The sequence below is a fragment of the Actinoplanes sp. NPDC026623 genome (assembly GCF_040638275.1).
Taxonomy (GTDB): Bacteria; Actinomycetota; Actinomycetes; order Mycobacteriales; family Micromonosporaceae; genus Actinoplanes.
Genome location: NZ_JBEZXZ010000027.1, coordinates 1 through 57,671, shown reverse-complemented (window position 1 = coordinate 57,671; position 57,671 = coordinate 1). Strand labels below are relative to the sequence as shown.

Annotated in this window: 46 protein-coding genes and 2 pseudogenes (1 of these 48 running past the window's edge); 35 read left to right on the top strand and 13 right to left on the bottom strand. The window is 72.0% G+C overall.

All coding sequences use genetic code 11. From position 1 onward, the window contains the following. Together AB0F10_RS11385 and AB0F10_RS11380 are read left to right on the top strand one after the other, a co-directional pair. Positions 1 to 591: the 3' portion of a trans-aconitate 2-methyltransferase gene (locus tag AB0F10_RS11385; protein WP_360622589.1), read on the top strand. 180 nt of this gene lie to the left of the window's left edge; the window shows 591 of its 771 coding nt (coding positions 181-771); its start codon lies off the left edge, out of view; its stop codon occupies positions 589 to 591. Between the two features lie 23 nt (positions 592 to 614). Then, a complete protein-coding gene (locus tag AB0F10_RS11380) occupies positions 615 to 1,637 on the top strand; it encodes an adenosine deaminase (RefSeq protein ID WP_360622613.1) in 1,023 nt (340 codons plus the stop codon). 43 nt (positions 1,638 to 1,680) lie between these two features. Here AB0F10_RS11380 and AB0F10_RS11375 read toward each other — a convergent pair whose 3' ends face one another. The 4 genes from AB0F10_RS11375 to AB0F10_RS11360 all read right to left on the bottom strand — a co-directional run bounded on the left by AB0F10_RS11375 (position 1,681) and on the right by AB0F10_RS11360 (position 6,413). Beyond that, entirely contained in the window at positions 1,681 to 1,839 is a 159-nt protein-coding gene (locus AB0F10_RS11375; protein WP_360622587.1) for a hypothetical protein, read from the bottom strand. 22 nt (positions 1,840 to 1,861) lie between these two features. Next, on the bottom strand, positions 1,862 to 4,063 hold the full coding sequence (locus tag AB0F10_RS11370) for an RICIN domain-containing protein (RefSeq protein ID WP_360622585.1): 2,202 nt from the start codon (positions 4,061 to 4,063) through the stop codon (positions 1,862 to 1,864). Between the two features lie 242 nt (positions 4,064 to 4,305). After that, positions 4,306 to 5,715 carry a HAMP domain-containing sensor histidine kinase gene (locus AB0F10_RS11365; protein WP_360622611.1) on the bottom strand — a complete coding sequence of 470 codons (1,410 nt, stop codon included), beginning with the start codon at positions 5,713 to 5,715 and terminating at the stop codon, positions 4,306 to 4,308. A gap of 8 nt (positions 5,716 to 5,723) precedes the next feature. Continuing rightward, positions 5,724 to 6,413: a response regulator transcription factor gene (locus AB0F10_RS11360; protein ID WP_360622583.1), complete on the bottom strand. Its 690-nt coding sequence runs from the start codon at positions 6,411 to 6,413 to the stop codon at positions 5,724 to 5,726. A 90-nt stretch (positions 6,414 to 6,503) separates the two neighbouring features. Between AB0F10_RS11360 and AB0F10_RS11355 the strand changes: the two are divergent. Together AB0F10_RS11355 and thrS are read left to right on the top strand one after the other, a co-directional pair. Beyond that, positions 6,504 to 7,288, top strand: a pseudogene (locus tag AB0F10_RS11355) (ADP-ribosylglycohydrolase family protein). Positions 7,289 to 7,347: 59 nt separating this feature from the next. Continuing rightward, a complete protein-coding gene (thrS, locus tag AB0F10_RS11350; RefSeq protein WP_360622581.1) occupies positions 7,348 to 9,342 on the top strand; it encodes a threonine--tRNA ligase in 1,995 nt (664 codons plus the stop codon). A gap of 57 nt (positions 9,343 to 9,399) precedes the next feature. On the opposite strand, the gene AB0F10_RS11345 is transcribed toward thrS, so the two are convergent. Further along, positions 9,400 to 10,392 carry a hypothetical protein gene (locus AB0F10_RS11345; protein ID WP_360622579.1) on the bottom strand — a complete coding sequence of 331 codons (993 nt, stop codon included), beginning with the start codon at positions 10,390 to 10,392 and terminating at the stop codon, positions 9,400 to 9,402. A gap of 196 nt (positions 10,393 to 10,588) precedes the next feature. Here AB0F10_RS11345 and AB0F10_RS11340 point away from each other — a divergent pair, with 196 nt between their 5' ends. Continuing rightward, the gene (locus AB0F10_RS11340; protein ID WP_360622609.1) at positions 10,589 to 11,071 is read left to right on the top strand and encodes an HIT domain-containing protein; all 483 of its coding nucleotides are present in this window, start codon (positions 10,589 to 10,591) and stop codon (positions 11,069 to 11,071) included. Here AB0F10_RS11340 and AB0F10_RS11335 read toward each other — a convergent pair. Continuing rightward, positions 11,068 to 11,646, bottom strand: coding sequence for a TetR/AcrR family transcriptional regulator (locus AB0F10_RS11335; protein WP_360622577.1), 579 nt, complete (start codon positions 11,644 to 11,646; stop codon positions 11,068 to 11,070). The genes AB0F10_RS11340 and AB0F10_RS11335 overlap by 4 nt on opposite strands. 55 nt (positions 11,647 to 11,701) lie before the next feature. On the opposite strand from AB0F10_RS11335, the gene AB0F10_RS11330 reads away from it, so the two are divergent. Next, entirely contained in the window at positions 11,702 to 12,892 is a 1,191-nt protein-coding gene (locus AB0F10_RS11330; RefSeq protein WP_360622575.1) for an FAD-dependent monooxygenase, read from the top strand. Positions 12,893 to 12,913: 21 nt separating this feature from the next. On the opposite strand, the gene AB0F10_RS11325 is transcribed toward AB0F10_RS11330, so the two are convergent. Continuing rightward, positions 12,914 to 15,064, bottom strand: a complete 2,151-nt coding sequence (locus AB0F10_RS11325; protein ID WP_360622573.1) for an elongation factor G-like protein EF-G2 — start codon at positions 15,062 to 15,064, stop codon at positions 12,914 to 12,916. 242 nt (positions 15,065 to 15,306) lie between these two features. Between AB0F10_RS11325 and pgsA the strand changes: the two genes are divergently transcribed. The 7 genes from pgsA to AB0F10_RS11290 all read left to right on the top strand — a co-directional run bounded on the left by pgsA (position 15,307) and on the right by AB0F10_RS11290 (position 21,185). After that, entirely contained in the window at positions 15,307 to 15,939 is a 633-nt protein-coding gene (gene pgsA, locus AB0F10_RS11320; RefSeq protein WP_360622571.1) for a phosphatidylinositol phosphate synthase, read from the top strand. Then, the gene (locus AB0F10_RS11315) at positions 15,936 to 16,841 is read left to right on the top strand and encodes a phosphatidylinositol mannoside acyltransferase (protein WP_360622569.1); all 906 of its coding nucleotides are present in this window, start codon (positions 15,936 to 15,938) and stop codon (positions 16,839 to 16,841) included. Before pgsA ends, AB0F10_RS11315 begins: the two co-directional genes overlap by 4 nt. Positions 16,842 to 16,855: 14 nt before the next feature. Further along, positions 16,856 to 18,010 (top strand): glycosyltransferase family 4 protein, encoded by a 1,155-nt coding sequence (locus tag AB0F10_RS11310; RefSeq protein ID WP_360622567.1) that lies wholly within the window; start codon positions 16,856 to 16,858, stop codon positions 18,008 to 18,010. A 33-nt stretch (positions 18,011 to 18,043) separates the two neighbouring features. Further along, positions 18,044 to 18,577, top strand: a complete 534-nt coding sequence (locus AB0F10_RS11305; protein WP_360622565.1) for a hypothetical protein — start codon at positions 18,044 to 18,046, stop codon at positions 18,575 to 18,577. A gap of 160 nt (positions 18,578 to 18,737) precedes the next feature. Next, positions 18,738 to 19,640, top strand: a complete 903-nt coding sequence (pdxS, locus tag AB0F10_RS11300) for a pyridoxal 5'-phosphate synthase lyase subunit PdxS (RefSeq protein WP_360622563.1) — start codon at positions 18,738 to 18,740, stop codon at positions 19,638 to 19,640. Positions 19,641 to 19,797: 157 nt separating this feature from the next. After that, positions 19,798 to 20,406, top strand: a complete 609-nt coding sequence (gene pdxT, locus AB0F10_RS11295; RefSeq protein ID WP_360622561.1) for a pyridoxal 5'-phosphate synthase glutaminase subunit PdxT — start codon at positions 19,798 to 19,800, stop codon at positions 20,404 to 20,406. Positions 20,407 to 20,429: 23 nt separating this feature from the next. Continuing rightward, positions 20,430 to 21,185 carry a YebC/PmpR family DNA-binding transcriptional regulator gene (locus AB0F10_RS11290; RefSeq protein ID WP_360622559.1) on the top strand — a complete coding sequence of 252 codons (756 nt, stop codon included), beginning with the start codon at positions 20,430 to 20,432 and terminating at the stop codon, positions 21,183 to 21,185. Positions 21,186 to 21,235: 50 nt separating this feature from the next. Here AB0F10_RS11290 and AB0F10_RS11285 read toward each other — a convergent pair whose 3' ends face one another. From AB0F10_RS11285 to AB0F10_RS11275, 3 genes are all read right to left on the bottom strand, one after another. Then, complete coding sequence (locus AB0F10_RS11285) at positions 21,236 to 23,626, bottom strand: excinuclease ABC subunit UvrA (RefSeq protein ID WP_360622557.1); 2,391 nt, start codon at positions 23,624 to 23,626, stop codon at positions 21,236 to 21,238. Positions 23,627 to 23,705: 79 nt separating this feature from the next. Next, positions 23,706 to 24,062: a VOC family protein gene (locus AB0F10_RS11280; protein WP_360622555.1), complete on the bottom strand. Its 357-nt coding sequence runs from the start codon at positions 24,060 to 24,062 to the stop codon at positions 23,706 to 23,708. A 76-nt stretch (positions 24,063 to 24,138) separates the two neighbouring features. Further along, a complete protein-coding gene (locus tag AB0F10_RS11275) occupies positions 24,139 to 24,693 on the bottom strand; it encodes a hypothetical protein (protein WP_360622553.1) in 555 nt (184 codons plus the stop codon). 154 nt (positions 24,694 to 24,847) lie between these two features. Between AB0F10_RS11275 and ruvC the strand changes: the two genes are divergently transcribed. From ruvC to AB0F10_RS11235, 8 genes are all read left to right on the top strand, one after another. Further along, on the top strand, positions 24,848 to 25,378 hold the full coding sequence (gene ruvC / locus AB0F10_RS11270) for a crossover junction endodeoxyribonuclease RuvC (RefSeq protein ID WP_360622551.1): 531 nt from the start codon (positions 24,848 to 24,850) through the stop codon (positions 25,376 to 25,378). Beyond that, complete coding sequence (gene ruvA / locus AB0F10_RS11265) at positions 25,375 to 25,977, top strand: Holliday junction branch migration protein RuvA (RefSeq protein WP_360622549.1); 603 nt, start codon at positions 25,375 to 25,377, stop codon at positions 25,975 to 25,977. Before ruvC ends, ruvA begins: the two co-directional genes overlap by 4 nt. Next, positions 25,974 to 27,041, top strand: coding sequence for a Holliday junction branch migration DNA helicase RuvB (gene ruvB, locus AB0F10_RS11260; protein ID WP_360622547.1), 1,068 nt, complete (start codon positions 25,974 to 25,976; stop codon positions 27,039 to 27,041). Before ruvA ends, ruvB begins: the two co-directional genes overlap by 4 nt. Positions 27,042 to 27,214: 173 nt before the next feature. After that, positions 27,215 to 27,571, top strand: a complete 357-nt coding sequence (yajC, locus tag AB0F10_RS11255; RefSeq protein ID WP_360622545.1) for a preprotein translocase subunit YajC — start codon at positions 27,215 to 27,217, stop codon at positions 27,569 to 27,571. Positions 27,572 to 27,808: 237 nt separating this feature from the next. Further along, on the top strand, positions 27,809 to 29,704 hold the full coding sequence (gene secD / locus AB0F10_RS11250) for a protein translocase subunit SecD (RefSeq protein WP_360622607.1): 1,896 nt from the start codon (positions 27,809 to 27,811) through the stop codon (positions 29,702 to 29,704). Between the two features lies 1 nt (position 29,705). Then, positions 29,706 to 30,881 carry a protein translocase subunit SecF gene (gene secF / locus AB0F10_RS11245; RefSeq protein ID WP_360622543.1) on the top strand — a complete coding sequence of 392 codons (1,176 nt, stop codon included), beginning with the start codon at positions 29,706 to 29,708 and terminating at the stop codon, positions 30,879 to 30,881. 102 nt (positions 30,882 to 30,983) lie between these two features. Next, positions 30,984 to 31,544 carry an adenine phosphoribosyltransferase gene (locus tag AB0F10_RS11240; protein ID WP_360622541.1) on the top strand — a complete coding sequence of 187 codons (561 nt, stop codon included), beginning with the start codon at positions 30,984 to 30,986 and terminating at the stop codon, positions 31,542 to 31,544. Positions 31,545 to 31,687: 143 nt separating this feature from the next. Further along, the gene (locus AB0F10_RS11235; RefSeq protein ID WP_360622539.1) at positions 31,688 to 34,123 is read left to right on the top strand and encodes a bifunctional (p)ppGpp synthetase/guanosine-3',5'-bis(diphosphate) 3'-pyrophosphohydrolase; all 2,436 of its coding nucleotides are present in this window, start codon (positions 31,688 to 31,690) and stop codon (positions 34,121 to 34,123) included. 44 nt (positions 34,124 to 34,167) lie between these two features. On the opposite strand, the gene AB0F10_RS11230 is transcribed toward AB0F10_RS11235, so the two are convergent. Both AB0F10_RS11230 and AB0F10_RS11225 read right to left on the bottom strand, forming a co-directional pair. Next, a complete protein-coding gene (locus AB0F10_RS11230) occupies positions 34,168 to 35,001 on the bottom strand; it encodes a peptidylprolyl isomerase (RefSeq protein WP_360622537.1) in 834 nt (277 codons plus the stop codon). 60 nt (positions 35,002 to 35,061) lie between these two features. Continuing rightward, positions 35,062 to 35,952: a peptidylprolyl isomerase gene (locus AB0F10_RS11225; protein WP_360622535.1), complete on the bottom strand. Its 891-nt coding sequence runs from the start codon at positions 35,950 to 35,952 to the stop codon at positions 35,062 to 35,064. Positions 35,953 to 36,117: 165 nt separating this feature from the next. Here AB0F10_RS11225 and AB0F10_RS11220 point away from each other — a divergent pair, with 165 nt between their 5' ends. The 8 genes and pseudogenes from AB0F10_RS11220 to AB0F10_RS11185 all read left to right on the top strand — a co-directional run bounded on the left by AB0F10_RS11220 (position 36,118) and on the right by AB0F10_RS11185 (position 48,445). Further along, complete coding sequence (locus AB0F10_RS11220; RefSeq protein ID WP_360622533.1) at positions 36,118 to 36,816, top strand: MBL fold metallo-hydrolase; 699 nt, start codon at positions 36,118 to 36,120, stop codon at positions 36,814 to 36,816. Positions 36,817 to 36,844: 28 nt separating this feature from the next. Beyond that, a complete protein-coding gene (hisS, locus tag AB0F10_RS11215; protein WP_360622531.1) occupies positions 36,845 to 38,179 on the top strand; it encodes a histidine--tRNA ligase in 1,335 nt (444 codons plus the stop codon). A gap of 591 nt (positions 38,180 to 38,770) precedes the next feature. Continuing rightward, the gene (locus AB0F10_RS11210; protein ID WP_360622529.1) at positions 38,771 to 40,345 is read left to right on the top strand and encodes a cellulose synthase catalytic subunit; all 1,575 of its coding nucleotides are present in this window, start codon (positions 38,771 to 38,773) and stop codon (positions 40,343 to 40,345) included. Further along, complete coding sequence (locus tag AB0F10_RS11205; protein ID WP_360622527.1) at positions 40,342 to 42,468, top strand: acyltransferase family protein; 2,127 nt, start codon at positions 40,342 to 40,344, stop codon at positions 42,466 to 42,468. Before AB0F10_RS11210 ends, AB0F10_RS11205 begins: the two co-directional genes overlap by 4 nt. Positions 42,469 to 42,472: 4 nt before the next feature. Continuing rightward, entirely contained in the window at positions 42,473 to 44,029 is a 1,557-nt protein-coding gene (locus AB0F10_RS11200) for a glycosyltransferase family 39 protein (protein WP_360622525.1), read from the top strand. 1 nt (position 44,030) lies between these two features. Beyond that, positions 44,031 to 45,449: pseudogene (locus tag AB0F10_RS11195) on the top strand (UDP-glucose/GDP-mannose dehydrogenase family protein); the annotation flags it as partial. A 150-nt stretch (positions 45,450 to 45,599) separates the two neighbouring features. After that, a complete protein-coding gene (locus AB0F10_RS11190; protein WP_360622523.1) occupies positions 45,600 to 47,159 on the top strand; it encodes a DUF1800 domain-containing protein in 1,560 nt (519 codons plus the stop codon). A 5-nt stretch (positions 47,160 to 47,164) separates the two neighbouring features. Then, complete coding sequence (locus AB0F10_RS11185; protein ID WP_360622521.1) at positions 47,165 to 48,445, top strand: DUF1501 domain-containing protein; 1,281 nt, start codon at positions 47,165 to 47,167, stop codon at positions 48,443 to 48,445. A gap of 13 nt (positions 48,446 to 48,458) precedes the next feature. Here AB0F10_RS11185 and AB0F10_RS11180 read toward each other — a convergent pair whose 3' ends face one another. Beyond that, the gene (locus AB0F10_RS11180) at positions 48,459 to 48,971 is read right to left on the bottom strand and encodes a PaaI family thioesterase (protein ID WP_360622519.1); all 513 of its coding nucleotides are present in this window, start codon (positions 48,969 to 48,971) and stop codon (positions 48,459 to 48,461) included. Positions 48,972 to 49,026: 55 nt separating this feature from the next. On the opposite strand from AB0F10_RS11180, the gene AB0F10_RS11175 reads away from it, so the two are divergent. The 6 genes from AB0F10_RS11175 to AB0F10_RS11150 all read left to right on the top strand — a co-directional run bounded on the left by AB0F10_RS11175 (position 49,027) and on the right by AB0F10_RS11150 (position 57,604). Then, entirely contained in the window at positions 49,027 to 49,518 is a 492-nt protein-coding gene (locus AB0F10_RS11175) for a helix-turn-helix domain-containing protein (protein ID WP_360622517.1), read from the top strand. A gap of 65 nt (positions 49,519 to 49,583) precedes the next feature. After that, positions 49,584 to 50,423: a cyanophycinase gene (locus tag AB0F10_RS11170; protein ID WP_360622516.1), complete on the top strand. Its 840-nt coding sequence runs from the start codon at positions 49,584 to 49,586 to the stop codon at positions 50,421 to 50,423. Further along, the gene (gene cphA / locus AB0F10_RS11165; protein ID WP_360622514.1) at positions 50,420 to 53,179 is read left to right on the top strand and encodes a cyanophycin synthetase; all 2,760 of its coding nucleotides are present in this window, start codon (positions 50,420 to 50,422) and stop codon (positions 53,177 to 53,179) included. Before AB0F10_RS11170 ends, cphA begins: the two co-directional genes overlap by 4 nt. 555 nt (positions 53,180 to 53,734) lie before the next feature. Continuing rightward, positions 53,735 to 55,933: a serine/threonine-protein kinase gene (locus tag AB0F10_RS11160; protein WP_360622512.1), complete on the top strand. Its 2,199-nt coding sequence runs from the start codon at positions 53,735 to 53,737 to the stop codon at positions 55,931 to 55,933. Positions 55,934 to 56,289: 356 nt separating this feature from the next. After that, positions 56,290 to 56,547, top strand: coding sequence for a hypothetical protein (locus AB0F10_RS11155; protein WP_360622510.1), 258 nt, complete (start codon positions 56,290 to 56,292; stop codon positions 56,545 to 56,547). A gap of 154 nt (positions 56,548 to 56,701) precedes the next feature. Next, positions 56,702 to 57,604, top strand: a complete 903-nt coding sequence (locus AB0F10_RS11150; RefSeq protein WP_360622508.1) for a sigma-70 family RNA polymerase sigma factor — start codon at positions 56,702 to 56,704, stop codon at positions 57,602 to 57,604. The last annotated feature ends 67 nt before the right edge of the window (positions 57,605 to 57,671 follow it).

Below are 57,671 nucleotides of genomic sequence, written 5' to 3'. Positions count from 1 at the left end.
TCCTCGCCCGAGATGATCGGGAAGGCCCGGAGCCTGGACGCCCCGGTGGAGTACGCCGTCGCCGACCTGCGCGACTGGCGGCCCGCCGCGGACACCGACGTGGTCGTCACCAACGCCGCGCTGCAGTGGGTACCCGGCCACCGCGAGCTGATCCGCCGGTGGGCCGCGGCGCTGCCGCCCGGGGCCCGGTTCGCGATGCAGGTGCCCGGCAACTTCGACGCCCCGTCGCACCGCGCGCTGCGCGACATCGCCCGCGGCGAGCAGTACCGGGCGGCGATCGGCGAGATCGTGCGGGAGGCGCCGGTGGACGATGCGAGCGGCTACGCCGCGCTGCTGACCGACGCCGGCGCGGCCGTCGACGCCTGGGAGACCACCTACGTGCACCTGCTGCCGGAGGCGGGGCGGGAGCACCCGGTGCTGCGCTGGATGGAGGGCACCGCGCTGCGCCCGGTGAGGGCCGCGCTGGACGACACGCGGTGGGCTTGTCTCCGTACCGAGCTCGGCGCCCGGCTGGCGGCGGAATACCCTGCGCGGAACGGGTTTGTGGCGTTCCCGTTCCGCCGGATCTTCGTGGTTGCGACCATCGCCTAGTACAGAGAAATTTGGGGGAGAAGTTGACCGACCTGACCTCGTTCATCGCCGGACTGCCCAAGGCCGAGCTGCACGTGCACCACGTCGGATCCGCCTCGCCGCGCATCGTCGCCGAGCTGGCGGCCCGGCACGAGGGCGCCAGCCCGGTGCCGGCGGATCCCGCGGCGCTCGCCGACTACTTCGCGTTCCGCGACTTCGGCCACTTCATCGAGGTGTACCTCAGCGTGGTCGACCTGATCCGCGACGGCGAGGACGTCCGGATGCTGACCTACGAGGTGGCCCGCGAACTGGCCCGTCAGCAGGTCCGGTACGCGGAGCTGACCATCACGCCGTACTCGCACGTGCGGCGGGGCATCCCGGCGGCGGAGTTCTGCGCGGCCATCGAGGACGCCCGCGCGAGCGCCGCCGCTGACTTCGGGATCGACCTGCGCTGGTGCTTCGACATCCCGGGCGAGGCGGGGCTGCAGGCCGCCGAGGAGACGCTGCGGATCGCGCTCGAGGAACGGCCCGACGGGCTGATCAGTTTCGGGCTCGGCGGACCCGAGGTCGGCGTGCCGCGCCCGCAGTTCAAGCCGTACTTCGACAAGGCCCGCGCGGCCGGGCTGCACAGCGTCCCGCACGCGGGCGAGACCACCGGCCCGGAGACGATCTGGTCCGCTCTGCGCGACCTGGGCGCGGAGCGCATCGGGCACGGCATCTCCGCGGCGGGCGACCCGGAGCTGATGGCCTACCTGGCCGCCAACCAGGTGCCGCTCGAGGTCTGCCCGACCTCGAACGTGCGCACCCGGGCCGTGCCGAGCCTGGAGGAGCACCCGCTGCCGGCTCTGGTCGCGGCGGGGGTGCCGGTGACGATCAACTCCGACGACCCGCCGATGTTCGGCACCACCCTCGAGGAGGAGTACGCCGTCGCCGCGCGGCTGCTCGGCCTCGACGCGTCCGGGGTGGCCGACCTGGCCCGCGCGGCCGTGCGGGCGTCGTTCCTGCCGGCCGGCGGCAAGTCCGCCCTGCTGTCCGAGATCGACGGCTACGCGGCCGGCGCCGCCTGACGACGTAAAAGGGGGGGGTGTCTCGCCGAGACACCCCCTCAGGTCAGAAGCCGGCGTAGAGCGGGTCCTGCCAGACCGCCAGCACCGCGAGGATGCCCAGCGTCAGGATGGTCACCACCCGCACCACCCGGCGCCGGTTGAACCGGCCCGGGTCGTCGTCCGGCTCGAGCTCCGGTTCGGTACGTACGTCCGTGTCCAGCATCGTGACTCCCCTCGCCCGGACTTCAGCCGGGAACCGCCGTCCAACTCTGGTGCCGGGCCTGTTCCGGCCGCTGCAGGACGAGCAGCCGGGCGTCGCCGAAGCGCTGGCTGCCCACGCCGGCGACCAGGTCGCCGACGGTGGTGCGCAGGCTGAATCCGTAGTCCGTGGCGAACAGCGACCACCGGCCGCTGTAGGCGCTCGCGCAGTCGCCCTGCACGAGCGGCATCCCCTCCACCGGGTTGCCGCCCAGCGGCACGACGCACTTGCCGGTGGCCCGTGACATCAGGGAGTAGCCGCCCCCCTCGGCCGGCACGAGCCGCCACTGCTGCTGCGCGTCGCCGTCCACCCCGCCGAGCGCCACCGGCGTGCCGTTCGCGGTGCGGGCCGCGTAAAGGTCGGCCGCGCCGCCGGTCAGCGAGTTAGTCAGCACGAACCACGCGTTCGCCGCCGGCCGGGCCGCGGGCGCCGACTGCGCCGTCGCGCCGGCGGTGTAGCCGTGCGCCGCGCTGCGGATGGTCACCCGGTATTTGGAGTCCGGCCGCAGCCCGATCAGCCGCGCCCGGGTGGCGACCGTGGTCGCGATCTTCACCCCGTCGACCTCCACCTGGTACGTCGCCTTCGGTGCGGCGGCGCCCCAGGTGAGCCGGACGGAGGTGCTGGTCGGCTCGCGTACCTCGAGGAACGCCTGCCCCGGCGCCGCGGCCTGGTCCGTCGGCACGACCACCGGAGGCTCCCCGGCGGGAACCCCCGTCGTCGGCACCGGCCGGCCGGGCCCGGGTCCCGCCGGGCCGGGCGGCGGGCCGTCGCCGCCGCCGTCGGAGGCGTCGCCGCCGCTGGCGCCCGGCACGGGCACGCCCGGCACCGGCGCGACCGGCTTCTTCCCGGCCACGGTGGGTGACGTCGCCCGCGGCTTCGTCGCCGGCTTCGCGGTCGGCAGGGCCGGATTGTCCACGCCGCCGTCGCCGCCGAGCAGGAACTCGCTCTGCGCGACGTTCCAGTTCTTCGCCAGGTAGCTGCCCTTGGCCGGGTCGGTGTTGAAGTAGTCGTCGTGACCGCAGTCGAGGCGGTTCTCGTGTTTCTTCGGGCAGACCGTGCGCAGCTTCTTGCCCGAGCGGTCGCCGGCGCAGAGCAGGTCGTAGTCGTCGGTGCAGCTACCGGCGCCGGTGGCGTTCGGCGAGTCCTGCAGCAGCGCGCCCAGCATCTGGGTCGTCTCCTGCGCGGCGACCACCGAGCTCCAGCAGCCCGCGTCGACCCGGCCGTAGGACGGCCCGCCGTTGTTGCGGTTGCCCAGCCCCGGCCGGTTGTCGGCGACGAACGTGGCGATGCCGCAGTACACGTTGGCGTCCGCGAAGATCAGGTACTTGCGGTCGGTCCGGTTGTAGCCGAGCGTCTTGAGCGCGTCGATGTTGCCGGTGAACGACTCGAGTGCGGCCTCCGGCAACTGCACCTCGGCGACGTCGACCCGGCACTGCGGTGTCGTCACGAAGCGGACGTGCCGGGAGCCGCCGGTCTCGGCCGCGCTCGCGTCGAAGATCTGGTCGACGCCCGCGGACCAGGTGCGCAGCGAGCCGAGGAAGTCGGTGTAGCGGCTCGGCGTGCCGAACTCGTGCAGGTAGAGCACCTGGACCCGCTTGCCGGTCCGGCCGTCGCCCTCGCAGGCCACGTCGTGGTTGCCCATGATGAAGTCGGCCTCGCCGGGCGCGGCGTCCGGGATCAGCGCGGGCGCGCCCGGCGACAGGGAGGTGCCGCCCTGGTCGCGGACGATCTCGGCGTCCGGCGGGACCGCCGCGGCCTCCATCCTCGGCTCCTCCGGCTCCGGCGCCTTCACGGTCACCGGCGGCGCGTCCCGGCCCACCGCGAGCCCGGCCGGTGCGGCCTCGGGGCCGTGCGTGCAGGTCTCCTCGTCGAGCTCGTAGCTGCCCGCGCACAGCGAGCCGGAGCCGGCCGGCACCAGGCCGTCGTAGACCAGGCCCTGGCCGGGGTTGTCGTCCGGCAGGGAGGCATAGGTGATCCGCTCGTGGTCCGCGTCGCCGTCCGGGGCCCAGCCACCGTTGACCACGCTCGGCCCGACCACCCCGCCGATGCCCAGCACCGCGACGCCCAGCAGCACCGGCAGCAGCCGGTGCGAGCGGTGATCCGCGCGACGCCGTCCGCGCTCGGGGGTCGCGCGCCGCCGGTCCGGCGACGGCTCCCCACGCAGCGCGGACTGCCGGTGGCTGGGCAAACCGCCTCCTCGTGCTGCGGGGGCGCGGTGGGAGGGGGTTATGGGGTGACCGCCTCCCACCGCTGGGTGGCTCTCCCGGCCCAAGGTGTGGGGTCGTGCCGTGGGATGCGGGCCGGTAGGCCGGATGGGACCGGAATAGAGCGTGCCAGCCCGGCGTCGCCAGGGGAACGCCTTTAATACAGATCTAAGCATTTGTTGTACCGTCCGGGTGTTTCGCGTGGGCGGTGCGCCGCGGTCGATTCTCACGTCTCGTCCGTGCGCTGATGCGGCCACTTGCGCCTCACCGGATCGCGTTCCCGGGCCAGCCGGCCGACCAGCCCGAAGCGGCTCGCCTGCTTCGGCGAGGCCTCGGCGTCGGCCAACAGCATCACCACGCTGGCGCCGCCCAGCGCGGCCCGGTCGATGCTCACCGAGCCGCCGGTCACCTGCGCGGCCCGCAGGGCGATGTCCAGGCCCAGGCCGGTCGAGCCCTGCTCGCTCTCGCCGCGGCGCAGGGCCTTCTCCGGGTCGTCGATGCCCGAACCGGCGTCGTCCACCCGGACCGCCACCCAGCCGTCGCGGCGGCTGATGCCCACCTCGAAGGCGGTGCCCTGCGGCGTGTAGCGGAACACGTTGCCGAGCACGGCGTCGAGCGCCGCGGCGAGCTCGGCCCGCGCCACCGGCACCGGGATGCGCAGGTGCGCGCCGACCACCCGGTACTGCCGGTCCTGGTCGCCGGCGAGCGCCGACCAGAAGACCATCCGGTCGCGGACCACCTCGCTCGCGTCGCAGACGCCCTCCTCGGGCGCGGCGACCTGGGCGGCGACGGCCTGCCGGGTGGTGTTGATCAGCTGGTCGACCTCGCCCTCGAGGGTGACGATCGCCTGCCGGATGCGCCGTATTCCGCGCCGGCGGTCCAGCTCGGCGGCGGAGTACTCGCCGATGTGGGTGTCGTCGGGGTCCAGCGCCTCGGCGTCCAGGCGCAGCACCGTCAGCGGCGTGCGGAGCCGGTGCGAGAGGTCGGCCACCAGCTCCCGCTCGCTGGTGCGCGACGTGACCAGCCGGTCGGCCATCCGGTTGAACGCGTAGCCGGCCTCGGCCAGCTCGCGGGGGCCGGACGGGTGGATGCGCACGCCCAGGTCGCCGCCGCCGACGGCCATCGCCGCGTGCACCAGGTTGCGCACCGACGCGACGGCGCCGCGGGCCAGCCGGTCCACCACTATGACCGAGCCGATGACCAGGCCGAACATGATGCCGAGCAGGATCCACAGGTCGCGGGTGGTGCCCGCGCTCAGCTCCGCGTCGCTGACGAAGACCTCGACGATCGACGTCTTGTCGCCGACCCGGGCCGGCTCCAGCACCACCAGGCCGCCGTCCACATCGATCACGACGGGCTCGGTGCCCTTGGCGGCGTCGAGAACGTCGTCGGCGCCGGCGCGGGTGTTGCTGGTCGCGCCCGGCGGGTGCACGATCAGCCCGCCGCCCTCGCCCGCGACGGCGGCGTCGAGCGCCTTGCGGTTCGCGCCGGAGACGACGGCGCCCGCGATCTTGGCACTGCGCTGCTCTGCGGCGGAGATGGCCTGTTCGCGGTGGTCCTGACGCAGCTCCCAGCCCAGCGGGACGAGGAACGCGAGTGCGGCGATGGTGGTGGTGGCGGCGCTGACATAGGCCAGCCGCGCCCTCAGTCCGGCGCCACCAACCGGAATCCGACCCCCCGCACGGTGCGCAGGTAGCGAGGCTTCGCCGCGGACTCGCCCAGTTTCCGACGTAGCCAGTACAGATGCACGTCGATCGTCTGGTCCTCGCCGACTGACGGCTGTCGCCATACCTCCTCCAACAGCTCACGACGCGAGACGACCCGGCCCGGGCGGGCGGCCAGGTAAGCCAGCAGGTCGAATTCCTTGCGGGTCAGTGCCAGCGGCTGCTCCGCCAGGCTGGCGCTGCGTTCGCCGACGTCCACCCGCAGCTCGCCGACCTCGTGCACGGCGGGCTGGGTGGTCCGGCTGGCCCGGCCGACGCGGCGCAGCACCGTGGTGATCCGCGCGTCGAGGTGGGCGCCGGTGAACGGCTTGACCATGTAGTCGTCGGCGCCGGCCCGGAGCAGGCGCACGACCGTCTGCTCGTCGTCACGCGCCGTAGCGATGATGATCGGAATGTCGGTGATGCCGCGCAGCATCCGCAGCGCGTCCGACCCGTCCAGGTCGGGCAGTCCGAGATCGAGCACCACCAGGTCCGGGGTCTCCGCGGCGACCCGGCGCAGGGCGTCCAGCGCCGTGCCGACGGCGTGCACGGCGTGCCCCCGGTCAGACAGCGACCGGAGCATCGCACCGCGCACGACGTGGTCGTCCTCGACGAGCAACACCGTGGCCATGCGAAGAAGGTACTGCCCTTGGCAAGCCACGCCGAATCCGTCATTGAGAGGCAACGATCAAACACGGAGAGTAGTCATTTCGGGGGCGGTATGGTTCGGGCACCGATGACTATCACCCTTAAATCCGACGTCCGTCTTGCCCTCGCCGCCGACAGCCTGACCGGCCTGTCCGTGGGCGACGCCCTTGGCGCCCAGTATTTCGTCCCCGGCAACGTCGCCGCGGATCTCGCCGGCGGCAGGCTTCCCGCACCGCCCTGGCCCTGGACCGACGACACCGAGGAAGCCTGCTGCCTCGTCGCCGTCCTGACCGACAGTGAGGCCTTCGACCTCGACCGGGACCGCTTCGCCGGCCTGCTCGGCACCCATTTCGACGCCTACCGCGGCTACGGGCCGGGCGCCGTGGTGATGCTCCGGCAGATCCGCGAGGGCACGCCGTGGCGGCGTCGCTGGCCGCCGCGGCCCGGCTGGACGGCCGCCGCCCGGACCCGGAGCGGTTGCTGAGCGCGGTGGCCGACCGGGTCGCACCGGGGCAGGTGCGCGACGGCCTGCGCCGCGCCGTGCGGATCGCCGACGCCGGCGAGGCCGCGTACGAGCTGGGCACCGGCAGCCGAGCGATGGCGCAGGACTCGGTGCCGTTCGCCGTCTGGGTCGCCGCGCACCACCTCGGCGACTATCCGGCCGCGATCACCGCGTGCGTGGCCGGCGGCGGGGACGTCGACACCACCGCCGCGATGGCCGGCGGCGTCGTCGGCGCGTACACGGGGACCGATTCCGGCGGGCCGGGGGAGCGCGCCGTGGTGGCCGGGATTCCGGCCGCCTGGCTGGCCGCCCGCGAGCCGTTGCCGAATTGGGTGGCCGCGTCGCGCGAAGGGTGAGCAAATGGACCTACTAGCATCGTTGTCGACCCCGCATTTCCAGTGAATGGAGAATCACCGTGTCTGCACCCCGTACCCAAGCCGTGGCCGACGCCCTAGTCGTCCCGGCCGGGACCACGGCGGCCGACGCGGTGGCCGCCGCCGGCCTGCCCGCCGCCGGGCCGAAGGCGATCGTCGTCGTGCGCGATCCGGCCGGCCGGCTGCGCGACCTGAACTGGGCGCCGGAGCTCGACACCGAGGTCACCCCGGTGCCGCTCGACTCGCCCGACGGGCTCAACGTGCTGCGCCACTCGACCGCGCACGTGCTCGCCCAGGCCGTGCAGGACATCTTCCCGGAGGCGAAGCTCGGCATCGGGCCGCCGATCGAAAACGGCTTCTACTACGACTTCGACGTGGCCAAGCCGTTCGTGCCGGAGGACCTGGCGAAGCTCGAGAAGCGGATGCAGGAGATCGTCAAGTCCGGCCAGACCTTCCGCCGCCGCGAGTACGGCTCGCTGGACGAGGCCAAGGCCGAGCTCGCCGGCGAGCCCTTCAAGCTCGAGCTGGTGGACATCAAGGGCGACGTCGACGACGCCGAGGTGATGGAGGTCGGCGGCGGCGAGCTGACCCATTACGACAACATCGACAAGGACGGCAAGCGCGTCTGGGGCGACCTGTGCCGCGGCCCGCACCTGCCCAGCACCCGGCTGATCGGCGCGTTCAAGCTGATGCGCAGCGCCGCCGCGTACTGGCGGGGCAGCGAGAAGAACCCGCAGCTGCAGCGGATCTACGGCACCGCGTGGCCGACCCGCGACGAGCTGAAGGCGTACCAGAAGGTGCTCGAGGAGGCCGCCCGCCGCGACCACCGCAAGCTCGGCGCCGACCTCGACCTGTTCTCCTTCCCCGAGGAGCTGGGCTCCGGCCTGCCGTTGTTCCACCCGAAGGGCGGCATCATCCGCCGCGAGATGGAGAACTACTCGCGGATCAAGCACGAGGAGGCCGGCTACTCCTTCGTGAACACCCCGCACATCACCAAGGGGAACCTGTTCGAGACCTCCGGGCACCTCGACTGGTACGCGGACGGCATGTTCCCGCCCATGGAGATGGAGGGCGCGAACTACTACCTCAAGCCGATGAACTGCCCGTTCCACGACCTGATCTTCCGGTCCCGGGGCCGGTCCTACCGCGAGCTGCCGCTGCGGATGTTCGAGTTCGGCACCGTCTACCGCTACGAGAAGTCCGGCGTGGTGCACGGCCTCACCCGGGTGCGCGGCATGACCCAGGACGACGCGCACATCTTCTGCGCTGAGGACCAGCTCGAGACCGAGCTGACCTCGCTGCTCACCTTCGTGCTGGAGCTGCTCAAGGACTACGGCCTGGACGACTTCTACCTGGAGCTGTCCACCCGCAACCCGGAGAAGTCGGTCGGCTCGGAGGAGAACTGGGAGGTGGCCACCGAGACCCTGCGCCGGGTCGCCACCGAGTCCGGCCTGGACCTGGTGCCGGACCCGGGCGGCGCGGCGTTCTACGGCCCGAAGATCAGCGTCCAGGTCAAGGACGCGATCGGCCGGACCTGGCAGATGTCGACCATCCAGCTCGACTTCAACCTGCCGGAGCGCTTCGAGCTCGAGTACTCGGCGGCGGACGGCACCCGCAAGCGGCCCATCATGATCCACCGGGCGCTGTTCGGCTCGATCGAGCGCTTCTTCGGCGTGCTCACCGAGCACTACGCGGGCGCCTTCCCGGCGTGGCTCGCGCCGGTGCAGGTGGTGGGCATCCCGATCCGCGACGACCACGCCGACTACCTGGGCGAGTTCGTGGCCCGGCTCAAGAAGGAGGGCATCCGCGCGGAGGTCGACCACTCCGACGACCGGATGCAGAAGAAGATCCGCACCGCGCAGCAGCAGAAGATCCCGTTCATGGCGATCGCCGGCGACGACGACGTGAACGGCGGGACCGTCTCGTTCCGCTACCGCGACGGGTCGCAGCGCAACGGGGTGCCGCTGGACGAGGCGGTGGCGCACGTCGTCGAGGTCGTGCGCTCGCGGGTCAACGCCGGGCCGTCCGCGGCCTGACAGAACGCGAGTACGGGGAGTGCGGGCGGGCCCGCACTCCCCGTACTTTTCGGCGGATCAGCTCAGCGGGGGGATCCAGGAGTCCGGGTCGGTGCAGTCGCCGATGGTCATCTGCTCGACCAGCAGGTCCAGTTCGGCGCGCGGCAGCGCCGTGTCGATGGTGACGACGCAGCGTTCCGCCTGGACGGTTTGCCGCTTGCCCTCGTCGTACCAGGCGGGGAGCCCGGCGCTCTTCGTCGCTCCCGTCAGCGTGGCGCGGCGCTTGTCCCAGGCGCCGTCGCGGGGTGCGATGAGGACGGTGACGTCAAGCCCCGCCGGGACCTGGGCGTAGACGCCCGCGCCCGACGGACGGCGGGCGGGTGCGCTCAGGCCGAGCGCCGACGGCCGCCGGTCGATCTGCTGGTCGGGGGAGCGCACATAAGTCAGTTGCAACCCGGCCGGCAGGCGGGAGCCGAGGCGCAGCGGCATCCGCAGGTCGCGGGGCGGCCCGATCCGGACGGCGGCGGCCAGCCGGAGCAGGTCCTCGCGGTCGACGGCCGCGCCGCCGGTGGCGCGGGCCGGGTCGGCGTAGGCGACCACCCACACGCCGGACGGGTCCGGTCGGCCCACCGCCGGCGTCCGCCAGGGTTTCGCGTCGCCGGCGGTGTGCTCGGGGAAGACGAAGGCCGGCAGGTAGAACGCGTCGTTGACCGGCTCGCCGGCGCGGAACTGGCCCTCGTCCAGGGTGCCCGGCGGGAACGCGGTCACCTCGCCGCCGTAGACGCCGTCCCGCCTGCCGCTGAAGGCCAGGTCCTGCACGGTCAGGTTCTGCCGCCGGCCGTCGGTGACCCCGGCGGTCACCAGGTAGCCCGCCTTGGCGTCGAGGTCGAGCGTCACCTGCCAGGGCCGGGGCCCGGCTTCCGCGGCCGCCGGGGGTTCCGCGACCGGGTCGTCGCTGCCGCCCATCCAGATCACCGCGATCGTGATCACCGCGGCGCAGACGACGAGCGCCGCCACCGCGAGTGTCGTCGGCGAGACGTCTCGCCGGTTCTGGGAATGCGTCCCACGCATGGTTGCCCACCTCGCATCGATCGCCGCCACTCTATGGCGAACGTCGATGTCCGCGCGCGCGGGCGCGCCGACGCTTACCCGGCCCGGCACGGGTCTCCATGATCGTTACGGCATCCCCTAGGGTGGGAGGGTGAGCGACGGTGGGGAAGGTGTCGGGGAGTCGGACGGCCTCGACCGCCTCTGGACGCCGCACCGGATGGCATACATCTCGGGTGAGGGGCGCCCCGAGGGCGGCTACGAGAAGCCGGCGGGTTGCCCGTTCTGCCTCGCGCCGGGCCTGCCCGAGAGCGGGAGCCTGGTGGTGGCGCGCGGCGAGCTGGTGTTCGCGGTGCTCAATCTCTACCCCTACAACCCCGGGCACCTGCTGATCTGCCCGTATCGGCACGTCGCCGACTACACCGAGCTGACCGAGGCGGAGACCGCCGAGGTGGCCGCGTTCACCCGGCGGGCGATGCAGGCGATCCGGCAGGCGAGCAGCCCGCACGGCTTCAACCTGGGCATGAACCAGGGCTCGGTGGCCGGCGCCGGCATCGCCGCGCACCTGCACCAGCACGTGGTGCCGCGCTGGGGCGGCGACGGCAACTTCATGCCGGTCATCGGGCGCACCAAGGTGCTGCCGCAACTGCTCGGCGACACCCGCGCGCTGCTCGTGAAGGCCTGGGCCGAGGCGGCGGGCTAGGCGCTGCCGGGGATCGCGGACAGCGCGCGGATCCCGGCGGCGATCTGCTCGGCCGACGGCGCGTGCTCCGGGTCGGTCAGCCACTGGGTCATCACGCCCGACATCAGCGCCATCGACACGGCGCCGACCGTGCGTACCGTCGGCTCGTCGAGGGTCTGCTCGTCGCGGGCGGTGAGCAGCGCGGCCAGGCCGCGCCGGCCCTGCTCCATGCCGGCGGCGATCTGGGCCTTGAGCTCGGCGGAGTGCTCGCTCTGCAGCATCGCCTCGACGCTGGCCAGCCAGAGCGCGCGGTGGGTGCCGAGGGTGCCGAGGACCCGCCGCCAGTAGCGCACCAGCGGGTCGTCCGACTCGTCGGCGGTCTCGGTGGCCAGGGCCATCCCGATGGCGTCGCCCCAGTCCTCGATCGAGCTCAGCATCGCCGCGTTCATCAGGGCCTGCGTCGAGCCGTAGTGGTAGCCGATCGAGCCCAGGTTGGTGCCGGAGGCCGCGACGATGTCCCGGGCCGTGGTGCGCGCGTAGCCCTTTTCGTGCAGGCAGCGCTTGGCTCCGGTGAGCAGGTCTTCGCGGTGTCCCATGGTCGACCATCCTAAGTTCTATACAAACGTGTAAGACGTTTGTATAGTAACTCGCATGACGAATCGCGAGGTACTGATCTCCGGCGCCGGCCTCGCCGGCCCCGCCCTGGCACACCAGCTGGTCCGGCACGGCTTCGCGCCCACGGTCGTCGAGCGGGCGCCGGCCCTTCGCGACGGCGGCTACAAGGTGGACGTCCGCGGCGCCGCCACCGAGGTGCTCAAGCGGATGGGCCTGTTCGAGGCCGCCCGCGCCGCGCACACCGGCATGCGGCACGTCACCTACGTGCGGCGCGACGGCCGGCGGATCGCCCGGCTCGACGCCGACCTGCTGATGGGCCGGCGCAACGACGACCTCGAGGTCATGCGCACCGACCTCACCCGGATCCTGTACGACGCGACCGCCGGCGACGTCGAATACGTCTTCGGCGACTCGATCGCCACGATGAACGAGGTCCCCGACGGCGTCGACGTGACCTTCGACAGCGGCGTCGTCCGGCGCTTCGGCCTGGTCGTCGGCGCGGACGGGCTGCGCTCGGCCACCCGCCGGGCGGTCATGGGCGACGTGCCGCTGCGCCACCTGGGCGCGCACATCGCGATCTTCGACGCCCCCAACGACCTGGGTCTCGACCGCGAGGAGGTCTTCTACACCGAGCCCGGCCGGATGGTCTTCGCCTACAGCACCGGCCCGTCGGCCCCGGCCAAGGTGGGGCTGGTGTTCGGCTCGGAGTCGCCGGTGCTGGACCGGTCGGTGCTCGCGGAGCGGTTCGCCGGGCTGGGCTGGCAGGTGCCGCGCCTGCTCGAGGCGCTGCGCGCCGCCGACGACGTCTACTTCGACTCGATGGGCCAGGTCGAGCTGCCGCGCTGGTCCGCCGGCCGGGTCGTCCTGCTCGGCGACGCGGCCTACTGCCCGTCACCGGCGGCCGGGCAGGGCACGAGCATGGCGCTGGTCGGGGCGTACGTGCTGGCCGGGGAGCTGGCGGCGGCCGCGGGCGAGCACCGGACCGCCTTCGAGCGGTACGAGTCGGTGCTGCGGCCGTACGTGGAACAGAATCTCGCCTTCGGCCGCAAGATGGCCGGCGACATGGTTCCCGGCGGCCGGCTGTCGCTGGCCGTGCGCAACTACGGGATGCGGACGCTGAAGTACCACCCGCTCAAGCGTCAGCTCATCGAGCGGATCACCCGTCCGCTGCACGTGGCGGCCAACGCCATCGAGCTGCCTTCCTACCCGATGGCGCCGGCCGTCTGAGCACGCGTGCTCCGCGCGGAATCACCTGGCGGCGTGCTCCTTGCGGACCGCGTCGGCCAGGTGGGCGGGCATCGGCTCGTGCCGGGCGTAGGTGCGGGTGAAGGTGCCCGAGCCCGAGCTCAGGGCCCGCAGCTCGACGGCGTAGCGGATCAGCTCGGTGGCGGGAACCTCGGCCCGGACCAGGCTGTGGTCGCCGTTCTCGTCGGCCTCGGTGCCCAGCGGCCGGCCGCGGCGGCCGGACAGGTCGCTCATCACCGCGCCGACATAGGTGTCCGGCACCCGCACCACGATCTCGTCCACCGGCTCGAGCAGCGAGACCTGGCCCTGCTCGGCCGCGGTGCGCAGGGCCAGCGCCCCGGCGGTCTGGAACGCCGCGTCGGAGGAGTCGACGCTGTGCGCCTTGCCGTCGACGAGCGTCACCCGCAGGTCGACGACGGGGTACCCGGCGACGATGCCTCGCTCGAGCTGCGCACGCACGCCCTTCTCCACCGACGGGATGTAGTTGTGCGGCACCGCGCCGCCCACCACCCGGTCCACGAACTCGAACCCGGAGCCGCGGGGCAGCGGCTCGACCTCGATGGTGCAGACCGCGTACTGGCCGTGCCCGCCGGACTGCTTGACGTGCCGGCCCTGCGCCTTCGCGGACGCGCTGAAGGTCTCGCGCAGCGAGACCTTCACCGGCTCGGTGTCCAGCTCGACACCGCCCGAGCGGAGCCGGTCCAGGACGACGTCGGCGTGCGACTCGCCCATGCACCAGAGCACCAGCTGGTGGGTGTCCGGGTTGCGTTCCAGGCGCAGCGTCGGGTCGCCGGCGACGAGCCGGGCCAGGTTCTTGGCCAGGGCGTCCTCGTCCGAGCGGGACTTCGCCACGACCGCGATCGGCAGCAGCGGCTCGGGCATCGTCCAGGGCTCCATCAGCAGCGGCCGGTCCTTGCCGGAGATGGTGTCGCCGGTCTCGGCGCTGCCGGACTTGGTGATCGCGCAGATGTCGCCGGCCACGCAGGACGCGACCTCGTGCACCTGGGAGCCGAGCGGGGTATAGATGTGCGCGATGCGCTCGTCGGCGTCGTGGTCGGCGTGGCCGCGCGCGGCCAGGCCGTGCCCGGAGACGTGCACGGTCAGCTCGGGGCGCAGCGTGCCGGAGAAGACCCGGACGAGCGAGACCCGGCCGACGTGCCGGTCGATCGTCGTCTTGACCACCTCGGCCACCAGGGGGCCGTCCGGGTCGCAGGTGAGCGGCGGGCGCGGGCTGCCGTCGACGCCGGTGACCACGGGCAGCTCGTGCTCCAGCGGCGACGGCGCGCCGTTGACCAGGCCGTCCAGCAGGGCGTCGAGCCCGACCCCGGTCGCCGCGCAGACCGGGATGACCGGGTAGAAGTTGCCCCGGGCCACGGCCTTCTCGAGGTCCGGGACGAGCGTGTCGGTGCTGATCAGCTCGCCCGCCACGTACCGGTCCATCAGGGTCTCGTCCTCGCTCTCGGCGATGATCGCCTCGATGAGCAGGTCGCGGTCGTCCTTGATCGGGGTCATGTGCTCGCGCTCGGCGTCGCGGGAGCGCGGCGGATAGCCGGCCGAGTAGTCCAGCACCCGCAGGGTGACCAGCCCGAGCAGGCCCGCGACGGACTGACCGTCGTCGCCGAGCATCGGCTGGTAGATGGGCATGACGTTCTCGCCGAACGCCTCCTGGCAGTCCTGCAGGGTGCCCTCGTAGTCGGCGCGCGGGTGGTCCAGCCGGGTGATCGTCACGGCCCGGGGCATGCCGATGGCGGCACACTCCTCCCAGAGCGCGACGGTGGCCTCGTCCACGCCGTCGACGGCCGACACCACGAAGACGGCGGCGTCCGCCGCGCGCAGGCCGGCCCGGAGCTCGCCGACGAAGTCGGCGTAGCCGGGGGTGTCGAGCAGATTGATCTTCACGCCGTCGTGCACCAGCGGCGCGCACGAGAGCGAGACGGACCGCTGCTGGCGTACGGCGGCCGGGTCGTGGTCGGTGACCGTGGTGCCATCCACCACCGAACCCGCGCGCGAGATCGTGCCGGTCGCGGCGAGCAGTGCCTCGATCAGCGTCGTCTTGCCCGCGCCGGAGTGGCCTACCAGCACCACGTTGCGTACTCTGCCGGGCTCGGTCACCACCGCTGCGGTGAGCCCCTTCTCCTGGATCTTTTGCGTCATGGTGTGACGCCCTCCTGTCGGCAGCCGGTCGGCGCCCATTCTCCCGGACCCGGCACACGGCCGGATTTCGGGCGGGCAGCCCTCAGTGTTCCCTGGCTGTTACGTCCCCGTCCTTGGATCTGACACCCAGCGCGTCACCGCCGCAACCCTTTGTAGTCCCCAACCGGGCTTTCATGACGATCCGGCGACGCGTGACGCAGGCCGTACCCCTCGCGGTCGGGCGCCGTTATGGTGGGACGGCCATGGCAAAGATCGTCAGCGTGCCTGCTCGCGCCCTCGTGTCGTACGTCCTCAATCCCGTCGCCCGCTTCCTGCTTCGCATCGGCGTCACCCCCAACGCGGTAACAGTCGCCGGCACCGTGGGCGTCCTGATCGGCGCGCTGGGCTTCGGCGCGCGCGGCGAACTCTTCTGGGGCACGGTGATCGTCACCGCGTTCGCGCTCACCGACGCCCTCGACGGGACGATGGCCCGGATGCGCGGCCCGTCCGGCAAGTTCGGTGCCCTGCTCGACTCGTCGATGGACCGGATCGCCGACGCCGCCGTGTTCGGCGCCGTCGCCTACTACCTGGCCGGCCTCGGCAATCCCTACGGCGGCCTGGTCGCCGCGCTGATCTGCCTCGCCGCCGGACAGGTCGTCTCCTACGTCAAGGCCCGCGCGCAGAGCCTCGGGCTGGACGCGGACGTCGGCATCGCCGAGCGCCTCGAGCGGCTGCTCATCGTCGGCGTCGGCGGCCTGCTCGGCGCCGCCGGCCTGGAGTGGGGTCTGCCGGCCGCGCTATGGTTCCTGGCCGTGCTCTCACTCATCACCGTCCTGCAGCGGCTGATACACGCCGCCAAATCGGACGAAGCCCCCGTTCCCGGTGACGCCGCGTGAGCTCGCGGCGTGATCAGCTGACCGAGCTGGGCTACGCCGCCGGCTGGCGGCTGGCCCGGATGCTGCCGCTGCCGGCGGCCCGCGCCCTCTTCAACGCCGGCGCCGACCGGGCGGCCCGGGGCAACGGCCCGGGCACCCAGCGGCTGCGCCGCAACCTGCGCACGGTGGTCGGCCCCGACCTGCCGGAGGCCGCGCTGGACGAGCTGGTCCGCGCGGGCCTGCGCTCCTACGCGCGGTACTGGATGGAGGCCTTCCGGCTGCCCTCGCAGAGCAGGCAGGACTTCCTCACCGACTTCCACCTGCAGGACGCCGACGAGCTGAACGCGGTGCTGAAGGAGGGCAACGGCGCCATCCTCGCGCTGCCGCACGTCGGCAACTGGGACGCGGCGGCCGCCTGGGTCGTCTCCAACGGCTGGAAGCTGGTCACCGTCGCCGAGCGGCTCAAGCCCGAGGAGCTGTACAAGCGCTTCCTCGCGTACCGGGAGAAGCTCGGCATGGAGGTGGTCCCGCTCACCGGCGGTGACCGCGCGCCGCTGGACGTGCTCGCCGAGAAGGCAACCGAGGGTTACGCGGTGGCTTTGCTCGCCGACCGCGACCTGTCCGCGCGCGGCGTCGAGGTGCGGTTCTTCGGCGGCCGCACCCGGATGCCGCCCGGCCCGGCGCTGCTGGCGCTGCGGACCGGCGCGCCGCTCTACGCGGTCGACCTGTGGTTCACCCCGACCCAGACGGTCGGGAAGATGCGCCGCATCGAGCTGCCGGAGCTGTCCGAGGGCGCGCTCGACCGCCGGGTCCAGCTGACCACCCAGCGGATGGCCGACGCGTTCGCGCTCGGCATCGCCGACCATCCCCAGGACTGGCACATGCTGCAGAAGATGTGGCTCGACCAGAAACCCCGGGACTGAGGGGCGGGGCCGGCGTGCGGATCGGGATCGTCTCGCCGTACTCGTTCGACGTGCCTGGCGGGGTGCAGAACCACATCGTCGACCTCGCCGAGTCCCTGATCGGTCTCGGACACGAGGTCAGCGTGCTGGCGCCCGCCGAGGAGGACGCGGAGCTCCCCGCCTACGTGGTGCCCGCCGGGCGGGCGCTGCCGCTGCCCTACAACGGATCGGTGGCCCGGGTCTCGTTCGGCCCGATCTCGACCGCCCGGGTCCGCCGCTGGCTGGCCCGCGGCAGGTTCGACGTGCTGCACGTCCACGAGCCGCTGACGCCGAGCATCGCCCTGCTCGCGGTGCTCTCCGCGCGCGGGCCGGTGGTGGCGACCTTCCACACCGCGATGATCCGTTCCCGCGCGCTGTCGGCGGCGCAGGGCATGCTCCAGCTGGTGGTCGAGAAGATCACCGCCCGCATCGCGGTCAGCGAGCTGGCCCGCAAGGTGCAGGTCGAGCACCTGGGCGGGGGCGCGGTGGAGATTCCGAACGGCGTCGCGGTGGCGAAGTTCGTCGCGGCCGAGCCCCTGCCGGGGTGGCCCGGCGCGGGCGGGACGCTGGGCTTCCTGGGCCGCTTCACCGAGTCGCGCAAGGGCTTCGAGCTGCTGCGCACGGCGTTCGTCACGCTCGCCCGCGAGCGGCCCGGCCTGCGGCTGCTCGTGGCCGGCCCCGGCGACCGCGCCGAACTCTTCGACGGCATCCCGGCCGAGCTGCACGAGCGCGTCGAGTTCCTGGGGCTGGTGAGCGAGGCGGACAAGGCCAGGATGCTGCGCAGTGTCGACATCTACGTCGCGCCGAACACGGGCGGCGAGAGCTTCGGCATGATCCTCACCGAGGCGATGGCCGCGGGCGCGGCGATCGTGGCGAGCGACCTGGACGCCTTCCGCCGGGTCCTGGACGGCGGCCGGGCCGGCGCGCTCTTCCCGACCGGGGACGCGGCGGCGCTGACGACGCTGCTGGGCGAGCTGCTGGACGACCCGGGCCGCCGGGCGAGCCTGGCGGCGTGCGCCCGCATCACGGTCGAGGCGTTCGACTGGCCGAGTGTGGCCAACCGCATAGTCGAGGTCTACGCCGCGGCCATCGAGGCCACGGACGGCCGGGTCTTCGACGAGGAGTGGGCCGGGCCACGCTCCGGGACGTGACTCGGCGACACACAACCGCACTACGATGCCCGCATGTGGTGGGTCATGGGGGTGCTCGCGGTAGCGGCCGCGTTGTCGGCGTACCTGGTCTGGACGGCCCACCGGGTGGAGCGGGTGCACGTCCGCGCGGCCTCGGCCGGCCGGGCCCTCGACGCCCATCTCCTGCGCCGGGCGGCGGCCGCCGCCGTGGTGGCCGAGCACACCGAGTTCGTCGAGCTCTACGCGGCGGCCCGGCTCGCCCTTGACGCGGAACACGACGAGCGCGAGGTCGCGGAGAACGACCTGACCCGGCAGCTGCAGTCGGTCCGGCTGCCCGCGACGGGCACGGCGACCGACACGCTGGTGGCGACGAGCCGGCGGGTGGCGCTGGCCCGGCAGGTGCACACCGACCTGGTCCGCGACGCGCTGACCGCCCGGGCGCGCCCGCTGGTCCGGCTGCTGCGGATGGCGCGCGGCTACGAGCGGCCCCGTTACTTCGAGATCGCGGACCCGACCCTGGCGGAGCCCGTCGCGGCGGCGCGCGGCCCGGTGCCGGGGCCACCGGTGCCGGTCGAGGCGACCACCTGACGGTTGGCCGCCCAACGGGTGCGCTGGAATGTCGCGTTACCGCATGATCGTCGGATTCCGGATGCCAGTAAGCAGGCCACCGTGGGGTTGATTGGCCATCGGTGGCCCGCGCGGACTCGCCTAAAATCGGGGCAGTCCACCCACCCTGAGGAGTTTCGCTGTGTCCAGCTCTGAGAGCACGTCCGTCACCGGTACCGCCCGCGTCAAGCGGGGGATGGCCGAGATGCTCAAGGGCGGTGTGATCATGGATGTGGTCACCCCGGAGCAGGCCAAGATCGCCGAGGATGCCGGCGCCGTGGCCGTCATGGCCCTCGAGCGGGTGCCCGCCGACATCCGGGCACAGGGCGGCGTGTCGCGGATGAGCGACCCCGACATGATCGACAGCATCATCAACACCGTCTCGATCCCGGTGATGGCCAAGGCCCGGATCGGGCACTTCGTCGAGGCGCAGGTGCTGCAGTCGCTCGGCGTCGACTATGTCGACGAGTCCGAGGTGTTGACCCCGGCCGACTATGCCAACCACATCGACAAGTGGGCCTTCACGGTTCCCTTCGTCTGCGGGGCCACCAACCTCGGCGAGGCGCTGCGCCGGATCACCGAGGGCGCGGCCATGATCCGCTCCAAGGGCGAGGCGGGCACCGGCGACGTCTCCAACGCCACCACGCACATGCGCACCATCCGGGGCGAGATCCGCCGGCTGACCTCGCTGCCCGAGGACGAGCTGTTCGTCGCGGCCAAGGAGCTGCAGGCGCCGTACGAGCTGGTCAAGGAGGTGGCCGCCGCCGGGAAGCTGCCGGTGGTCATGTTCACCGCGGGCGGCATCGCCACCCCGGCCGACGCCGCCATGATGATGCAGCTCGGCGCCGAGGGCGTGTTCGTCGGCTCCGGCATCTTCAAGTCGGGCAACCCCGCACAGCGCGCCGCCGCGATCGTCAAGGCCGTCACCTTCCACGACGACCCCGACGTGATCGCCAAGGTGTCGCGCGGCCTGGGCGAGGCCATGGTCGGCATCAACGTCGAGGAGATTCCGCAGCCGCACCGCCTCGCCGAGCGTGGCTGGTAAGTCACCCAGCAAGATCAAATTCAGCGGTCGTGCCTGATTGCATGGTGCTGACCGTCGCCCGCCGAGGCCGGGCGCAGGGCCCCGAGGAGCTGTCGCTCCAGAACAGGACCCTGCGCCCTTCCTGCTGCGTGATTGGCGAAAACCTATTGAGGGGTTCATGAACATCGGAGTGCTCGCCCTGCAGGGCGACGTGCGGGAACACCTGTCCGCCCTCGCCGAGTGCGACGCCCTGGCTCGGCCGGTGCGCCGGCCCGAGGAACTCGAGCAGATCGACGCCCTGGTCATCCCCGGCGGGGAGTCCACCACGATGAGCAATCTGGCCATCACGTTCGGGCTGCTCGAGCCGATCCGCAAGCGCATCGCCGGGGGCATGCCCGTGTACGGCTCCTGCGCCGGCATGATCATGCTCGCCACCACCGTCCTCGACGGGCGCCCGGACCAGGAGTCCTTCGCGGGCATCGACATGACCGTGCGGCGCAACGCGTTCGGCCGCCAGGTCGACTCGTTCGAGGCCGACGTCCGGATCGAGGACGTGCCCGGCGACGATTTTCACGCCGTTTTCATCCGCGCTCCGTGGGTCGAGGAGGTCGGCGAGGACGTACGCGTAATGGGCCGCGTCACGTCCGGACCCGCCGCCGGTAGGATTGTCGCCGTTCGGCAGGGGAACCTGCTCGCCACGGCTTTCCACCCGGAGCTAACCGGCGACCTCCGCGTCCACCGGTACTTCGTCGACCTGGTCCGCCGGGCCGCAGACGACGCTCGTTAACGCGGTAGACACGGAGGTATCGCATGTCCGGCCACTCAAAGTGGGCGACGACCAAGCACAAGAAGGCCGTCATCGACGCCAAGCGCGGCAAGATGTTCGCCAAGCTGATCAAGAATGTCGAGGTCGCGGCCCGGGTCGGCGGCGGTGACCCGGCCGGCAACCCCACCCTCTACGACGCCATCCAGAAGGCGAAGAAGAGCTCCGTACCGAACGACAACATCGACCGGGCGGTCAAGCGCGGTTCCGGCCTCGAGGCGGGCGGCGCCGACTGGCAGACGATCATGTATGAGGGCTACGGCCCCAACGGCGTCGCGATGCTGATCGAGTGCCTCACCGACAACCGCAACCGCGCGGCGACCGAGGTCCGCACGGCACTGACCCGCAACGGCGGCACGTTCGCCGACGCCGGCTCGGTGTCCTACATGTTCTCCCGCAAGGGCGTCGTGATCGTCCAGAAGGCCGACGGCGTCAGCGAGGACGACCTCATGCTGGCCGTCCTGGACGCGGGCGCCGAGGAGATCAACGACCTCGGCGAGTCGTTCGAGATCGTCAGCGAGCCGACCGACCTGGTCGCGGTCCGCACCGCCCTGCAGGACGCGGGCATGGACTACGACTCGGCCGAATCGTCGCTGGTCCCCAGCATGACGGTCCCGGTCGACGAGGAAGCGGCCCGCAAGGTGTTCAAGCTGATCGACGTCCTCGAGGACTGCGACGACGTCCAGAACATCTTCGCGAACTTCGACATCTCGGACGAGACGCTCGCGCTGCTCGACATGTAGGCGTCGGGCTCCGGCCCACGATCCCAGGATCGTGGGCCGGATTCCGCTTTTCAGGCGCCGACGTATTCCGCGAGGTGCTGGCCGGTGAGGGTCGAGCGGTCGGCGATCAGGTCGGCCGGGGTGCCCTCGAAGACGATCCGGCCGCCGTCGTGGCCGGCGCCGGGCCCGAGGTCGATGATCCAGTCGGCGTGCGCCATGACCGCCTGGTGGTGCTCGATGACGATGACCGACTTACCGGAGTCGACGAGCCGGTCGAGCAGGCCGAGCAGGTTCTCGACGTCGGCGAGGTGCAGGCCGGTCGTCGGCTCGTCGAGGATGTAGACGCCGCCCTTCTCTCCCATCCGGCTGGCCAGCTTCACCCGCTGCCGCTCGCCGCCGGACAGCGTGGTGAGCGGCTGGCCGAGGGTGAGGTAGCCGAGCCCGACGTCGGCGAGCCGGGCGAGGATGGCGTGCGCGGCCGGCGTGCGCGCGTCCCCGGCGCCGAAGAACTCCTCGGCCTCGGTCACCGGCATCGCGAGCACCTCGCTGATGTCCTTGCCGCCGAGGGTGTACTCGAGCACCTCCGCCATGAACCGCTTCCCGTCGCACACCTCGCACACGGTGGACACCCCGGCCATCATCGCCAGGTCCGTGTAGACGACGCCGGCGCCGTTGCAGTTAGGGCACGCGCCCTCGGAGTTGGCGCTGAACAGCGCCGGCTTCACGCCGTTGGCCTTCGCGAAGGCCTTGCGGATCGGCTCGAGCAGCCCCGTGTACGTCGCCGGGTTGCTGCGCCGCGAGCCCTTGATCGCCCCCTGGTCGACGGTCACCACCCCGTCCCGGCCGGCCACCGAGCCCTGGATCAGGGAGCTCTTTCCCGACCCGGCCACGCCGGTCAGCACCGTCAGCACGCCGAGCGGAATGTCGACGTCGACGTTCTGCAGGTTGTTGGTGTCGGCGCCGCGCACCTCCAGCGCCCCCGTCGGCTTGCGCACCGACGGCTTCAGGCTGGCGCGGTCGTCCAGGTGCCGCCCGGTCAGCGTGCCGCTGGCCCGCAGCCCGTCGACGGTGCCCTCGAACACCACCTCGCCGCCCTCGCTGCCGGCGCGCGGGCCGAGGTCGACGACGTGGTCGGCGATCGCGATCGCCTCCGGCTTGTGCTCCACGACCAGCACGGTGTTGCCCTTGTCGCGCAGCTGCAGGAGCAGGTTGTTCATCCGCTGGATGTCGTGCGGGTGCAGCCCGATGGTCGGCTCGTCGAAGACGTAGGTGACGTCGGTGAGCGACGAGCCGAGGTGGCGGATCATCTTGATGCGCTGCGCCTCGCCGCCCGAAAGCGTGCCCGAGGGCCGTTCGAGCGAGAGGTAGCCCAGTCCGATCTCGACGAACGAGTCGAGCAGGTGCCGCAGCGACGCGAGCAGCGGCGCGACGGACGGTTCCTTGAGCGAGCGCAGCCACTCGGCGAGGTCGCTGACCTGCATCGCGCAGGCGTCGGCGATGCTGATCTTGTTGATCTTCGACGACCGGGCCGCCTCGGTCAGCCGGGTGCCGTCGCACTCGGGGCAGGTCGTGAACGTCACCGCCCGCTCCACGAAGGCGCGGATGTGCGGCTGCAGCGAGTCGACGTCCTTGGAGAGCATCGACTTCTGGATCCTCGGGATCAACCCTTCGTAGGTCAGGTTGATGCCCTCGACCTTGATCTTGGTCGGCTCCTTGTGCAGCAGGTCGTTGAGCTCGCGCTTGGTGAACCGACGGATCGGCTTGTCCATGTCGAAGTAGCCGCAGCCGGCGAAGATGCGGCCGTACCAGCCGTCCATGCTGAAGCCCGGGATGGTGAGCGCGCCGCCGTTGAGGGACTTGGTGTCGTCGTAGAGCGCGGTCAGGTCGATGTCGGTGACCGAGCCCCGGCCCTCGCAGCGCGGGCACATTCCGCCGGTGATGCTGAAGCTGCGGCGCTCCTTGACGGTCTGCCCGGCCCGCTCGATGGAGACCGCGCCCGCCCCGCTGATCGACGCGACGTTGAACGAGTAGGCCTGCGGCGAGCCGATGTGCGGCTTGCCGACCCGGCTGAAGAGGATGCGCAGCATCGCGTTGGCGTCGGTGGCGGTGCCCACCGTGGAGCGGGCGTTGGCGCCCATCCGCTCCTGGTCGATGATGATCGCGGTCGTCAGCCCGTCGAGCACGTCGACCTCGGGCCGCGCCAGCGTCGGCATGAAGCCCTGCACGAAGGTGCTGTAGGTCTCGTTGATCATCCGCTGGGACTCCGCGGCGATCGTGCCGAACACCAGTGAACTCTTGCCCGAGCCGGAGACGCCGGTGAAGAACGTCAGCCGGCGCTTCGGTATCTCGACGCTGACGTCCTTCAGGTTGTTGACCCGCGCGCCCTGCACGCGGATCAGATCGTGACTGTCTGCGACGTGCGGCGCGGGCGACAGCGGGTCCGTCCTCGTGGCCTTGCTCATCGTCTCTCTCTTCTGTCGGCCGGGGCCGCCGCTGCTTCCGGCGTCGCCTTGCTCGATCTAACCAGCTTGGTGAGCTCGCTCAGGCGTCCTGGATCAGGCCGAGGACGTTGCCGTCGAGATCGGTGACGGTGGCTACCCGGCGGCCGCCGCCGACGTCGTGCGGCGCCTCCTTCACGGTGGCGCCCGCGGCGGTCACCTCGGCCAGCTTCGCCTCCATGTCCGGCACGTGCAGGTAGGCGACCGGCGAGGTGAGGCCCTGCGGTCCGCCGCCCGGCACCAGGCCGATCTGCTGGCCCGCCACGTCGAACCCGACGTAGTACGGCGAATCGGCCTGCGGCGCCATGCCGAGCAGGGCGGCGTACACGCCCTTGGCCTTCGCCAGATCGGACACGGGATGCAGCACGGTCTTGAATCCTTGCACGGAAGAATCGGTCATGACGGTTACGCTACGTGCGGCCCCGGGCCGGTGCTTCTCGATTCCTGATCAGTCCGGTGGCCGCACCGCGGCCTCGTCAGGTCGGTGCCGAGACCTGCGACATGAACTGGACCAGGTAGCAGATCAGCAGGACGATCCCGCCGCACACCCGGGCGTACCGCCGCCAGACGTAGCGGCGGTAGGCGTGCACCCACGCGATCCCCGCCTCGGCGACCACCTGCGCGTCGGCCCGGTGGGTCGTCGGCAGCAGCGGCGCCAGCCTGCGGGCGACGGTGTCCGCCTGCGGCACGGGGTGCCGCAGCGGCGGCGCGGCGGCGCCGGAGGGTTCCTGCCGGGCGACGGTGACCTCGACCGGGTAGATCTGGTCCTCGCGCCACTGCCGGGTGCGGGCGGCGAGCCGGCGGTCCAGGTATTCGGCGCGTGCGTCCCGGTGGCCGAGGCGGCTGCGCCAGGACAGGCGGCGCCAGTGGCCGGCGAGGTCGGTCAGCACCTCCGTGTAGACCTCGGGCGCGAAGCGTTCGCCGCCGACCAGGCGGGCCGTCTCGCTGCGCAGGGAGGCCAGCCGCCCCGCCACGAACGCGATGAACTCGGCGGGCGGTTCGTCGTCCATCGGCGGAATGAGGTATGCCATGGCGACCTCCCGTACCCATGGTGGGTGCCGCCGGACGCCCCGCGCAAGGCGCAGGTCACGACCGCGGGTGCCGGTACCCCCGTGTGTCGGTGGATACGGCCCGCACCGCAGGTAATAGGGTGTCGAACACACGTCCGAGTCGAGGGGGCTTGCTTTGCGGGTGCTTGGCATCGACCCCGGCCTGACCCGGTGCGGCGTGGGCGTGGTCGAGGGGGTCCCGGGCCGGCCCGGGAAGCTGATCGGCTACTACGTCGTCTACTCGGAGCCCGACGAGGACATCGCCCTGCGCCTGCTGCATCTCGACTCCGCGCTCGGCGAGCTGGTCGCCGAGCACAAGCCGGACAGCGTCGCGGTCGAGCGGGTCTTCAGCCAGCACAACACGCGCACCGTCATGGGCACCGCCCAGGCCAGCGCCATCGCCATCCTGGCCGGGTCGCGGGCCGGGCTGCCGGTGCAGACCTACACGCCCAGCGAGGTCAAGGCCGCCGTCACCGGGTCCGGCACGGCCGGCAAGGCGCAGGTCACCAACATGGTCACCCGGCTGCTCGGGCTCGACGCGCCGCCGCGGCCGGCCGACGCCGCGGACGCGCTCGCCCTGGCCATCTGTCACATCTGGCGCGGCGGAACCCGCGCCCGCATCCAGGCTGCCGCCGCTTCGGCTCGCAGGGGAGGAGTCCGACGATGATCGCCAGCGTGCGCGGCCTGGTGGCCGCGATCGCCAACGACAGCGCCGTCATCGAGGTCGGCGGCGTCGGCATGCAGGTGCAGTGCGCGCCCGCGACGCTCGCCGGGCTCAAGGCCGGCGCCGAGGCCCGGCTGTCGACCAGCCTGGTCGTGCGCGAGGATTCGCTCACCCTGTACGGCTTCGCCGACGACGACGAGAAACGCCTGTTCGAGCTGCTGCAGACCGCCAGCGGGGTAGGGCCGCGGCTGGCGCAGGCCGTGCTCGCCGTGCACCAGCCCGAGGTCGTGCGCCGCGCCATCTCCAGCGGTGACACCGCCGCGCTGACCCGGGTGCCCGGCATCGGCAAGAAGGGCGCCGAGCGCCTGGTCCTGGAGCTTCGCGACCGCATCGGCGCCGTCTCGACCGGCGCCGACGGCGTGGCCGGCGCGCTCAGCGGCGGCTGGCAGGACCAGGTCCGCCAGGGCGTCATCGCGCTCGGCTGGTCCGCGCAGCAGGCCGACCAGGCGGTGGCCGCCGTCGCCGAGACCATCGACGGCGAGGTCCCGGCCGTGCCGGTGCTGCTGCGCCAGGCCATCCGCCTGCTGGGCCGCACGCGATGACCGACGACCCCGGCGACCTGGTCTCCCCGTTCGCGGGGGACGAGGAGCTGGACGCCGAGGCGAGCGTCCGGCCGCGCCGGCTGGCCGACTTCATCGCCCAGCATCGGGTGCGCGACCAGCTGGAACTGCTGCTCAAGGGCGCGATGGGCCGAGGTGCGCCGCCCGATCACATCCTGCTGTCCGGCCCGCCCGGGCTGGGCAAGACGACGCTTGCCAACATCGTGGCGGCGGAGCTCGGCACCGGGATCCGGACCACCAGCGGGCCGGTCATCGAGCGTTCCGGCGATCTCGCCGCCATCCTCACCGGGCTCGCCGAGGGCGACGTGCTCTTCATCGACGAGATCCACCGCATCGCGAAGCCGGCCGAGGAGCTGCTCTACAGCGCGATGGAGGACTTCCGGGTCGACGTGATCGTCGGCAAGGGTCCCGGCGCCACCGCGATCCCGCTGGATGTCGAGCCGTTCACGCTGGTCGGCGCCACCACCCGGGCCGGGCTGCTCTCCGGGCCCATGCGCGACCGCTTCGGTTTCGTCGCGCACCTGGACTTCTACTCGCCCGCCGACCTCGACGCGCTGCTGCACCGCTCCGCGCGCATTCTCGGTGTGCCGATCACGCCCGAGGGCGCCGCGGAGATCGCCGGACGCTCGCGCGGCACGCCGCGCATCGCCAACCGGCTGCTGCGCCGGGTCCGCGACTACGCCGAGGTCCGCGGCGACGGCATCGTCGACGAGGTCACCGCCAAGGCGGCGCTCACCGTCTACGACGTCGATCAGCTCGGGTTGGACCGGCTGGACCGGGCGGTGCTGCGGGCGCTCATCGAGTCGTTCCGGGGCGGCCCGGTCGGCCTCTCCACGCTCGCGGTCGCGGTGGGGGAGCAGTCCGACACCGTCGAGGAGATGTGCGAGCCGTTCCTGGTCCGGGCCGGCCTGCTGGCGCGGACGCCGCGGGGCCGGGTCGCCACCGAGGCCGGCTGGCGGCACCTGGGCCGCAAGCCCCCCGAGGGCCGGGGCGCGCTGCCGAACCAACCCGACCTGTTCGCCCGGGATGCGGAAGCTCCCCCGTAATGTGAACGTGACGCGCGCCGTCCGCCTACTTCCCAGGTAGAGGGATTAGACTCCCCGCCGTTCGAACGGGATTGTGTATATCGCCCCGTCGTGTGCCCTGAGCCGCGCCGGAGGCCCCATGGAAGGTCGTCTTCGTGTTAATCGCAGCTCAAGCGCAGGGCGGCAGCAGCCTCATGCCTCTGCTCCTGATCGTCCTGCTCTTCGGCGTCATGTACTTCATGATGATCCGTCCGCAGCAGAAGCGGCGCCGTGAGGCCCAGCAGATGCAGTCCGCGCTCGGCCCCGGCGACGAGGTCGTGACCATCGGAGGCCTGCACGCGACCGTCGTCTCCGTCGACGACGACGTCGTCACGGTGGAGATCGCGCCCGGCGTCGAGGTCCGCTTCGCCCGCCCGGCCATCGCCCGGGTCGTGAAGTCGGAGTCCGCGGTCGTCCCGGAGCCGGTCGTCGAAGAGCCGGCCGACGACGCCCCGTTCGAGCAGGACGCGATCGAGAGCCCGGTCGTCGAGACCCGCAAGTCCAAGGACTGACGATCCGACGTGCGCGGCCCACCGTTACGGTGGGCCGCGAACGCGAAACACAAACAGGCCGCGGGGCGGGGCAGCCGGGCGGCCCGTTGTTGTGAATAATCGTCGCCGGGCAAATCGGCCGGAACGCCATTTCCGGTTCGAGACGGCCCAGCCCCACACATCCCCAGCGCCGTGCGCTCCCGCCGGCCGAAAAGCACGAGGAGATCGACAGTCGTGGCACGACCACCACAGGGACAGATGCATCCCGGGCGGCAGCTCGCCGTGCTGGGTCTCCTCTTTGTCATCCTCTACTCGCTGGTCTTCTTCGGGCCGGGCGCGGAGGGCAGCTTCACCGACCGGCTGCAGCCCAAGCTGGGGCTCGACCTCATCGGCGGCACCCAGGCGACCTACGTCGCCTCGCTGGAGAGCAACGGGAAGCCGCCGCCGCCCGGCAACATGGAGGAGGCCCGCAAGATCATTGACCAGCGGGTCAACGCGCTCGGCGTCTCCGAGGCCGAGGTCGTCATCGAGGGCAACACCAACATCGTCGTCTCGGTCGCCGGCCAGGCCGACGACCAGCTGAAGAACGTCGGCCAGGCCGCGCAGATGCGCTTCCGCAAGGTGCTCAAGGCGGCCGGCGACAACGCCGCGGTGGCGGTCAACCCGCCGACCGCCAACCCGAGCGCCAGCGCCGCGCCGAACCCGAGCGCCGGCGCCACGCCGAAGGCGAGCACCACCGCGGGCCCGAAGGTCAGCGCCAAGCCGTCGGGCGGCGCCGGCGGCCAGGGCGGCGGCGAGCGGGCACCGAGCCCGAGCGCGTCCGCTCCCGCGGCCGCCCCGTCGGCACCCGCACCGGCGCCCTCCACCTCCGCGGCGGCACCGGCACCGGTCACGGCCGACATCAAGGAGCAGCGCGCCGCCATCGAGAAGAAGGTCGGCGCGACGGCCTGGGCGGCGGCCGAGAAGCTGACCGCGCCGGTCGACCTGCAGACCGACCCGACGGCGGGCCTGCAGTTCAAGGCCTTCAGCACGCTCACCGGCGACGAGGTCAACGCGCTCACGCCGGAGATGCAGTTCAACGTGCCGACGATCAGCTGCGAGCAGCTCGACAAGCGGCCGAACGGCGCGATCGACGCGATCGACAAGCAGGTGGTCGCCTGCCAGAGCGGCGCCAAGATGTTCCTCGACGTCGCGAAGGTCGTCGGCACCGACATCGACAGCGCGACCCCGCAGCTGGACCAGCAGCAGGGCCAGTGGGTCGTCTCGCTCGAGTTCACCTCCGACGGCCAGAAGAAGTGGACCGCGCTGACCCGGGAGGCCTTCCAGCCGGCGGCGGACGACCCCTGTCTGACCGCGGCACAGGCGCTGTCGACCGGAGCGACGCACTGCCTCGTGGCGGTCGTCCTCGACAAGGAGGTCATCTCGGCCCCCGAGATCCAGGGCGTGCTGTCCGGCCAGTCGCAGATCACCGGCCAGTTCGACGCGAAGAGCGCCAAGGAACTCGCCGACCAGATCACCTACGGCGCGCTGCCGGTCACCTTCCGGGCCGACGCGACCCAGTCGGTCTCGGCGACGCTCGGCAAGAAGCAGCTCCAGGCGGGCCTGCTCGCCGCCGCGATCGGCATGGGGCTGGTCGCGATCTACGCGTTCTTCTACTACCGCCTGCTGGGCACGGTCATCTTCCTGAGCCTGCTCCTGTCCGGCATGCTCACCTTCGGTGCCCTGGTGGTGCTGGGCCGCACCACGGGCTTCACCCTGACCCTGGCGGGCATCGCGGGCTTCATCGTCTCGCTGGGCGTCGCGGCGGACTCGTTCGTCATCTACTTCGAACGGCTCAAGGACGAGATCCACGAGGGGCGCAGCGCGCGTGCCGCCGTACCCCGGGCCTGGGTCCGCGCGCGGCGTACCATCATTTCCGCCAACACCATCACGATCATGGCCGCGGTGGTGCTCTACATCGTGTCGATCGGCGCGGTGAAGGGCTTCGCCTTCGCGCTGGGCCTGTCGACGATCCTGGACCTCGTCGTGGTGTTCCTGTTCCGGCATCCGATCATGACGATGTTCGCCAACACGAAGGCGTTCATGTCGCCGCGGGTCAGCGGCCTCGGCCGCGCCATGAAGCAGCGTGTCTCGACCGACGTCAAGGAGGCCTGACATGGCCAGCAAGGGTCTTGCCGATCGCCTTTATCTCGGCGAGGCGAACCTGAACATCGTCGGCCGCCGCAAGATGTGGTTCGGCATCTTCGGCGCGCTGCTGCTGATCGCCATCGGCAGCTTCGCCCTGCGCGGGTTCGAGCTGGGCATCGAGTTCGCCGGTGGCACGCAGTTCGTGATCCCGGCGAGCGTCGGCACCCAGGCCGAGGCGCAGAGCGCGGTGGGCCGGGCGGTCGAGACCGCCGGTGTCGCCGAGGCCGCGGGCATCGGCGCCGCGCAGCAGGTCGGCAAGGGCGGCGACGCCGTCTACACCGTCCGCACGGCCGCGCTGAGCCAGGACGAGTCGACCGCGGTGAAGAACGCCCTGGTCGCCGACCTGAAGGTGTCGCCGGACGACATCAGCGACAACCGGGTCTCCGCGGCCTGGGGCGACCAGGTCACCCAGCAGGCGCTGCTCGGCCTCGGCATCTTCCTGGTGCTGGTGCTCGGCTACCTGGTGGTGCGCTTCGAATGGCGGATGGCGGTCGCGGCGGTGATGTCGCTGCTGATCGACCTGGTGCTGACGGCGGGCGTGTATTCGCTGGTCGGCTTCGAGGTGACGCCGTCGACCGTGATCGGCTTCCTGACCATCCTCGGCTTCTCGCTCTATGACGTGGTCGTGGTGTTCGACAAGGTCCAGGAGAACACCCGCGGCATCACGGGCGGCACCACCCAGACCTACAGCGAGGCGACCAACCTCGCGGTCAACCAGACCCTGATGCGCTCGATCAACACCGGCCTGGTGGCGCTGCTGCCGGTCGGCGGCCTGCTCTTCATCGGTGCCGGCCTGCTCGGCGCCGGCTCGCTGAAGGACCTCGGCCTGGTGCTCTTCGTCGGCATGGGCCTCGGCGTCGCCTCCTCGATCCTGTTCGCGGCGCCGATGCTGGCGGAGCTCAAGGACCGGGAGCCCCGGATCAAGTCGCACAACGCCCGGGTCCTGGCCCGGCGGTCCGCGGCCCGCTCCGGCGATGTGGCCCGCACCGACCGCGCCCGCTCCGGCGGCGCCGGTGAGTCCGAGGAGGCGCCGGCGCTCGCCGGTTCCACTCCGCGGCCCGGCGCGCGCCCGGCCGCCAAGCGGGGCACCACCCGCAGCGGCGGCGCGGGCAACCGCCCCAGCGGCGGCCAGAAGCGCCGCTGATCCATCGAGGTCGAGGACGGCCCGCCACCGCTTCGGTGGCGGGCCGTCGGCATGTCAGGTGGTGTTCTGCCGGCCGGCAGGACACCACCTAAGCTGTGGCGCGTGACTGAGACTCAAGAGGTACGCGGGGACAGCGGTCCCCGGGCCGCCGCTCTCGTGGCGAGCCGGGTGGTGGACGTGCCCGACTTCCCCAAGCCCGGCATTCTCTTCAAGGACCTGATGCCGCTGTTCGCCGACGGGGCGGTCTTCCGGCAGGTCATCGACGAGATCGTGGCGCACCACGGCGCGGATTCGTTCGACGTGGTCGCGGGCGTCGAGGCGCGCGGCTTCGTGGTCGCGGCGGCGATCGCGTACGCGACCGGCAAGGGCGTCGTGCCGGTGCGCAAGGCCGGCAAGCTGCCCCGCAGGACCCACTCCGTCTCGTACGCCCTGGAGTACGGCGAGGCGACCATCGAGGTGCACGAGGACGCGTTCACGGCCGGCCAGCGGGTGCTGGTGGTGGACGACGTCCTGGCCACCGGAGGCACCGCCGTGGCGGCCCTCGACCTGGTCGAGCGGGCCGGCGGCACCGTCGCGGGTTTCACGGTCCTGATGGAGCTGGGCTTCCTGGATGGGCGCGGGAGACTGGCGGCGCGTGAGGTCCATGCGCTATTGACCGTTTGATCCTTGTACGACCCGTACGGTGGCACTCTTTCGGAGGTTCGGGCCAGGCATCGTGGGTAGGCCGGACAGGTAGGATGGCGTTTTCAACCAGGTGAGCAACGTTACGGACCGCAGTGGTCCCAGGCGATGGTGTGAGGAGGCCGGTGTCCAGCGACGTCGCCCCGCAGGCTGAGGGCACGGTGCAACCGACCGGCGCAGGCGCCTCGGAGCGGGCGGCACAGGCCCCCAGGTCCGAGACGCCGGTGCCCGGGGAGACGCACGACATCGAGACCACCCAGCCGCTCTCTCCCGCGGATGACCCCGGCACCGGCTTCGGTCTGGCCAGCGCGCCCACGGGCCGCCGGGTCCGGGCCCGGCTGGCGCGCTTCAACGCGCCCTGGCAGAGCACGCAGGTCAGCGAGGTCCTCGAGCCCCTGATCGCCACCCACCGGGCCAGCCACCCCAAGGCGGACGGCCGGGCGCTGCAGCGCGCCTTCGACGTGGCCGCGCGCTGGCACTCGGGGCAATACCGCAAGTCGGGCGACCCCTACATCACCCACCCGCTCGCGGTCGCCACGATCCTGGCCAACCTGGGCATGGACACCACGACGCTGGTGGCCGCGCTGCTGCACGACACGATCGAGGACACCGACTACGGGCTCGAGCAGATGAAGGCCGACTTCGGCGGCGAGGTCGCGCTGCTGGTCGACGGCGTGACGAAGCTCGACCGGGTCAAGCTCGGCGACGCCGCCAAGGCCGAGACGATCCGCAAGATGGTCGTCGCGATGGCCAAGGACCCCCGGGTGCTGGTCATCAAGCTGGCCGACCGGCTGCACAACATGCGCACCCTGACCTTCCTGCCGAGGCCCAAGCAGGAGCAGAAGGCCAAGGAGACGCTGGAGATCCTCGCCCCGCTGGCGCACCGCCTCGGCATGAACACGATCAAGTGGGAGCTCGAGGACCTGGCGTTCGGGACGCTGTTCCCGAAGCGGTTCGAGGAGATCAACCGCCTGATCGGCGAGCACCAGCCGCAGCGCGAGGCGCTGCTGCGCCAGGTGACCCAGCGGGTCCAGCTCGACCTCAAGTCGGCGAAGATCAAGGCGGAGACCACCGGCCGCCCGAAGCACCTCTACTCGATCTATCAGAAGATGATCGTGCGGGGCCGCGACTTCAACGACATCTACGACCTGGTCGGCGTCCGCATCCTGGTCGACACGGTCCGCGACTGCTATGCCGCGCTGGGCGTCATCCACGCGAACTGGCAGCCGGTGCCGGGCCGGTTCAAGGACTACATCGCGATGCCGAAGTTCAACATGTACCAGTCGTTGCACACGACGGTCATCGGCCCGACCGGCAAGCCGGTCGAGATGCAGATCCGGACCTTCGCGATGCACCGCACCGCGGAGTTCGGCATCGCCGCGCACTGGAAGTACAAGGAGCAGAAGGGCGCCACGATCGTCGGCCCGCCCGCGCACATCGACGAGATGACGTGGCTGCGGCAGCTGCTGGACTGGCAGCGCGAGGCGAGCGACCCGAGCGAGTTCCTGGACGCGCTGCGCTTCGACCTGTCCAGCCAGGAGGTGTACGTCTTCACCCCCAAGGGCGACGTCATCCCGCTGCCGACCGGCTCGACGCCTGTTGACTTCGCCTACGCGGTGCATACCGAGGTCGGCCACAAGACCATCGGCGCCCGGGTCAACGGCAAGCTGGTGCCGCTCGAGTCGACGCTGTCCAACGGCGACGTCATCGAGATCTTCACGTCGAAGTCCGCGACGGCCGGCCCGACCCAGGACTGGCTGGGCTTCGTCAAGAGCCCGCGGGCCCGCACCAAGATCCGGCAGTACTTCAACAAGGAACGCCGCGAGGAAGCGATCGAGGACGGCAAGGAGGCGATCGTCAAGGCGATGCGCAAGCAGGGCCTGCCCCTGCAGCGCATGCTGACGAGCGACAACCTGACGACCATCGCCCGCGACCTGCACCTGGCCGACGTCGCCTCGCTCTACGCGGCGGTCGGCGAGAGCGCGGTGTCGGCCCAGTCGGTCGTGCAGAAGCTCGTCGCCGGCTTCGGCGGCGAGGAGGGCGCGGTCGAGGACATCGCCGAGACCGCCGTCGCGACCCGGCCGCCGCGCAACCGCAGCACCGCGCAGGACCCGGGCGTGGTGGTCAAGGACGTCAGCGACGTCTGGGTCAAGCTGGCCCGCTGCTGCACCCCGGTGCCGGGCGACGTCGTCTTCGGCTTCGTGACCCGCTCCGGCGGCGTCAGCGTGCACCGGGAGGACTGCGCCAACGCGGAGGACCTGCGGGAGCAGAGCGAGCGGGTGGTCGAGGTCAGCTGGAAGCCGACCTCCGCCTCGACGTTCCTGGTGGCCATCCAGGTGGAGGCGCTCGACCGGCACAAGCTGCTCGCCGACGTGACCCGGGTGCTCTCCGAGGAGCGGGTCAACATCCTCTCCGCGACGGTCACCACCACCCGCGACCGGGTGGCGGTCAGCCGCTTCACCTTCGAGATGGCCGACCCGAAGCACCTCGGTCACCTGGTCGCCGCGGTGCGCAAGGTGGACGGCGTCTTCGACGCCTACCGCGTCACCTCAGGGGCGTGAAAAAGGGCGGGCCGTCACCGGCCCGCCCTCTCAAACCGCTCTGATCAGGCCGCGGCCATCGTCAGCGTCTTGATGGTGATCTCCTTCTTGGGGTGACCGTCACCCTTGCCGTTGGCGTTGTCGGTGCCCGCCTTGGCCACGCTCTCGACGATGTCCATGCCCTTGCTGATGGTGCCGAGGACGGTGTAATCCGGCGGCAGGTCGGTGTCCTCGTAGACGATGAAGAACTGGCTGCCCGTGCTGCTGGGCGCCGAGGTCTTGGCCATCGCGATGGTGCCCTTGGGGTACGCCGGCTTGGCGTTGACCGGGAGGTTCTCCTCCGCGTAGCGGAAGCTGGGCCCGCCGGAGCCGTCGCTCTCGCGCCAGCCCTTGCCGGTCGCGGTCGGGTCGCCGCACTGCAGCACCTTGATGCCCTCGGTGGTGAGCCGGTGGCACTTGGTGTTGTCCCAGAACTGCTTGCTCGCCAGGTAGGTGAAGGCCCCCGCGGTGCAGGGCGCCTTGGCCTGGTCGACATCGGCGGTGATCGCGCCGAGGTTGGTGTCCATGGTCATCGTGGCCTTGCCGACGTTCGGGACGTTCGGCGGGGGAGTGCCGACGTCCTTGACCTTGGCCCCGGTGCTGCCGTCCTCCGGGATCCAGGTGCACGCCACGGTGCCGGCCGGCGGCGCGGACGCGGCGTCGGCCGACTTCTTGTCATCGTCGTTGCCGAGCGCGGCGACGATCCACACCGCGGCGCCCGCGATCACGACAATCGCGAGAGCCGAGCCGATAATGGCCTGACGCTGCCGGCGCTTGCGCGCGGCACTGGCGCGCTCGGCCATCTCCTTCTCCAGCCGGGCCCGCGCCGCCGCGCGCTGCCGGTCCTTGATCGACGACACGGTGTTCCTCCTGTATGCCTCGGTGCGGTGAGGGGATGTCGGTACGGGTCTGATCGGAACTCAGGACTGGCGCGAGGCCGAGGGGTCGGCCGAGGGGACATCGGCGGGCCCGGCACTGGGCTCGCCGACGGTGATGCTCTTGACGGTGATCTTGTCCTTCGGTGTGACCTTGTCGCCCGCGCTGTTCGCCACGGTGGCGACCTTGCTCAACTCGGTGACGGTCGCCATGCCCCCGGTGACCGTTCCGACGATCGGGTACTGCGGTTCCGCCTTCGGGGTGAAGTCCTTGAAGAAGATCAGGAACTGGCTGCCGTTGGCGCCGGGCGGATTGCCGATCAGCGCCACGGTGCCCCTGGGGTAGAGCGGCGCGGCCGGCGGCGCCGCCGGGCTGGACGAGGCGCTCGGCGCGGGCGCCGGGGGCGCCACCGGCACGTTCTCGTTGTAGACGGTGTAGGACGGGCCGCCCTGACCCGTGCCGCTGGGGTCGCCGCAGCGGATCGCGCCCTCGGCCGTGATCTCGTGGCAGGTCGTGTTGTCGTAGAACATCTTGGACGCCAGGTAGGTCAGGCTGGCGGCGCTGCACGTCGAACTCGCCAGGTCCAGGCTGACCACGATCGGAGCACCCTTGTCGGTGGTGATCGTCATCGGCCGGGTGCCGGCGGTCGGCAGACCCGTCGTCGGCGGCTCGCCCACGTCCTTGAGTTCGGGGTTCGACTCGGTGTTCTGCGGGGTCCACGCGCACTGATCGGAGGCGGTCGTGTCGACGGGCTCGTCGTCGTCGAACGCGCCACCCAGCCACGCCACGCCACCCACGATCAGGACGAGCGCCAGGGCAGCGCCGAGCCCGGCCTGGATCTGCCGGCGTCGACGCTGCTTGCCCGCTCGGCGCGCCAGCTGCCGGTCGAGCTTCTCCCGCGCCAGTTTCCGCGCCCTGTCCTTGCTGGAAGCCACCGAGTGCTCCCCTTCCTTAAACTCTTGTCCAGTGCGCCACGCCACACGCCCGCAAGAGTGTACGGGTAGCCGCTGGGAAAGTGGTGTGCGAGGTTCCGTCACGGTGTGTACGGTGCGTCCCACTAGGCTTGCGGGTGAAGATGGACCGCTAGAGAGGGGTGCGGAGTGCTCGTCACCGGCTTTCCGGCCGAGGCCTTCGGCACCAACTGCTACGTGGTGGCCGCGGGCCCCGGCGAGCAGTGTCTGGTCGTCGACCCGGGCATCGGCGTGCTCGACCGCCTCGACGAGGTGCTGGCCGAGTACCGGCTGCACCCGGCCGCGGTCCTGCTGACGCACGGCCACCTCGACCACACGTTCTCGGTCGCGCCCGTCTGCGGCGCCCGCGGGATCACCGCGTACGTGCACCCGGCGGACCGGGAGATGCTCGCCGACCCGTCCAAGGGGCTGAGCATGGACCTGAGCTCGCTGTTCGGCGGTCGGCTGCCCTACACCGAGCCCGAGGACGTCGCCGAGCTGACCGACGGTGCCACGCTGACCCTCGCGGGGCTGGAGATCATCGTCGACCACGCGCCCGGCCATACCGGCGGGTCGGTGCTCTTCCGGTTGCCCGGCGAGGGCTCGCCGTGGGAGGCGGAGCAGATCTGCCTCTCCGGTGACGTGCTCTTCGCCGGCTCCATCGGGCGTACCGACCTGCCGGGCGGCAGCACCGACACGATGATGGCCAGCCTGCGGGACAAGATCCTGCCGCTGGCCGACGACACCGTCGTCCTGCCCGGCCACGGACCCGAAACGACCATCGGCCGCGAGCGCCGGGGGAACCCGTACCTGCGGGAACTGACCGCCGCGCCCGGCCGGGGCCTCTGAGACTTTCCCCGCGAGGAGAACGAGCACCATGAGCAAGCCCACGCCCATCTCCGGCTTCCCGGAGTGGCTGCCCGCCCAGCGGATGATCGAGCAGAACGTCGTCGAGCGGATCCGCGCGACCTTCGAGCTCTACGGCTTCGCGCCGCTGGAGACCCGGGCCGTCGAGCCGCTGGACCAGTTGCTGCGCAAGGGTGAGACCTCCAAGGAGGTCTACGTCCTGCGCCGCCTGCAGGAGGACCCGGCGGCGACGCGGAGCGACGACTCGCTCGGCCTGCACTTCGACCTGACCGTGCCGTTCGCCCGCTTCGTGCTGGAGAACTCGGGCCGGTTGCAGTTCCCGTTCCGGCGCTACCAGATCCAGAAGGTCTGGCGCGGCGAGCGGCCGCAGGAGGGCCGCTACCGCGAGTTCGTGCAGGCCGACATCGACGTCGTCGACCGCGACAACCTGCCGTTCCACTACGACACCGAGATGCCGCTGGTGATCGGGGACGCCTTCGCGTCGCTGCCCATCCCGCCGGTGACGATCCAGGTCAACAACCGCAAGGTCTGCGAGGGCTTCTACCGCGGCCTGGGCCTGGAGGATCCCGACCAGGTGCTGCGGACGATCGACCGGCTCGACAAGATCGGCCCGGAGAAGGTTGCGGCTCTGCTGGTGGAGACCGCGGGGGCGACGGACGCGCAGGCGGCGGCCTGCCTGCGGCTGGCGTCGATCTCCACCGCCGACGCGTCCTTCGTGGACGCGGTACGCGCCCTCGGCGTCGACAACCCGCTGCTGGACGAGGGCCTCGAGGAGCTGGCCGGCGTCGTCGAGGCGGCGAGCGAGCACGCGCCGGGGCTGGTCCGGGCGGAGCTGAAGATCGCCCGCGGGCTCGACTACTACACCGGCACGGTCTACGAGACGCAGCTGCAGGGGTACGAGCGGTTCGGCTCGATCTGCTCCGGTGGCCGCTACGAAAATCTGGCGACGTCGGGCAACGAGCGCTTCCCGGGCGTGGGCATCTCGATCGGGGTGACCCGGATGCTCGGCCTGCTCTTCGGCAGGAACGCCCTCGATGCCTCGCGCAGCGTGCCGACCTGCGTGGTGGTGGCGTTGCCGGCCGAGGAGCAGCGCGGTGTCTGTGACCGGATCGCGCGGGCGCTGCGCGGCCGCGGCATCAGCACCGAGGTGGCGCCGTCGGCGGCGAAGTTCGGCAAGCAGATCCGCTTCGCGGAGCGTCGCGGCATCCCGTACGTCTGGTTCCCGGGCGTGGACGGCGCGGCGGACACGATCAAGGACATCCGCTCGGGCGAGCAGGTGGAGGCTGACGCCGCCACCTGGCAGCCGCCGGCCGAGGACCTGCGCCCGCTGATCTCCAAGGCCTGATCGCCTCCCGGCCGTGACCGGGCACCCGGTCTGACCGTCGTCAATGGACGGCCCGCGTCTCGCGGGCCGTCCACTGTTCTATGCCCGCCCGCCGGGCAAAATGTCTGGCATTCCGTCGAAATTGGTGCCAAAGAGCGCTTTCTGTCCTGTTATCGACTCAGAGTCCCTGCTGGGTGCTTAATGTCAGATGCGTGCTTTATGACGTTGAGATGCCGGGCCGCCGCGTGTGGCGGGCCGGGGCGGGAGGCTGGCCGTCGGCAACCATGCCACCGGTCCGCTCGATGCGGTTGATTCTCGGAATTCCGCCCGGCCACCGCGGTTTCCGGTCGCTCACCGCGGCCCGTGGAACGTGTTTGCGGTGACCCGATCGGCTGAACCTGTATAGGGCCGGCTACTAATCTGCGCCCGATCGCCCGTCCCGACTCCGGGTGACCGATCGGCAGTTTCCGGCTCAGCATTGCCTGGCGCCTGATCCCCTGGGCGCATCGCCCGGATACGTCAACTTGGAAGGCTTCACCGGTGGCAGTCGCACAGATTCGGCGTGGGATAGATTCGCAAGTCGCCGACCCCTCGGGGACAGTGGTGGATTACGTGCCGCTACCGCCGACCGATACCGAAAAGTATCTCTACTACGGCAGGCAGGGCCGCTGGATCTTCTGCGTGTTCCTGTTCGCCTTCGCGGGCGTCATGTTCGGGATGTCCCGGCTGGCCGCCAACTCGGCGTGGACCAGTCTGCTCTACGAACTGATCGCCCTGCAGGTCGTCGCCGTATTCATCAGTCTGCTCTCCAGCACCCGCAGGCGCCGCAGTTCCCGCGCCGAGCACGATGCCGAGGTCGCCGCCTACCGGCCCGCGGAGTACCCCTCGGTGGACGTATTCCTGCCGTCCGCGGGCGAGCCGATCGTCATCCTGGAAAATACGTTCAGGAATGTCGCGCAACTGGACTGGCCCGGCCGGGTCACCGTCTACGTCCTCGACGACGCCGCCCGGGAATCGGTCGCCGAACTGGCCTCCCGCTACGACTTCCGGTATCTCACCCGCCCGAATCGCGGCGAGTTGAAGAAGGCCGGCAACCTGCGCTACGGATACGAACACTCCGACGGCGATCTGATTCACGTCTTCGACGCCGATTTCGCGCCCCGCGCCGATATGGTCCGCGAGTTGGCGCCGTACTTCCAGGATCCGGCCGTCGGCATCGTGCAGTCGCCGCAATTCTTCGACGTCCAGCAGGACCACTTCAATTGGCTGCAGCGCTCCGCCGCCGCGACCCAGGAGATGTTCTACCGCTGGATCCAGCCGGCCCGCGACGCCGTGGACGCGGCCATCTGCGTCGGTACCAACGCGGTCTACCGCCGCAGCGCGCTGCGGCAGGCCGGCGGCTTCGCCCAGATCGGCCACAGCGAGGACGTGCACACCGGGGTGAACCTGTCGAAGGCCGGCTACCGCACCCGCTACGTGCCGGTGAACCTGGCCAAGGGCGTGTGCCCGGACAACTTCGACGGCTTCGCCAACCAGCAGTACCGGTGGTGCACCGGCAGCATGAGCCTGCTGGCCGATCCGGGATTCCACCGCTCGGCGCTGAACGTCAAGCAGAAGCTGTGTTTCTGGACCGGGTTCCTCTACTACATCACCACGGCCGTCGCGGCGTTCGCGAGCCAGTTGCCGGGCGTGCTGATGCTGTGGTTCTTTCCCGATCAGATCCGGCCGCTCAACTACCTGCCGCTGATCGGCACGATCTTCGTGTGGTCGACGCTGATGCCCCGGGTCACCGACTACCGGTGGTCGCCGGCCGTCGTCCGGGTCCAGATGCTGATCGGCTTCTGCCACGCGCTGGCCCTGTACGACTTCGTCCGCGGCCGCACCGCCGCCTGGGTGCCGACCGGCGCCGCCAAGCGGACCCCGACCGCCCGCCGCGTGCTCCGCCTCCTCCGGGCCTGGCTCATCACCGCCCAGGTCCTGACCTGGGTGGGCATCGTCGTGGCCATCCGGAACTACGGCCTGGCCCAGCTGTGGGCGACGGTGCTGTTCGCCGGCCCGATGCTGTACTTCGTCTGCCCGCTGCTGCTGGGCAACCGGGCGACCCCGGAACGCCGGCCGGCGCCGGCGGCGAGGCCGATACCCGAGGCCCGCAGCACCCCGGCCTACGCGCCCCACCCGGCGTCATGACGCACGCCACGATCGGCCGGACCGATTCAAGAGCGGGGCAGGCGGCCGGGCCGGCCACCCCGGCGGCCACCGAGCCGGCCCCGCCGGCGTTCCGCCGCGACGTCGCGGGGCTGCGAGCCGTCGCGATCCTGCTGGTGGCCGGCTGCAACGCGGGCCTCGGCGTCATCGACGACCAGGCCGGCATCGACATCTTCTTCGTGATCTCCGGCTTCCTCATCACCGGCGTCGTGCTGCGTGAGCTCAGGCGCCACGGGCGGCTGTCGCTGCGGACGTTCTACGCCCGGCGGGTCATGCGGCTGGTGCCGGCCTCGAGCGTGGTCGTGCTCGGCACGCTCGCCGCGGCCTGGCACTGGCTGCCGCCGGCGGCCCGCGGGACGATCTCCTGGGACTCGATCGCCGCCGCCACCGCGACCATGAACGTGCGGCTGGCGACCCAGCCCGCCGGCGCGGCCGAGCCGTCAGCGCTGCAGCACTTCTGGTCGCTGGGCCTGATCGGACAGTTCTACCTGGTCTGGCCGGTGCTCTTGATCATCGTCTCGCTGGCCTGGGCGCGGCGGGGCCGGCCCAGCACGATCGCGATGGCCGCGGCGCTGACCATCCTGTCGGCCGCCTCGCTCCTGCTGTGCCTGCGGCAGAGCGCCGCGCACGATCCGTGGGCGTACTACGGCCTGCCGGCCCGGGCCTGGGAGTTCGCGCTCGGCGCGCTCGTCGCCCTGGCCGCGCACCGCCTCGCCCGGCTCGGCTCCTGGCCGGCGGCCGCCCTGACCTGGCTCGGGCTGGGTGCGGTCGGCGTCTCCGCGTTCACGCAGGTCCGGCCCGGGCCGGCCGCGGCCCTGCCGGTGCTGGGCACGATTCTGGTGATCGCCGGCGGCTGCGCCCGGCCCGCCTGGGGCGCGCGCCGGCTGCTGCGGATCAAGCCGCTGCAGGAGATCGGCCGGGTCTCCCTCAGCTGGTACCTGTGGCACTGGCCGCTGCTCGTCCTGGCGCCGTACGTGCTGGGGCGTCCGTTGCCGGGCCCGGCCAGGATCGCCCTGGTGGTCGTGGCCCTGGTGCCGGCGGCGATGTCGGTGGCGGCCGTGGAGAACCGGATCCGGCTCTACCACGGCGTGCGGTTGCACCCGGGCCGGGCGCTCGCCTTCGGCGGCCTGCTCAGCGTCGCCGCCGTCGGCCTGGCGCTGCTCGCGCCGCACCTGCCGGTGCCGGCGCCCCGGGAGATCAGGGCCGCGCCCACCGCGGCCGAGTTGCTCGGTTCCGGCGACCTCACCCTCGCCCAACTGCAGCAGATCATCCGGGACAGCAGCAGCCGGACGACGCTGCCGGGCGACCTGACGCCGAAGCTCGCGCGGGCGGCGCACAGCCTCCCGCACGACGGCGGATGCCTGGCGCCGAGGGCCAGCCGGCTGGTGTCCTACAACATGGGCCGGGGCTGCGAGCGGCGCGGGCTCGTGACCAGCGGCCGACTCGTCGTGCTGTTCGGCGACTCGCACGCCCAGCAGTGGTACGACGCCCTCGACGTGGTCGCCCGGAAGCGGGGATGGCGCATCGCCGTCTTCACCAAGGCCGACTGCGGGCCGGCGCTCGGCACCATATCCAGGGGCGACGGCACGGGGCCGTACACCGAATGCGACCAGTGGCGGCTGCGGGCGCTGGCCCGGATCCAGCGGTTGCGGCCGGCCATGGTGATCATGTCCGCCCGGTACCGGGAGGGCAGCCCGCTCGACGTCGTCGACACCGCGGGACCGGATCAGGATTGGGCCGCGGCCTGGGCCGCGACGGTCGAGCGGGTCCGGCGCACGGGTGCCGTGCCGGTCGTGGTCCAGGACGCCCCGGCCGCCAACTTCGACGTGCCGCGCTGCCTGGCGGCGCATCGGCGGGCGATCAGGCGGTGCGACCTCGACGTGCTCAAGGCGCTGCCCCTCGCCCGGCAGCGCGTCGTCCGCGCGGTGGTGCAGGTGCACGGGGCCCGGGTGGTCGACACCAACGCCTGGTTCTGCACGCCCTCGGTGTGCCCGGCGGTCATCGGGAACACCGTCGTCTACCGCGACGACAACCACCTGACCTCGGCCTACGCCAGGCGTCTCGGCGGCCTGCTGGACACCGAACTTCCCGAGTTGACGAGGTAGATCGATGACTGACGCGCAAGTTCTGTCCCCGCCCGCCCCGCACATCGTCGCGCAGCGCCGGGGTGCGGGCAGCCGGGCCGAACCGTCCGGGCGGCGCTGGTCCAGGACCGGCACCGCGCTGCTGATCCTGCCTCCGGCGCTGCTCGCGCTGGCCCTGTCGGTGGCCGGCATCGGCGCGCGAAGCATGTGGAACGACGAGTACGCCACCTGGTACGCCTCGACCCTGGGCTTCGGCGACCTGGCCAGGCTGCTGAGCAACGTCGACGCGGTGGTCGCGCCCTACTACGTGGTGCTGCACCTCTGGATCGACGTGTTCGGCGATTCCGAGGCCAGCCTGCGGATGCCGTCGGCCCTGGCGATGGCCGCCACCGCGGCGCTCACCGCCGCGCTGGGCCGCCGGCTGTTCGACACGGGCACCGGCGTGGCCGCGGGGCTGGTCATGGCCGCGCTGCCCGCGGCCACCCGCTACGGCCAGGAGGCCCGTCCGTACGCGTTCGCGATCGGCTTCGCGACGCTCGCCACCCTGCTGCTGCTGCGGGCGATGGACCGGCCGTCCTGGCGGCGCTGGCTGTGGTACGGCGGCGGGGTCATCCTCGCCGGTCTGGTGCACATCGTGACCCTCTGCGTCCTGCTCGGACACGCCGTCTTCATGTGGCGGGCGTTCCGGGTCAGCGGCGATCTGCGGCTGCTGCGCTGGGCCGCCGGTGCCTTCCTCGCGGTGACGGTCGCGCTCCCGCTGGCAGCCAAGGGCTCGGACCAGTCGAGCGTCATCTCCTGGATCAGGGCCGACGCCACGGCGGTGGTCACCCTGCCCGAGCGGATCTTCGGCTCCTGGCAGGTGGCCGTCGTGGTGCTCGCCGCCGCGGTACTCGCCACCATCCTGCTCTGGTCCCGGCAGCGGGGGCCCGTCGTGCTGCTGCTGTCCTGGGCGCTGTTCCCGCCGGTCATCTGCTACGTCACCTTCCCGCTGCTGCACCTCTTCCTGCACCGCTACCTGCTCTTCACGGTGCCGGCGTGGGCGCTGCTCGCCGCCGCCCTCGGCTTCTCGCTGACCCGGTTCACCGGCCGCAGCGTGGCGCGGATTCCGGTGTCGAGCAGCGCGCTGCTGGTCGTCGCCGCGGTGCTCCTGGTCGGCGGGCCGGGCCAGCGCGCGGCCCGGCACAGCCCGGTGTACGGCGAGCCCGACTTCCGGGGCGCCGCCGCCGTCGTCATGGCCGCGGCGGCACCCGGCGACGGCATCGTCTACTCCGGTGTGACCCGCAACGGCCGCCGGGCCTTCGACTACGAGGGCCGGAACCGGAAGCTGCCGAGGGATGTTCTGGTCGAACGCACCTCCGAGCAGAACGGCACGTTCGGTGCGCAGGAGTGCGCCGATCCGGGCCTCTGCGTCGGTGCGACCCGCCGCATCTGGCTGGTGTCCCCGACCGACGCCCACCTGGATCCGATGAACGGCATGCCGGGTTACATCCAGGGTTTCCTGCTGACGGCCTACACCCTCAGCGAATTCCGGACGTTGGAGGACGTCCGCATCTTCGTACTGAACCGCAAGGACGTGAGGTGACATGACGATTCCCTATTCGCCGGGCGGATCCCTGCCGGGCATCGCCGCACCGGTGCCGCCCTCGGGCGAGCAGCGCCCGCGGCTGACCTTCATCGGCACCGGATATCTCGGCGCCACCTACGCCGTCTGCTTCGCGGAGCTGGGCTACGAGGTCCTCGGCTTCGACGTCGACGCGACGAAGATCGCCGCGCTCGCCGGCGGCGTGGTGCCCTTCTTCGAGCCGGGCCTCGACGAGATGCTGCAGCGCAATCTCGCCGCCGGCCGGCTGCGCTTCACCACCTCGTACCAGGAGACGGCCGACTTCGGCGACATCCACTTCATCTGCGTCGGCACCCCGCAGCGGGCCGGCGGGATGGGCGCCGATCTGTCCCACGTGGAGTCGGCGGTCACCGGGCTGGCGGCCCGGCTCAGCCGCAAGGCGCTGATCGTCGGCAAGTCCACCGTTCCGGTCGGCACGGCGGAATGGGTGGAGCGCCTGGTGGAGAAGCACGCGGACGCGGGCCTGGGCGTCGAGGTCGCCTGGTCGCCCGAGTTCCTGCAGGAGGGCTTCGCCGTGCAGGACGTGCTGCGCCCCAGCCGGGTCGTCGTCGGCGTCCGCAGCGACTGGGCCGGCGCCATGCTGTACGCCGCGCACGGCGGCATCTTCGACCTGGCGGTCACCGAGGACCGCGAGGTGCCGGTCGTGGTGACCGACTTCGCGACCGCGGAACTGGTCAAGGTGGCGGCGAACGCGTTCCTGGCCACCAAGATCTCGTTCATCAACGCGATGGCGGAGGTCTGCGAGGTCGCCGGGGGCGACGTCACCCAGCTGTCCAAGGCGATCGGCTACGACCCGCGGATCGGGAGCCGTTTCCTGCACGCCGGCGTCGGCTTCGGCGGCGGCTGCCTGCCCAAGGACATCCGGGCCTTCCAGGCCCGGGCCCAGGAGCTGGGCGCGGGCGAGGCGCTGCGCTTCCTGCACGAGGTGGACCTGATCAACCAGCGCCGCCGCGCCCGGGTGGTCCAGCTCGCCGCCGAGCTGCTGGGCTGCGTATCGGGGCCGGTGGGCCCGGACTTCGACGACGCCCGCATCGCGGTGCTCGGCGCGACGTTCAAGCCCCAGTCCGACGACGTACGCGACGCGCCCGCGCTCGCCATCGCGGGTGCCCTCGCGAGCGCGGGCGCGCAGGTGCACGTCCACGACCCGCAGGGCATGCCGAACGCCGCCCGCGCCCAGCCACACCTGATCTTCGAGGAAACCCTTGACGACGCCGTACGCGACGCCGATCTGGTGTGTGTCCTGACCGAGTGGGCCGAGTTCCGCACCGCCGACCCGGCGCACCTCGGCCGCCTCGTCGCCGCCCGGCGGGTGATCGACGGCCGCAACTGCCTCGACGTCGCGGCCTGGAAGGCGGCCGGCTGGCAGTACCGCGGCATGGGCAGCCGGGCGGAGCGGGCCGTTGTCGCCTGGCCGGTCGACGGGCCGGCCGGCCGGCTCCCGGCCCCGCGGCCCGCACCCTGGGCGGTTGCGGCTGGGTAGTCATCCGGCCCCGGCGCGCGGCGGGGGAGGAATCCGGCCGAACTTGGGTACGTGACGGATTCCAGGAAGACCTCTATCGGCCGCCGCAGCCTGGTCGGCGGCGCCGTCGGCGCCGTCGCCGCCACCGGTCTGGTCGCGGCCGTACCGGCATCGGCATCGGCCGCCACCGCCGCCCGCCGGCCCGCCGGCTACGTCGCGGCGGACGCCGAGCTGCACCTGCTCCGCCGCGCCACCTACGGGCCCACCGCCGAGTCGGTCGCCGAGATCCGCCGGCTCGGCACCAAGGCCTGGCTCGAGCGCCAGCTGGCCCCGGCCGGCATCCCCGACGCCGCCTGCGACTCGCTGATGACCCGCTTCCCGTACCTCGAGCTCCCGATCTCCGAGCTCCGGTCCCGGGTCAAGGCGGGCACCATGCGGTACGGCTGGGACACGATGCTGCAGCTGGGGTTCGCCGCCACCAGCCGGGCCATCTGGAGCGAGCGCCAGCTCTTCGAGATGATGGTCGACTTCTGGTCGAACCACCTCAACGTCACCAACCCGTCCGCGGACGTCTGGGACAACCGGCACGACTATGACCGGAAGGTGATCCGGTCGCACGCGTTCGGCCGGTTCGCCGACATGCTCAAGGCCAGCGCCCGGCACCCGGCGATGCTGACGTACCTGGACAACCGCTTCTCCACCCGGGCGGCGCCGAACGAGAACTACGGCCGCGAGCTGCTCGAGCTGCACACCGTCGGGCTGATCTACACGGAGTCGGACGTCAAGAACGCCGCCCGGCTGCTGACCGGCCTGACCGTCGACTGGGACACCGGCGAATACCGCTACAGCCTCAACTCGCACGCCACCGGACCGGTGCGGGTGCTCGGCTTCGGCAACGCCAACCCGACCGCCGCCGGCGGCGAGAAGGCGGCGCTCGCGATGCTTGACTACCTGGCGATGCACCCGGCCACCGCGAAGCGCATCGTCACGAAGCTGGCCGTCCGGTTCGTCTCGGACAACCCGCCCGCCTCGCTGGTGACCAGCCTGACGAAGGTCTACCTGGCGAACAGGTCGGCGATCGTCCCGGTGCTGCGGGCCCTGTTCAACTCGGCCGAGTTCCGCGGGAGCGTCGGCGCGAAGGTGCGCACCCCGTACGAGGACCTCGTCGCGACGGTGCGCGCGGTCGGCTACGGCCCGGACGCGTCGGGCACCACGGGCATCGAATCGCTCTACTGGCTGATCAATTCCTCGGGGCAGGCGCCGATGGCCTGGGCGCCGCCGAACGGCTACCCGGACGTCGCCGCGGCCTGGACCTCCCCGGGCGGCCTGCTGTCGCGGTGGAACGCGCACCTGAACATCGTCGCGGGGTACCGGCCGAAGGAGTTCCAGCGGCCGGAGAACCTGGCGAGGGAGCTGGTCGGCAAGCTGCCCGCCACCTACGGCGCGCTTGTCGACGCCCTCGCCCGGCGGCTGTTCGGCCGGACCCTGCCGGCCGCACACACGGCGGCGCTGACGGGGTACTTCGGCAAGGCGCCCACCGCGGCGCTGGGTGCCGCGGACTCCGCGGTCGGCTGGAAGTTCTCCCAGCTGGTGGCCCTGATGTTAGACTCACCCTACTTTGCAACGAGGTGACCTCGATGCCCGATTTGAGCTGTGACGGCTGCGCGGACGACCAGCGCACCACGATGTCGCGCCGCGGAGTCCTGGGCCGGGCCGCGGCCGCGGGTGCCGCCGGAGCCCTCGCCGGTCTCACCGGTGACCTGCTCTCCACCCAGCTCGCCTTCGCCGCCGGCAGATACTCGGGCGACGTGCTGGTGGTGCTGTCGCTGCGCGGCGGCTTCGACGGCCTGTCCGCCATCGTGCCCGCCGGCGACCCGGCCTACTACGCCGCCCGCCCCGGCATCGCGGTGCCGAAGTCCCGGCTCATCGGCGGCGACTCCCGGTTCGGCCTGCATCCGGCGCTCGCCCCGCTGCTGCCGTACTGGAAGGCCGGCACGTTCGGCGCGATCCAGGCCGCCGGCCAGCGCGCGCCCAACCGCTCGCACTTCGCCGCGATGGAGCAGCTCGAGCAGGCCGCGCCCGGCACGTCGCTGCGTACCGGATGGCTCGACCGGATGCTGGGCGGCCTCGGCGCGACGGACCCCATGCAGGGCGTCTCCGTCGGCGGCATGATGCCCGCCCGGGTGATGGCCGGTCCGGTGCCCGCCCTCGGCATGAAGTCGATCGACGAGTTCGCGATGTTCGGCGACCAGGCGGGCCAGCCGATGGCGGCCACCCTGGCCAAGCTCTACGAGGGCGCGCCCGCCGCGCTGAGCGGTCCGGCCCGGCAGGTCACGGGCTCGCTGGCGACGACCAGGGCGCTGGCGGCCACGGCCTATCACCCGGCAAACGGCGCGGTGTACCCGGACGACACCCTCGGCCGGGCGCTGCGCGACGTCGCCCGCCTGATCAAGGGGAAGGCCGGGCTGATGTCCGCCTGCGTCGACTCCGGCGACTGGGACATGCACGAGAACCTCGGCATCGCCGAGTCCGGCAAGAGGATGCACGACAAGCTGGCCAAGCTCGCCGAGGCCCTCGCCGCGTTCGCCCGCGACCTCGGCACCGCCGGGATGAAGCGGGTCACCCTGGTGACGGTCAGCGAGTTCGGCCGGCGGGTGCACCAGAACGGCTCCGGCGGCCTCGACCACGGCTACGGCAACGCGATGATGCTGCTCGGCGGCGGCGTGGTCGGCGGCAAGGTGCACGGTCGCTGGCCGGGGCTGAGCGAGCGCCACCTCGTCGACGGCGATCTCGCGGTCACCACGGACTACCGGGCGGTCATCGCCGAGATCCTGCACAAGCGCTGCGGCCTGGCGAACACCCGCGCGGTCTTCCCGGACATCAGGAGGACGACGTCCGGGATCGTGCGCCCCCGCTGAGCCGGCCCGCGGGTCAGGCCGGGGGCGCCTCGAAGATCATGCAGCTCGACGTGGCGTGCGCGACGAGGCGGCCGGCGGCATCGGTCAGCCGCGCCTCGGTGAGCGCGGTGCGCCGGCCGCGCTGCAGCACGCTGCCCGTGCAGGCCAGCTGGCCGGAGTCGAGGGTGACCGGGCGCAGGAACTTCACGTTGAGGTCGAGCGACGTGTAGCCGACGCCGGCCGGCAGCGTCGAGTGCAGCGAGCACGCGGCGGCGCTGTCGAGCAGGGTGGAGATCACCCCGCCGTGCATCGTGCCGAGCGGGTTGTAGTGGAACTCCCGCGGCAGCAGGCGGAAGGTGACGCTGCCCTCCTCGACCTCCATGCCGGTCAGGTCGATGAGGCTCATGACCGGCGGGGGCGGCAGCTCCCCGGCGGCCATGCGCCGCAGCAGCTCCAGCCCGCCGGTGGTGGCCAGCAGGTCGGCGTGCTCGGCCGGGCTTGCCCAGGAGTAGGTGCGGGTGCGGGTCTCATCCTGGGTCTGCGTCATGGACGCAGAGTTGCACGGCTTGCTGTGTCTGTCAAACAGACCTAGCCTCGGTGTCATGAATCCCACGATCTCGCGTCCGCCGGCCCTGGACTGGTCCATGGAGACCTGCACTATCGCCAGGGCGATGGAGGTGCTCGGCGAGAAGTGGACCGTGGTGGTCCTGCGCGAGATCTTCAACGGGGTGCGGCGCTTCGCCGACCTGCGCGAGCGCACCGGCATCCCGCGCCAGGTGCTGACCAACCGGCTCGCCTCGCTCGTCGATCACGGGCTGCTGCGCCGCGAGCCGTACCGGGAGCCGGGCGCCCGGCTCCGCCACGAGTACCGGCTGACCGCCAAGGGTCTCGATCTCTACCCGGTGCTGACCGCGGTGAAGGAGTGGGGCGATCGGCACCTGGCCGAGCCCGAGGGGCCGCCGCTGGAGATGGCGCACCGGGACTGCGGCGCGGAGATCCACGTCGAGCTGCGCTGCGCGGAGGGGCACCGGGTCGCCGACTACCGCCAGGTCGTGCCGCGCCCCGGCCCGGGCGCCCGCCGACTCCTGGATTAGCCGGATGTTTCGACTTTTTTCCGTTTAGCCTCGTAAGCAATCGGGGTTTACGGAGGAGGTGCGGCGTGGCGCTCGTCGATCGACCCCGCCGCTCCCGGCTGCTGATCATCGGCGGCGCCGAGCGGTACGGCCCCGGCGGCACCGAGATCCTGCGCCGCTTCGTCGACCTGGCGGGCGGATCCGCCGCCGAGCTCGTCGTCATCGCCACCGCCAGCGCCGAGCCGGCCGTGCTCGAGGCCGAGTACGCCGCCCTGTTCTCCCGCCTCGGCGCGGGCCGGGTGCGGGCGCTGCGGCTGGAGACCCGCGCACAGGCCAACGAGCCGGCGGTGATCGAGGCGCTCGCCACCGCCAGCGGCGTCTTCTTCACCGGCGGCGACCAGTTGCGGATCACCACGGTGCTCGGCGGTACCCGTACCGATTCCGCGTTGCAGACCCTGGTGCAGGCCGGGACGGTGGTCCTCGGCGGCACCAGCGCCGGCGCCGCGATGATGTCCGGCACGATGATCATCGGTGGCGACGGGCCGGGCGTCGCCCGCACCAGCGTGCGGACCGGGCCCGGCCTCGAATTCCTGCCCGGCGTGCTCATCGACATGCACTTCGCCGAGCGCGGCCGGCTCAACCGCCTGCTCAGCGCCGTCGCGCTGTACCCGCACGAGCTCGGCCTCGGCATCGACGAGGACACCGCGATCCTGACCGACGGCGACTGCTTCGAGGTGCTGGGCACCGGCGCGGTCATCGTGGTCGACGCGGGCGCGGCCGGCGACATCCGGGCGCCCTTCGACGGGCCGATCGCGCTCACCGGCGCGCGCGTGCACGTGCTGCCCGCCGGGTGCAGGTTCGAACTGACCGGTCGCCGTCCGTCGATCGTCGACGGTGCCGCCGGGGAACGGGAACTCGCCGCATGAAGATCCTGAGCATCCGCCGGCTGCGCGGACCCAACGTCCACGTGTCCCGGCCCGCCGTGGTGGCCCGGCTGAGCCTCGAGGAGCTGGCCGGGCGCGAGACCAGCGACGTGCAGGGCTTCACCGAACGGCTGCTGCGCGCGCTGCCCGGCCTCGCCGAGCACCACTGCGCGGCGGGCGCGCCGGGCGGCTTCGTCAGCCGGATGCGCGGCGGCACCTACTTCGGGCACGTGACCGAGCACGTCAGCATCGAGCTGTCGCAGCGGATCGGGCGCGACGTCAGCTTCGGCCGCACCATCTCGGCCGGCGAGCCCGGCCTCTACGACCTGATCGTGGAGTGCCCCGAGGACGAGTCACCCGAGTCGACGCTGGCGGCGGAGCTGCTGGAGACCGCGGCCGAACTTGTCACCGCGGTCGCGGGCGGCGACTGCCTGCCGGGCACCGCCCTGGCGGAGCGCCTCGCCGTGCTGACCCGGCTGGCGGAGCGCGAGGCCACCGGCCCGAGCACCCGGTCCATCATCGTCGCGGCCCGCCGCCGCGGCATCCCGGTCGAGCGCTACCCCGACCTGAGCCTGCTGCGGCTCGGCTGGGGCAGCCGGCGCCGCCTCGCCTGGGCGGCGATGACCGACCGGACCAGCGGCATCGGCGTCGACATCGCCGCGGACAAGCAGGTGACCCGCCGGCTGCTGGAGGACGCCGGCGTGCCGGTCGCCGCCGGCGGCGTGGCCCGCACCGCGCAGGAGGCGGTCGCCCTGCTGACGGCGCTGGGCGCGCCGGTGGTCGTCAAGCCCCGGCAGGGCCGGCAGGGCAAGCACGTGGCGCTCAACCTGCGTACGCCCGCCGACGTCGAGAACGCGTTCGCGGCGGCCGGCGGCGAGGTGGTGGTGGAGCGCCAGCTGGCCGGCCGCGACTACCGGGTCCTGATCGTGGCGGGCGAGGTCGTCGCCGCCGCGGAACGCCTCGCGGCGCACGTCGTCGGCGACGGCGCGAGCACGGTCGCCGAGCTGGTGGCCGGCACCAACGCCGACCCGCGCCGCGGCGAGGGCCACGCCCGGGTGCTGACCCGGATCGCCCTGGACGACCACGCGCTGGCCGCGCTCGACCGGCAGGGCTGCACGCCGGAGACCGTGCCCGCGGCCGGCCGGCAGGTGTGGCTGCGCGACAACGCCAACCTGTCCACCGGCGGCACCGGCAGCGACGTGACCGACCGGGTCCACCCGGACGTCGCCGGGCTCTGCCTGCGCGTCGCCGCCCTGGTCGGCCTCGACATCGCGGGCATCGACCTGCGGCTGGCGGACATCGCGGCGCCGCTGCGGCCGGGGGACCCGGCACGGATCACCGGCGGAGTCATCGAGGTGAACGCCGCGCCGGGGCTGCGCATGCACCTGGCGCCGATCCGGGGGCGCGCCCGCGACGTCGGCGACGCGATCGTGCGGGCGATGTTCCCGGGCGGCTCCGACGGGCGGATCCCGACGGTCGCCGTCACCGGCACGAACGGCAAGACGACGGTGGCGCGGCTGACGGCGTACCTGCTGGCGGGCTCGGGGTTGCGGGTCGGGCTGACCACCACCGAGGGCGTCAGCATCGACGGGCGCACGGTGCGGCTGGGCGACGCCACCGGCCCGCGCTCGGCGCAGCTGGTGCTCGGCGATCCGGGGGTGCAGGCCGCCGTGCTGGAGACCGCGCGCGGCGGCGCGCTGCGGCGCGGGCTGGGCTATGACTGGACCGACGTCGGCGTGATCACCAACATCACCGCCGATCACCTCGGGCAGGACGGGCTCGACTCGATCGAGGCGCTGGCGCACGTCAAGGCGCTTGTCGCGGAGCGGGTCCGCGACGGCGGCACCCTGGTGCTCAACGCGGACGACCCGTGGGTGCGCAGCCTGGCCGAGCGGGCCCGGGTGCGCGCGGACCGCAAGCGCATCGTCTGGTTCGGCACGGACCCGGGGCAGCCGGTGCTGGCCGCGCACCTGAGCCGCGGCGGAACGGCGTACGTGCTGCAGGACGGCTGGCTCGTCCAGGCGACGGGCGCCCGGCGGATGCCGCTGCTTCGGGTCGGCGACGTGCCCGGCTCGTTCGACGGGGCGGCGCCGTACGCGGCGGTCAACGCGCTGGCCGCCGCGGCCGCGGCGCGGGCGCTGGGCGCCTCGCACGAGCTGGTGGCCGAGCGGCTCGCGAGCTTCGAGCCGCGGGTGGACAACCCGGGCCGGGGTACGGTGCTGCGCCTGGGCGAGGTGACGCTGTTCATCGACTACGCACACAATCCGGCGGCGATCGCGGCGGTGCTGCGTACCCTGCACCGGCTCTTCGGTCCGAATCGGTGCCTGGCGGCGGTGACGCTGCCGGGCGACCGGCGCGACGACCTGCTGACGGCCTCTGCGCAGGTGCTGGCCGACGGCGTCACCCGGGTGGTGCTCTACGAGGACGAGGATCTCCGGGGGCGCACGCCGGGGGAGGTCCCGGCACTGGTCGAACGGGAGATGCGCGCCCGCCGGCCGCAGTTGCGGGCGGTCCGGGCGCACGGGCACCGCGCGGCGGTGGAGGCGGCGCTGCGGCTGGCGGCGCCCGGCGACGTGGTCCTCGTGCTGTACGAAAAGCTCGCCGCGATCCTGGAGCACCTGGAGGAGCTGGGCGCGGTGCCGGCGGACGCGGCCACGGTGCACGTGGCGCGGCTGACCGCCCGGGCGTCGCTCGACCTCGGCATCCGCCCCGCCGCCGCGGGTTTTGCGAATGGCGCGCGCTCGCGTCCCGCGGAATAGGACGGCGGCGGCGCCGGGTTGACCCTGTCGGGTGAATTGCCGGAATTATTGGCTTGTAGCGCCAACAAAGCATGATCGTCGTAGGGAAATCACCCGATCGGGCGGGGTTGCCCTGGTCATTGCACTGCGACAAGCATCACCCAGGGTATAGATGAGAGTGACTCACAATTCACTCACTGTATCTTTCCGTGATGCAAGCGCAACTGCACGTGCAGAATCCGTTGTGGATGCGCCACATTCGAGGGATACCCGCAAGTTCCGACCAAGCGGGCAAACCCCGTCAGGTCCGATTTGCATGATCATTTATACGCCGCTGACCAGGCCTTTTGCCCACTCCGAAAGGTGTGCACCCGCGGCGCATGGTGCGAAACAGACGGTAACGAACCGCAGGTCATCAGTGTCGGCAATGAGTCGAGACAGTGACCGGTCGTGGGCTAACATCCTCGCCGTCGATGGGGAATGCTCGGTCCTACGGCGGGTCGAGCACCGCCCCGGCATCAGGACGCATGGCGGTGCTGTGCTGATGTTTTCTTCCGATCGCGCATGTGGGGGCACATGAGCACGACGGACCTGCCCGGTTCGAGTCTGCTGGCCGGTCGATATCGACTGGTCGAGCGGCTCGGTGCCGGCGGGATGTCAGTGGTGTGGCGAGGGTTCGACGAGGTCCTCGGTCGTCAGGTCGCGGTGAAGGTCCTGCCGCCCTCGACGAGCACCGACCCCTCGTTCCGGCGCCGGCTTCGCGCGGAGGCCCAGGCCGCCGCGCGCCTGAGCCATCCACACATCACGAACGTCTATGACTACGGCGAGGCGGTCACCGTCGACGGTGAGCCGGTTCCCTACGTGGTCATGGAGCTTGTCGACGGCGAGTCCCTCGCCGCCGTTCTCGCTCGCGTACGCCGGCTGCCGTGGCCGGCCGCGGTCCGGATCTGTTCCGAGGTCTCGGCGGCGCTCGCCGCCGCCCACTCGCGGGGCATCGTGCACCGCGACGTCACCCCGGCCAACGTCATGCTCACCGCGGGCGGCGCCAAGGTCGTCGACTTCGGCATCTCGGCCCTCATCGGCGAGAACGACATCGACCCCGACGGCAGCCTGCTCGGCACCCCGGCCTACCTCGCGCCCGAGCGGCTCGAGGGTGGCCAGGTCAGCCCGGCCACCGACGTCTACGCCGTCGGCCTGCTGATCTACCGCACGCTGATCGGCCAGTTGCCGTGGGACGTCGGCACCACGACGGCCCTGCTGCGCGCGCATCAGTACACCGAGCCCGAGCCGCTGCCGGCGGTCGAGGGCCTGCCGAACGCGGTCTCCGCGCTCATCGCCCGCTGCCTGGAGAAGCGGCCCTCGGACCGCCCGTCGAGCGCCGAGCTCGCGCACGTGCTCGGCACGGTGTCCGCCGGTGTTCCGGCGTCCCGCGCGTTCGTGCCGGACTGGGCCGAGATCGGCGAGGACACCACGATCCTGCCCTCCGCGCACAACCAGACCGACGGCTTCGGCCGGCTCCGGCCGGCGGGCCAGGCGCCGGTGCCGGCGTCCGTTCCCGGCCGCGGTGTCGCGGCGGTCCCCGCGGTGGCCTCGGGCACCGACGCGCCGGTGTCGCCGGCCCCGTCGAGCGCCCCGGTGCCGCCGGTCTCGGTCGCCGAGGTCGAGGCCGCGTTCGGGCCCGCGCAACAGCGCGGCGGCCCGCGCAACAGCCGCTTCGGCGCGGTGCCGCCGGCCCCCCCGATGACCGGTTCCCCGGCCGCGCACGCCGCGGCCCCGGTGCCGCCCGGCCCCGCCGACTCCCCGGACCGGGCGCTGCGCCCGGCCTTCGACGCCGACGTGTCGAGCCGGCCGCCGTCGCGCGCCGACGACGCGGGCAAGCCACCGAACCGTCCGGGCGGCCCGCCGAGCCAGACCGGCCCCGGCGCCCCGGGGCCGGGTCGCGGGCCGGGCACGACGCAGCGGCGCCGGCTCTTCTTCGTGGGCGGCGCGGTCGCCGCGCTCACCCTGGTCGCCCTGAGCGCGGCCTTCGCGAACAGCGACAAGCCGGGCGACGGCGCGGCCGGCGTGCTGCCGACCACCATCGCCGCTTCCAGCAAGTGCGTGGTCAGCTACGCCGTCTGGTCGGACTCCAACAACAGGTTCAAGGCCGCCGTCACGATCGCCAACCGGGACACCACGGCGATCAAGGACTGGAAGCTCTGGTTCGTCATGCCGGGCGACCAGGTCGTGTCGGGCAACGGTGCGCTCAAACTCGACCAGCAGGGCCGCGGGGTCACCGTCGAATCCAAGAAGGTGCTCAGCCCGCAGCAGACCGAGACGCTGCAGTTCACCGGCCGCTACAAGGCCAGCAACGCCGCGCCGATGGTGTTCCAGCTCGGCGGTGAGACCTGCCAGACGTTCGTGTCGCCGGCGCCCGGCGCGCCCTCGCAGCCGGTGGAGCACCTGACCAACGGCACGGTCCGGCTCGGCCCGGTGCCGACCAAGGAGTCGCCGATACCCGGCATCTCCATCAACCCGAGCGGTGTCGCGGTCCCGGTTCCGGTCGGCACGACCGGGACGGTGACGACCGCGCCGGCTCCCGGCACCGCCACCGCTACCGCCACCGCCACCGCCACGCAGACGGCGATCAATTTGCCGACCGGCAACGACGGTGGTGTGGTGCCGGGCCCGCCGGAGGGGACAACCCCGCCCACGACGCCGCCGACCACCGAGCCGACCCCGACCCTGTCGCCGCCGCCGATGCAGGTCGACCCGCCGGACCCGGACGACAACTAGCCGCCGTCCGACCCCGGCTGAGCTGAGCGGGCCAGCGCCATCCTCGGGCAGTCGACCGGAGTACCGGTCGACTGCCCGAGCTGCGCGTTAGAGTCGAATTGCGTCCGGCAGGCACCGGCGATCCCGGTTCGGGCGCATCGCTCTCGATGTCCGAGCCCCGGACACCCCCGCCGGGTGAACCGCGACCAGAAATCCCGAGCCGAAATCGGAACGGATCTCTCGGCGTGCCTGCGGCTCGGTCTGACGCCCACGTGGAAGATGACTGATACCGGCCTGCGAGCTGAGCGGTTCCGGTCCGCGCCTCCACGAGCACTGCCTGCAACTCGAGCAAGTCGTCGTACACCGGGGAGTTCGACATGATAAACACCGTTCTGGAACTGGCTGCGGAGGCGCTGTTCGTCTCCGACCTGCAGCCGTCCGAGAGCCCCAGCGGCAAGACCGTCGAGGACGCCGTGACCGCCATGTTGCTGCGGCACGGGAGTGACGGGTGCGCCGCCGGGGTGGCGGAGGAGTTCGGTGACCACCCGGACATGGCCGTGCGCCGCATGGGCTGGGTGCGCCAGGAGTTGCGCAGCGTGATGACCGCGCCGCGACGCCCGCACTACGCCAGCTGAGCCGCGCGGGCGGGGCCGCCGCGCGATAGCTGAGGCTTTTTCGTCAAAAGCACCCTAAAAGCAACCGAGTTCGGCCACCACTGCACCCTTCGGCCGTAAGTGTTCTCCTCATCAGCCGGTTTACCTGCCGGTTTGTACCAGCGAGGAGGAACACGTGACTGTCACGATCGAGCTCCCCGCCCCAGTCGGCATCACCCACGACGCGCCGTCCGCGCGCGACCTCGAGGACCTGGTCCGAGAAAACATGCCGATGGTGGGCCATCTGGTCCGGGAGTTGCTCAACCGCGTGCCCGGCCACGTTCACGCCGACGACCTGTCGTCCGCCGGATTCGCCGCGCTCCTGGGCGCCGCCCGGTCCTTCGATGTGAGCCGCGGAATACCGTTCCACCGCTTCGCTGCCGTGCGGATCCGCGGCGCGCTGCTGGACGAACTGCGCGGACAGGACTGGGCGAGCCGCTCGGTCCGGGCCCGGGCCCGGCGCTCGTCGACGGCCCGGCAGGAGCTCACCGCGGCGCTGGGACGCACACCGACCGACGCCGAGGTCGCCGAGATGCTCGGCATCGGCATCGCGGAGCTCGCCGCCGTCGAGGACGACGTGCAGAAGGCCGCCCTGCTCAGCCTGCAGGGATTCCCCACCGGCGCGGCCGAGGAGATGGTGCCGGAGCTCTCCGAGGGCCCCGAGGACCTGCTGCTCAAGCGGGAACGCCTCGGCTACCTGCACCAGGCGATCCAGGCGCTGCCCGAGCGGCTGCGGATGGTCGTCACCCAGTCGTTCCTGCAGGAACAGCCGCTCAGCGACGTGGCCGCGGAGCTCGGCGTGACCGAGTCGCGGATCTCCCAGCTGCGCACCGAGGCGCTTCGCCTGCTCCGGGAGGGGCTGAACAGCTCACTCGCGCCGGAGCTGCTCACGGTGGCCGCCGGCGGGCCGCGTACCCGCAAGGGCTGCCTGCAGCGGCGCCGCACCGAGTACTTCGCCCGGGTCGCCGAGCAGGGCAACCTGCGGACCCGGCTGGCGCTGACCGACAGTCACGGCGTGCCGATCGCGGTCGCCGCCTGAGCGCGGAGGCGGCCCGGCGGCGGCGCGGCGCAGAGCGGATCGTGGTCCGCGCGGCGCTCGATCCGCT

What these genes read in the sequence shown, in the direction of transcription:
- AB0F10_RS11375 (WP_360622587.1), bottom strand. Translation starts at nt 1,839, where the DNA reads ATGCTGGACACGGACGTACGTACCGAACCGGAGCTCGAGCCGGACGAC.
- AB0F10_RS11360 (WP_360622583.1), bottom strand. Translation starts at nt 6,413, where the DNA reads ATGGCCACGGTGTTGCTCGTCGAGGACGACCACGTCGTGCGCGGTGCG.
- AB0F10_RS11345 (WP_360622579.1), bottom strand. Translation starts at nt 10,392, where the DNA reads ATGCGTGGGACGCATTCCCAGAACCGGCGAGACGTCTCGCCGACGACA.
- AB0F10_RS11340 (WP_360622609.1), top strand. Translation starts at nt 10,589, where the DNA reads ATGGCATACATCTCGGGTGAGGGGCGCCCCGAGGGCGGCTACGAGAAG.
- AB0F10_RS11335 (WP_360622577.1), bottom strand. Translation starts at nt 11,646, where the DNA reads ATGGGACACCGCGAAGACCTGCTCACCGGAGCCAAGCGCTGCCTGCAC.
- AB0F10_RS11330 (WP_360622575.1), top strand. Translation starts at nt 11,702, where the DNA reads ATGACGAATCGCGAGGTACTGATCTCCGGCGCCGGCCTCGCCGGCCCC.
- AB0F10_RS11325 (WP_360622573.1), bottom strand. Translation starts at nt 15,064, where the DNA reads ATGACGCAAAAGATCCAGGAGAAGGGGCTCACCGCAGCGGTGGTGACC.
- pgsA (WP_360622571.1), top strand. Translation starts at nt 15,307, where the DNA reads ATGGCAAAGATCGTCAGCGTGCCTGCTCGCGCCCTCGTGTCGTACGTC.
- AB0F10_RS11305 (WP_360622565.1), top strand. Translation starts at nt 18,044, where the DNA reads ATGTGGTGGGTCATGGGGGTGCTCGCGGTAGCGGCCGCGTTGTCGGCG.
- pdxT (WP_360622561.1), top strand. Translation starts at nt 19,798, where the DNA reads ATGAACATCGGAGTGCTCGCCCTGCAGGGCGACGTGCGGGAACACCTG.
- AB0F10_RS11290 (WP_360622559.1), top strand. Translation starts at nt 20,430, where the DNA reads ATGTCCGGCCACTCAAAGTGGGCGACGACCAAGCACAAGAAGGCCGTC.
- AB0F10_RS11285 (WP_360622557.1), bottom strand. Translation starts at nt 23,626, where the DNA reads ATGAGCAAGGCCACGAGGACGGACCCGCTGTCGCCCGCGCCGCACGTC.
- AB0F10_RS11280 (WP_360622555.1), bottom strand. Translation starts at nt 24,062, where the DNA reads ATGACCGATTCTTCCGTGCAAGGATTCAAGACCGTGCTGCATCCCGTG.
- AB0F10_RS11275 (WP_360622553.1), bottom strand. Translation starts at nt 24,693, where the DNA reads ATGGCATACCTCATTCCGCCGATGGACGACGAACCGCCCGCCGAGTTC.
- ruvA (WP_360622549.1), top strand. Translation starts at nt 25,375, where the DNA reads ATGATCGCCAGCGTGCGCGGCCTGGTGGCCGCGATCGCCAACGACAGC.
- ruvB (WP_360622547.1), top strand. Translation starts at nt 25,974, where the DNA reads ATGACCGACGACCCCGGCGACCTGGTCTCCCCGTTCGCGGGGGACGAG.
- yajC (WP_360622545.1), top strand. Translation starts at nt 27,215, where the DNA reads ATGCCTCTGCTCCTGATCGTCCTGCTCTTCGGCGTCATGTACTTCATG.
- secD (WP_360622607.1), top strand. Translation starts at nt 27,809, where the DNA reads ATGCATCCCGGGCGGCAGCTCGCCGTGCTGGGTCTCCTCTTTGTCATC.
- secF (WP_360622543.1), top strand. Translation starts at nt 29,706, where the DNA reads ATGGCCAGCAAGGGTCTTGCCGATCGCCTTTATCTCGGCGAGGCGAAC.
- hisS (WP_360622531.1), top strand. Translation starts at nt 36,845, where the DNA reads ATGAGCAAGCCCACGCCCATCTCCGGCTTCCCGGAGTGGCTGCCCGCC.
- AB0F10_RS11205 (WP_360622527.1), top strand. Translation starts at nt 40,342, where the DNA reads ATGACGCACGCCACGATCGGCCGGACCGATTCAAGAGCGGGGCAGGCG.
- AB0F10_RS11200 (WP_360622525.1), top strand. Translation starts at nt 42,473, where the DNA reads ATGACTGACGCGCAAGTTCTGTCCCCGCCCGCCCCGCACATCGTCGCG.
- AB0F10_RS11185 (WP_360622521.1), top strand. Translation starts at nt 47,165, where the DNA reads ATGCCCGATTTGAGCTGTGACGGCTGCGCGGACGACCAGCGCACCACG.
- AB0F10_RS11180 (WP_360622519.1), bottom strand. Translation starts at nt 48,971, where the DNA reads ATGACGCAGACCCAGGATGAGACCCGCACCCGCACCTACTCCTGGGCA.
- AB0F10_RS11175 (WP_360622517.1), top strand. Translation starts at nt 49,027, where the DNA reads ATGAATCCCACGATCTCGCGTCCGCCGGCCCTGGACTGGTCCATGGAG.
- cphA (WP_360622514.1), top strand. Translation starts at nt 50,420, where the DNA reads ATGAAGATCCTGAGCATCCGCCGGCTGCGCGGACCCAACGTCCACGTG.
- AB0F10_RS11160 (WP_360622512.1), top strand. Translation starts at nt 53,735, where the DNA reads ATGAGCACGACGGACCTGCCCGGTTCGAGTCTGCTGGCCGGTCGATAT.
- AB0F10_RS11155 (WP_360622510.1), top strand. Translation starts at nt 56,290, where the DNA reads ATGATAAACACCGTTCTGGAACTGGCTGCGGAGGCGCTGTTCGTCTCC.